General features: G+C 73.7%; 54 protein-coding genes and 1 riboswitch (1 of these 55 cut by a window edge). Of the genes, 21 read left to right on the top strand and 33 right to left on the bottom strand.

Annotated features, from left to right (window positions below; translation table 11 throughout):
* Positions 1–476, top strand: partial view of an ROK family protein gene (locus SM450_RS16000; RefSeq protein ID WP_474620746.1) — the final stretch only. 700 nt of this gene lie to the left of the window's left edge; only the last 476 of its 1,176 coding nucleotides appear in the window; its start codon lies beyond the left edge, outside the window; the stop codon is at positions 474–476.
* Between the two features lie 102 nt (positions 477–578).
* Positions 579–1,313, top strand: coding sequence for a DUF4142 domain-containing protein (locus SM450_RS15995; protein ID WP_474620520.1), 735 nt, complete (start codon positions 579–581; stop codon positions 1,311–1,313).
* A 64-nt stretch (positions 1,314–1,377) separates the two neighbouring features.
* On the opposite strand, the gene SM450_RS15990 is transcribed toward SM450_RS15995, so the two are convergent.
* The 7 genes from SM450_RS15990 to SM450_RS15960 all read right to left on the bottom strand — a co-directional run bounded on the left by SM450_RS15990 (position 1,378) and on the right by SM450_RS15960 (position 6,261).
* The gene (locus SM450_RS15990) at positions 1,378–1,632 is read right to left on the bottom strand and encodes a hypothetical protein (protein ID WP_474620519.1); all 255 of its coding nucleotides are present in this window, start codon (positions 1,630–1,632) and stop codon (positions 1,378–1,380) included.
* A 17-nt stretch (positions 1,633–1,649) separates the two neighbouring features.
* A complete protein-coding gene (gene tsaD, locus SM450_RS15985; protein WP_474620518.1) occupies positions 1,650–2,696 on the bottom strand; it encodes a tRNA (adenosine(37)-N6)-threonylcarbamoyltransferase complex transferase subunit TsaD in 1,047 nt (348 codons plus the stop codon).
* Positions 2,697–2,701: 5 nt separating this feature from the next.
* Positions 2,702–3,145, bottom strand: a complete 444-nt coding sequence (rimI, locus tag SM450_RS15980; RefSeq protein ID WP_474620517.1) for a ribosomal protein S18-alanine N-acetyltransferase — start codon at positions 3,143–3,145, stop codon at positions 2,702–2,704.
* Positions 3,142–3,819, bottom strand: a complete 678-nt coding sequence (tsaB, locus tag SM450_RS15975; protein ID WP_474620516.1) for a tRNA (adenosine(37)-N6)-threonylcarbamoyltransferase complex dimerization subunit type 1 TsaB — start codon at positions 3,817–3,819, stop codon at positions 3,142–3,144. Before tsaB ends, rimI begins: the two co-directional genes overlap by 4 nt.
* Before the next feature lie 87 nt (positions 3,820–3,906).
* Positions 3,907–4,416 carry a nitroreductase family deazaflavin-dependent oxidoreductase gene (locus SM450_RS15970; RefSeq protein WP_474620515.1) on the bottom strand — a complete coding sequence of 170 codons (510 nt, stop codon included), beginning with the start codon at positions 4,414–4,416 and terminating at the stop codon, positions 3,907–3,909.
* 31 nt (positions 4,417–4,447) lie between these two features.
* Entirely contained in the window at positions 4,448–5,230 is a 783-nt protein-coding gene (locus SM450_RS15965; protein ID WP_474620514.1) for an AAA family ATPase, read from the bottom strand.
* 14 nt (positions 5,231–5,244) lie between these two features.
* The gene (locus tag SM450_RS15960; protein ID WP_474620513.1) at positions 5,245–6,261 is read right to left on the bottom strand and encodes an AvrD family protein; all 1,017 of its coding nucleotides are present in this window, start codon (positions 6,259–6,261) and stop codon (positions 5,245–5,247) included.
* A 239-nt stretch (positions 6,262–6,500) separates the two neighbouring features.
* Here SM450_RS15960 and SM450_RS15955 point away from each other — a divergent pair, with 239 nt between their 5' ends.
* From SM450_RS15955 to SM450_RS15945, 3 genes are all read left to right on the top strand, one after another.
* Positions 6,501–7,343 carry an AfsR/SARP family transcriptional regulator gene (locus SM450_RS15955; protein ID WP_474620512.1) on the top strand — a complete coding sequence of 281 codons (843 nt, stop codon included), beginning with the start codon at positions 6,501–6,503 and terminating at the stop codon, positions 7,341–7,343.
* A 116-nt stretch (positions 7,344–7,459) separates the two neighbouring features.
* Positions 7,460–8,998 carry an MFS transporter gene (locus SM450_RS15950; protein ID WP_474620511.1) on the top strand — a complete coding sequence of 513 codons (1,539 nt, stop codon included), beginning with the start codon at positions 7,460–7,462 and terminating at the stop codon, positions 8,996–8,998.
* A 73-nt stretch (positions 8,999–9,071) separates the two neighbouring features.
* Positions 9,072–9,533: a MarR family winged helix-turn-helix transcriptional regulator gene (locus SM450_RS15945; RefSeq protein WP_474620510.1), complete on the top strand. Its 462-nt coding sequence runs from the start codon at positions 9,072–9,074 to the stop codon at positions 9,531–9,533.
* Positions 9,534–9,543: 10 nt separating this feature from the next.
* Here SM450_RS15945 and ung read toward each other — a convergent pair whose 3' ends face one another.
* The 5 genes from ung to SM450_RS15920 form a co-directional block, all read right to left on the bottom strand.
* Complete coding sequence (gene ung / locus SM450_RS15940; protein ID WP_474620509.1) at positions 9,544–10,245, bottom strand: uracil-DNA glycosylase; 702 nt, start codon at positions 10,243–10,245, stop codon at positions 9,544–9,546.
* 53 nt (positions 10,246–10,298) lie between these two features.
* A complete protein-coding gene (gene tsaE / locus SM450_RS15935; protein ID WP_474620508.1) occupies positions 10,299–10,784 on the bottom strand; it encodes a tRNA (adenosine(37)-N6)-threonylcarbamoyltransferase complex ATPase subunit type 1 TsaE in 486 nt (161 codons plus the stop codon).
* Entirely contained in the window at positions 10,781–11,875 is a 1,095-nt protein-coding gene (locus tag SM450_RS15930) for an alpha/beta fold hydrolase (protein WP_474620507.1), read from the bottom strand. The genes tsaE and SM450_RS15930 overlap by 4 nt, the downstream gene beginning before the upstream one ends.
* A complete protein-coding gene (gene alr / locus SM450_RS15925; RefSeq protein WP_474620506.1) occupies positions 11,872–12,990 on the bottom strand; it encodes an alanine racemase in 1,119 nt (372 codons plus the stop codon). The genes SM450_RS15930 and alr overlap by 4 nt, the downstream gene beginning before the upstream one ends.
* A 95-nt stretch (positions 12,991–13,085) precedes the next feature.
* Positions 13,086–14,555, bottom strand: coding sequence for an NAD(P)H-hydrate dehydratase (locus tag SM450_RS15920; protein WP_474620505.1), 1,470 nt, complete (start codon positions 14,553–14,555; stop codon positions 13,086–13,088).
* 202 nt (positions 14,556–14,757) lie between these two features.
* On the opposite strand from SM450_RS15920, the gene SM450_RS15915 reads away from it, so the two are divergent.
* Together SM450_RS15915 and SM450_RS15910 are read left to right on the top strand one after the other, a co-directional pair.
* Complete coding sequence (locus SM450_RS15915; protein ID WP_474620504.1) at positions 14,758–15,063, top strand: hypothetical protein; 306 nt, start codon at positions 14,758–14,760, stop codon at positions 15,061–15,063.
* On the top strand, positions 15,060–16,745 hold the full coding sequence (locus SM450_RS15910; RefSeq protein WP_474620503.1) for an alpha/beta hydrolase: 1,686 nt from the start codon (positions 15,060–15,062) through the stop codon (positions 16,743–16,745). The genes SM450_RS15915 and SM450_RS15910 overlap by 4 nt, the downstream gene beginning before the upstream one ends.
* 53 nt (positions 16,746–16,798) lie before the next feature.
* On the opposite strand, the gene glmS is transcribed toward SM450_RS15910, so the two are convergent.
* Entirely contained in the window at positions 16,799–18,712 is a 1,914-nt protein-coding gene (gene glmS / locus SM450_RS15905) for a glutamine--fructose-6-phosphate transaminase (isomerizing) (protein WP_474620502.1), read from the bottom strand.
* A 425-nt stretch (positions 18,713–19,137) separates the two neighbouring features.
* Between glmS and SM450_RS15900 the strand changes: the two genes are divergently transcribed.
* The 3 genes from SM450_RS15900 to SM450_RS15890 are packed head-to-tail and all read left to right on the top strand — an operon-like array spanning position 19,138 to position 22,445.
* Positions 19,138–20,118, top strand: coding sequence for an MmpS family transport accessory protein (locus SM450_RS15900; RefSeq protein WP_474620501.1), 981 nt, complete (start codon positions 19,138–19,140; stop codon positions 20,116–20,118).
* 39 nt (positions 20,119–20,157) lie between these two features.
* Positions 20,158–21,345: a pyridoxal phosphate-dependent aminotransferase gene (locus SM450_RS15895; RefSeq protein WP_474620500.1), complete on the top strand. Its 1,188-nt coding sequence runs from the start codon at positions 20,158–20,160 to the stop codon at positions 21,343–21,345.
* Positions 21,342–22,445, top strand: coding sequence for a threonine aldolase family protein (locus tag SM450_RS15890; protein WP_474620499.1), 1,104 nt, complete (start codon positions 21,342–21,344; stop codon positions 22,443–22,445). Before SM450_RS15895 ends, SM450_RS15890 begins: the two co-directional genes overlap by 4 nt.
* 21 nt (positions 22,446–22,466) lie before the next feature.
* On the opposite strand, the gene glmM is transcribed toward SM450_RS15890, so the two are convergent.
* The 7 genes from glmM to SM450_RS15855 all read right to left on the bottom strand — a co-directional run bounded on the left by glmM (position 22,467) and on the right by SM450_RS15855 (position 27,876).
* Positions 22,467–23,822, bottom strand: coding sequence for a phosphoglucosamine mutase (gene glmM / locus SM450_RS15885; protein WP_474620498.1), 1,356 nt, complete (start codon positions 23,820–23,822; stop codon positions 22,467–22,469).
* 116 nt (positions 23,823–23,938) lie between these two features.
* Positions 23,939–24,403 carry a 30S ribosomal protein S9 gene (rpsI, locus tag SM450_RS15880; protein ID WP_088998399.1) on the bottom strand — a complete coding sequence of 155 codons (465 nt, stop codon included), beginning with the start codon at positions 24,401–24,403 and terminating at the stop codon, positions 23,939–23,941.
* Positions 24,404–24,423: 20 nt separating this feature from the next.
* Complete coding sequence (rplM, locus tag SM450_RS15875; protein WP_281586654.1) at positions 24,424–24,867, bottom strand: 50S ribosomal protein L13; 444 nt, start codon at positions 24,865–24,867, stop codon at positions 24,424–24,426.
* Between the two features lie 197 nt (positions 24,868–25,064).
* Positions 25,065–26,438: an MFS transporter gene (locus tag SM450_RS15870; RefSeq protein ID WP_474620497.1), complete on the bottom strand. Its 1,374-nt coding sequence runs from the start codon at positions 26,436–26,438 to the stop codon at positions 25,065–25,067.
* 122 nt (positions 26,439–26,560) lie between these two features.
* Entirely contained in the window at positions 26,561–26,866 is a 306-nt protein-coding gene (locus tag SM450_RS15865; protein WP_474620496.1) for a type II toxin-antitoxin system PemK/MazF family toxin, read from the bottom strand.
* Positions 26,844–27,104: a DUF6364 family protein gene (locus tag SM450_RS15860; protein ID WP_474620495.1), complete on the bottom strand. Its 261-nt coding sequence runs from the start codon at positions 27,102–27,104 to the stop codon at positions 26,844–26,846. The genes SM450_RS15865 and SM450_RS15860 overlap by 23 nt, the downstream gene beginning before the upstream one ends.
* 76 nt (positions 27,105–27,180) lie before the next feature.
* Positions 27,181–27,876 (bottom strand): class I SAM-dependent methyltransferase, encoded by a 696-nt coding sequence (locus tag SM450_RS15855; protein ID WP_474620494.1) that lies wholly within the window; start codon positions 27,874–27,876, stop codon positions 27,181–27,183.
* Between the two features lie 146 nt (positions 27,877–28,022).
* Between SM450_RS15855 and SM450_RS15850 the strand changes: the two genes are divergently transcribed.
* Genes SM450_RS15850 through SM450_RS15830 form a run of 5 tightly spaced genes read left to right on the top strand, consistent with a single transcriptional unit; the run spans position 28,023 to position 35,591 of the window.
* A complete protein-coding gene (locus SM450_RS15850; RefSeq protein ID WP_474620493.1) occupies positions 28,023–30,131 on the top strand; it encodes a molybdopterin oxidoreductase family protein in 2,109 nt (702 codons plus the stop codon).
* Positions 30,128–31,627, top strand: a complete 1,500-nt coding sequence (locus SM450_RS15845) for an FAD-dependent oxidoreductase (RefSeq protein WP_474620492.1) — start codon at positions 30,128–30,130, stop codon at positions 31,625–31,627. Before SM450_RS15850 ends, SM450_RS15845 begins: the two co-directional genes overlap by 4 nt.
* Positions 31,627–34,158, top strand: coding sequence for a nitrite reductase large subunit NirB (gene nirB, locus SM450_RS15840; protein WP_474620491.1), 2,532 nt, complete (start codon positions 31,627–31,629; stop codon positions 34,156–34,158). Before SM450_RS15845 ends, nirB begins: the two co-directional genes overlap by 1 nt.
* Positions 34,155–34,502 (top strand): nitrite reductase small subunit NirD, encoded by a 348-nt coding sequence (nirD, locus tag SM450_RS15835; RefSeq protein ID WP_474620490.1) that lies wholly within the window; start codon positions 34,155–34,157, stop codon positions 34,500–34,502. The genes nirB and nirD overlap by 4 nt, the downstream gene beginning before the upstream one ends.
* Positions 34,503–35,591, top strand: coding sequence for a uroporphyrinogen-III synthase (locus SM450_RS15830; RefSeq protein WP_474620489.1), 1,089 nt, complete (start codon positions 34,503–34,505; stop codon positions 35,589–35,591). It abuts the gene before it with no gap.
* 9 nt (positions 35,592–35,600) lie between these two features.
* Here SM450_RS15830 and SM450_RS15825 read toward each other — a convergent pair whose 3' ends face one another.
* The 4 genes from SM450_RS15825 to SM450_RS15810 form a co-directional block, all read right to left on the bottom strand.
* Positions 35,601–36,218, bottom strand: coding sequence for a GTP-binding protein (locus tag SM450_RS15825; RefSeq protein ID WP_474620488.1), 618 nt, complete (start codon positions 36,216–36,218; stop codon positions 35,601–35,603).
* Entirely contained in the window at positions 36,199–36,561 is a 363-nt protein-coding gene (locus SM450_RS15820; protein ID WP_089155225.1) for a DUF742 domain-containing protein, read from the bottom strand. The genes SM450_RS15825 and SM450_RS15820 overlap by 20 nt, the downstream gene beginning before the upstream one ends.
* 62 nt (positions 36,562–36,623) lie before the next feature.
* Positions 36,624–37,031 carry a roadblock/LC7 domain-containing protein gene (locus tag SM450_RS15815; protein WP_089155226.1) on the bottom strand — a complete coding sequence of 136 codons (408 nt, stop codon included), beginning with the start codon at positions 37,029–37,031 and terminating at the stop codon, positions 36,624–36,626.
* Positions 37,028–40,090 carry a nitrate- and nitrite sensing domain-containing protein gene (locus SM450_RS15810; RefSeq protein ID WP_474620487.1) on the bottom strand — a complete coding sequence of 1,021 codons (3,063 nt, stop codon included), beginning with the start codon at positions 40,088–40,090 and terminating at the stop codon, positions 37,028–37,030. Before SM450_RS15810 ends, SM450_RS15815 begins: the two co-directional genes overlap by 4 nt.
* Before the next feature lie 449 nt (positions 40,091–40,539).
* Between SM450_RS15810 and SM450_RS15805 the strand changes: the two genes are divergently transcribed.
* The gene (locus SM450_RS15805; protein ID WP_474620486.1) at positions 40,540–41,721 is read left to right on the top strand and encodes an ABC transporter substrate-binding protein; all 1,182 of its coding nucleotides are present in this window, start codon (positions 40,540–40,542) and stop codon (positions 41,719–41,721) included.
* A gap of 51 nt (positions 41,722–41,772) precedes the next feature.
* Here the strand turns inward: SM450_RS15805 and SM450_RS15800 are convergent, their stop codons facing one another.
* Entirely contained in the window at positions 41,773–42,606 is an 834-nt protein-coding gene (locus SM450_RS15800; protein WP_474620745.1) for an ABC transporter permease, read from the bottom strand.
* A 109-nt stretch (positions 42,607–42,715) separates the two neighbouring features.
* On the bottom strand, positions 42,716–43,741 hold the full coding sequence (locus SM450_RS15795) for an ABC transporter substrate-binding protein (RefSeq protein ID WP_474620485.1): 1,026 nt from the start codon (positions 43,739–43,741) through the stop codon (positions 42,716–42,718).
* 287 nt (positions 43,742–44,028) lie between these two features.
* Here SM450_RS15795 and SM450_RS15790 point away from each other — a divergent pair, with 287 nt between their 5' ends.
* The 4 genes from SM450_RS15790 (at position 44,029) to SM450_RS15775 (ending at position 48,490) form a co-directional block, all read left to right on the top strand.
* Entirely contained in the window at positions 44,029–44,844 is an 816-nt protein-coding gene (locus SM450_RS15790; protein ID WP_474620484.1) for an ABC transporter ATP-binding protein, read from the top strand.
* A gap of 2 nt (positions 44,845–44,846) precedes the next feature.
* Complete coding sequence (locus tag SM450_RS15785) at positions 44,847–45,797, top strand: LLM class F420-dependent oxidoreductase (protein WP_474620483.1); 951 nt, start codon at positions 44,847–44,849, stop codon at positions 45,795–45,797.
* Positions 45,794–46,102, top strand: a complete 309-nt coding sequence (locus SM450_RS15780; RefSeq protein WP_474620482.1) for a cupin domain-containing protein — start codon at positions 45,794–45,796, stop codon at positions 46,100–46,102. Before SM450_RS15785 ends, SM450_RS15780 begins: the two co-directional genes overlap by 4 nt.
* Positions 46,103–46,177: 75 nt before the next feature.
* The gene (locus tag SM450_RS15775; protein WP_474620481.1) at positions 46,178–48,490 is read left to right on the top strand and encodes a hypothetical protein; all 2,313 of its coding nucleotides are present in this window, start codon (positions 46,178–46,180) and stop codon (positions 48,488–48,490) included.
* Positions 48,491–48,537: 47 nt separating this feature from the next.
* Here the strand turns inward: SM450_RS15775 and thiC are convergent, their stop codons facing one another.
* The 7 genes from thiC to SM450_RS15740 all read right to left on the bottom strand — a co-directional run bounded on the left by thiC (position 48,538) and on the right by SM450_RS15740 (position 54,438).
* A complete protein-coding gene (gene thiC / locus SM450_RS15770; RefSeq protein WP_474620480.1) occupies positions 48,538–50,121 on the bottom strand; it encodes a phosphomethylpyrimidine synthase ThiC in 1,584 nt (527 codons plus the stop codon).
* Positions 50,122–50,138: 17 nt separating this feature from the next.
* Positions 50,139–50,927: a bifunctional hydroxymethylpyrimidine kinase/phosphomethylpyrimidine kinase gene (gene thiD / locus SM450_RS15765; protein WP_474620479.1), complete on the bottom strand. Its 789-nt coding sequence runs from the start codon at positions 50,925–50,927 to the stop codon at positions 50,139–50,141.
* A complete protein-coding gene (locus SM450_RS15760) occupies positions 50,924–51,679 on the bottom strand; it encodes a thiamine phosphate synthase (RefSeq protein ID WP_474620744.1) in 756 nt (251 codons plus the stop codon). The genes thiD and SM450_RS15760 overlap by 4 nt, the downstream gene beginning before the upstream one ends.
* Positions 51,680–51,729: 50 nt before the next feature.
* Positions 51,730–52,500 carry a thiazole synthase gene (locus tag SM450_RS15755; RefSeq protein ID WP_474620478.1) on the bottom strand — a complete coding sequence of 257 codons (771 nt, stop codon included), beginning with the start codon at positions 52,498–52,500 and terminating at the stop codon, positions 51,730–51,732.
* Positions 52,497–52,697, bottom strand: a complete 201-nt coding sequence (gene thiS / locus SM450_RS15750) for a sulfur carrier protein ThiS (RefSeq protein ID WP_474620477.1) — start codon at positions 52,695–52,697, stop codon at positions 52,497–52,499. The genes SM450_RS15755 and thiS overlap by 4 nt, the downstream gene beginning before the upstream one ends.
* Positions 52,688–53,818, bottom strand: a complete 1,131-nt coding sequence (gene thiO / locus SM450_RS15745; protein ID WP_474620476.1) for a glycine oxidase ThiO — start codon at positions 53,816–53,818, stop codon at positions 52,688–52,690. The genes thiS and thiO overlap by 10 nt, the downstream gene beginning before the upstream one ends.
* On the bottom strand, positions 53,812–54,438 hold the full coding sequence (locus tag SM450_RS15740) for a thiamine phosphate synthase (RefSeq protein ID WP_474620475.1): 627 nt from the start codon (positions 54,436–54,438) through the stop codon (positions 53,812–53,814). The genes thiO and SM450_RS15740 overlap by 7 nt, the downstream gene beginning before the upstream one ends.
* Positions 54,433–54,544, bottom strand: a riboswitch (TPP riboswitch). Its footprint overlaps the gene before it by 6 nt.
* A gap of 119 nt (positions 54,545–54,663) precedes the next feature.
* Between SM450_RS15740 and SM450_RS15735 the strand changes: the two genes are divergently transcribed.
* Positions 54,664–55,575 carry a DUF559 domain-containing protein gene (locus SM450_RS15735; RefSeq protein ID WP_474620474.1) on the top strand — a complete coding sequence of 304 codons (912 nt, stop codon included), beginning with the start codon at positions 54,664–54,666 and terminating at the stop codon, positions 55,573–55,575.
* Positions 55,576–56,128 lie beyond the last annotated feature (553 nt).

Genomic DNA, 56,128 nt, shown 5'->3' with positions numbered 1-56,128 from the left:
CCGGGCACGGCGGCTACGGCGGCGAGGTCGGCCACATGGTGGTGGTCCGCGACGGCGCGCGCTGCGACTGCGGCCGGCGCGGCTGCTGGGAGACCGAGATCGGCGAGTACGGGCTGCTGCGCGCCGCCGACCGGGCCGACGCACGCGGCCGGGACGCCCTGCTGGGAGTCTTCGACGCCGCCGACCGCGGAGACGCCCGGGCGCAGACCGCGGTCCGGCAGGCCGGCGACTGGCTCGGCTTCGGCGTGGCCAACCTGGTGAACATCTTCAACCCGGAGATGGTCATCTTCGGTGGCACCATGCGCGACCTCTACCTGGCCGCCGCGGCCCAGGTACGCAGCCGGCTCAACCGCAACGGGCTGCCCGCCTGCCTGGAGCACGTACGGTTGCGTACCCCGGAACTCGGCGACGACGCGGCGCTCGTCGGCGCCGCCGAGTTGGCTTTCGAACGCCTCCTCGCCGACCCGCTGAACTGATCGGCCCCGTGATCCGTACCAGTGTGCGGACGGAGGGACGGCCGGTCGGGTGCGGCCGTCCGCGACCCGCGTAACGGTCCGGACCGAGGAGGCACCGCAACCATGGCATCGCTGGAATCCGCACGTCGCCGGCTGGCGCACCGGGTGACCCTGCTGCTCGTCGTGCTCGGCGCGGGGATCGGCGTTCTTCCCGGCGCGGCGCAGGCCGCGCCCAATCCCGGCGTGCAGATGAACGCCGCCGACATGACGCTGCTCAACGGCGTCCGGCTGGCCGGGCTCTGGGAGATGCCGGCCGGGACGATGGCCGCCGAGAAGGGCCAGTCCCCCCGGGTACGGGAGGTCGGCGCGGAGATCGCCCGCCAGCACGCCGAGCTGGACCAGTTGGTGGTCGAGGCGGCCAACAAACTGGGCGCGGTCCTGCCGACGGACCCGACGACCCAGCAGAAGGGGTGGCTGACCGAGATGCAGAACGCCACCGGCGCACAGTTCGACCAGATCTTCGTCACCCGGCTCCGGGTCGCCCACGGCAACATCTTCCCGGTGATCGGCGCGGTCCGGGCCAGCACCAAGGACCCGGTCGTGCGGAAGCTCGCCGAGGACGCGAACAGGTTCGTCAACGACCACATGACCATGCTGGAGAGCACCGGACTGGTCCGCTGGCAGCAGTTGCCGCCGCCCGCGCTGCCGCCGGCGCAGAGCGACTCGCTGATCGCCGCGGCCAAGGCCAACGTGGGCAGCCCCGGGCTCCAGGTGGGGACGGGGGTGGTGTGGGCGGTGTTCCTGATCGCGCTGGGCACCGGCGGGTACGCGACCTGGCGGTTGATGCGCCGCTCCTGAGCAGGTGTTAAGAGGGGGCCCCGCCTATACCAGAGGCGTTAAGCGGGGCCCCCTCCTTACACCCTCAGCGGTCGACGGAGGTGAAGTCCCAGTGGTGCGGCGGGCGGGCTACCAGGCGCATGGGGGGCTCGGGCAGCTCCCGCGGGTTGTTCCGCCACTTCGAGATCACCACCAGTCGATGGTCGGTGGAGGAGAACACCTCGCTTGCGACGTGCATCGGGTCGTGCTCGAACTCGGGCAGCGCGGTCTCGCAGACCCAGGTGATCAGGTCGGCGAAGCCGTACGGCTCGGCCTTCGCCTCCCACATCCGGACGATCATTCGGTCCCCTCCAACGGTCAGACGCTGACCACGGTCAGCGGCATCGCCGAGTCGGCCGGCAGGTCCAGCCGGCTCGGCGCGACGCCCGCGGCGACCAGGTGCGAACCGAGCGCCGCCACCATCGCGCCGTTGTCCGTGCAGAGCTTCGGCCGGGGCGTACGCACCCGGACGCCGTGCCTGGCGGCCCGCTGCTCGGCCATCGCCCGCAGCCGCGAGTTGGCCGCCACCCCGCCCCCGATCACAAGCGTGTCGATCCCGCTGCTGCGGCAGGCGTCGAGCGCCTTGCCGACGAGCACGTCGCAGACCGCCTCCTGGAAGGACGCCGCCACGTCGGCCACCGGCACCGGCTCACCGGCCCGCTGCCGCGCCTCCACCCAGCGGGCCACCGCCGTCTTCAGGCCGGAGAACGAGAAGTCGAAGCGGTGCCCGGCCAGGTCCTTCGCGGCGGTCAGCCCACGCGGGAACGCGATCGAGGCCGGGTCGCCGGCCCGCGCCTCCCGGTCGATGTGGGGCCCGCCCGGGAACGGCAGCCCGAGCAGCCGGGCCACCTTGTCGAACGCCTCCCCGGCCGCGTCGTCGATGGTGGCGCCGAGCGGGACGACACCCCGGGCCAGGTCGTCGACGCGCAGCAGCGAGGAGTGCCCGCCGGAGACCAGCAACGCGATCGCCGGCTCGGGCAGCGGGCCGTGCTCAAGCGTGTCCACAGCCACGTGCGCGGCGAGGTGGTTCACCCCGTACACGGGTTTCTCCGCGGCCACCGCGTAGCCCTTCGCGGCGGCGACGCCGACGAGCAGCGCGCCGGCCAGGCCCGGTCCGGAGGTCACCGCGATCGCGTCCACGTCGGCGATGGTGACGCCGGCGTCCCGCAGCGCCCGGTCCATGGTCGGCACGATCGCCTCCAGGTGGGCCCGGCTGGCCACCTCCGGCACCACCCCGCCGAACCGGGCGTGCTCCTCGACGCTTGAGGCGAGCGCGTCGGCAAGCAGCGTGTGCCCGCGCACGATGCCCACGCCGGTCTCGTCGCAGGAGGTCTCGATGCCGAGGATCAGTGGTTCGTCAGCCATCCGCGTCAGTCCTTATTGCGCTGCATGACAAGCGCGTCGGTGTTGCTCGGTTGGTAGTAGCCGCGCCGCACGCCGATCGGCTCGAAGCCGTACGTGGCGTACAGCCGTTGCGCCGGGGCGTTGTCGGCGGCGACCTCCAGCAACGTACTGCGGACGCCGCACCGGGCCGCCTCGGCGAGCAGCGCCTCCAGCAGCGTCCGGCCGACCCCGCGGCGCTGGGCGTCCCGGCGGACCGCGATGTTCTGCACCCACGCCTCGTCCGGCGGGGCCACGGCCAGCCCGGCGTAGCCGGCCACGCTGCCGTCGTCGTCGACGGCGACCAGATAGAAGTGCCCGTTGGCGAGTTCGTTCCAGAACATCCCCGGCGACCACTGCTCGGCGCCGAACAGGTCCGCCTCGATGGGCAGCACCTCGTCCACGTGCCACCAGCGGAACCGGCTCAGCCTCATCGCAGGACCGGCTTGTGGCCGGTGGCCGCCACCGCGTCCGGCCGGCGCAGGTAGAGCGGGGTGAGCGACTCGCCCGGCGCGCCCGCCCGGATCCGCTCCGCGGCGAGGCCGACAAGCGCCATCGGATCCGGGTAACGCGGCTCGGCCCGCACCGGCAGGCCCAGCACGTCCGCGTACCGGTGCGCGCCGTCGCCGACCGCGACGGCGACCGCCAGGTCGCGGGCGCGCTCGGCGGCCACCGCCGGTGCGGCCACGTCCGGCCCGGCGACGCGCCGGCCGGCGCCGTCGTAGACGGCCCAGTAGATTTCCCGCCGCCGCGCGTCGCTCGCCGCCAGCACCGGCTCGCCGGCGGCTGCCGGGTGGCCGAGGCCGTCGAGCGAGCAGACGCCGTACGTCGGCACGCCGAGCACCTGGCCCACGGTGGCGGCGGTGACCAGCCCCACCCGCAGGCCGGTGAACGGCCCCGGGCCGAGCCCGGCGACGATCGCGGCCAGGTCGGCGGGGCGCGCGCCCACCTCGGCGAGCACCGCGTCGACCTGCGGCGCGAGCAACTCGCCGTGGGCCCGGCCGTCGACCGTGCACCGGGACGCGCGGAGCGCGACGCCGTCCGCCGAGACCTCGGCCAGCGCCGCGGTCACCGCGGGCGTCGAGGAGTCCACCACGAGTACGAGCACGGTTTGCCAGCCTATCCGGCCCGGTCCGACCGGCGCGGGTCAGCCCGGCGCGGGCCGGATCGGGATGCCCGGCGCGGGCCGGATCGGTCAGTCCGGCGCCGGCCGGATCGGGATGCCCGGCGCAGGCCGGATCGGGGTGAGCCGGACGACGGGCAGCGGCCGGCCGCCGGCCCGCTCGGCCAACTCGCCGTAGAGCGGCCAGCCCCGGACCAGCTCGGCCCAGACCGCCGTCCGCTCCGCCTCGTCCAGCAGGTGGGCGACCACCGACCGGCGGGCGGCGTCGACCTCGATCGTCGCGGTCGGTTCCGCGAGCAGGTTCAGCAGCCAGGCGGGCCGGCCGCCGGCGCCCCAGTTGGAGCCCACCACCAGATAGCCGTCCCGCTGTCGGGTGTAGATCAGCGGGGTGGTGCGGGGCTCGCCGGAGCGCCGCCCGGTGGTGGTCAGCAGCAGCGTCCGGCCGGCCCCCGGGCTCGACGTGAGCCGGCCCCCGGTCCACCTGTGCAGTCGTACGTCCAGCCGGGGCAGCACCCGGCGGGCCAGCCGGACGAAACCCGGACTGTCCATCGCCCGCCGCCGCAGCCGCTCGGTCACGCTCATGGGATCACGTCCCTCCTCCTGCCGTCCCGGGTCAGTAGCGCACGGCGTACCGGAGGCGGCGGCGCAGCGACCGGTCCCGGTCGGCCGCCATCTCCCGCGAGTGCCGTTCCAGCACGTCGGTCGCCTCCCGGACGCGCCGCCCCGCCAGCTCGATCGCCTCGTCCACCGGCACGACGAGCGGCAACCGGTGCAGTTCCAGGATCTTCGCCACCCGCTCGGCGACGGTGCCCCCGACGATGTCGTAGCGGACGCCGATCTCCTCCAACGTCTCGATCAGCAGCCGGTCGGAGAGGAGACGGAACGGTTCCGAGACCGGCCGGTGGCCGTCCCGCTCCATCTCGAACTCCACCGGCAGGTGCACGTACGCGTCGTACAGCCGGGCCGCCCGGTTCTTGACGATGATCCCGTAGGCGTCCATGTAGCTCTGGTAGAAGCGGCGGTACGGCAGGCCGACCACCGCCTTCACGGTCCGCAGCGCCCAACTGGCGCCCGGGTTGATGCCGACCCGCATCCGCGCCTCGCCGTAGACCCACTCGTGGATCACCGAGCCGTCGGAGACGAAGGAGCCGGGGATTTCGGCCTCGTTGTGGATCCGCTCCTCCAACCGGCGCAGGCCGAGCAGCAGCAGTTCCGTCGCGGACAGTTCCTGAACAGTTTTCCCCGGCACCAGGTCACGCAGAATCTCGCGCGAGGTCAGGGCATGGGTACGGGGAATTCCGGCGGCAATTGCCACGGCCTCGGCGGTGGTGGTCTTACCCACGCCGAAAGTGCCGGAAATGGCGAGTCGTAGGGGTTTTTCCGTTGGTACCGACACGGGGTCGACCTCCGTCAGATCGAGGACAGGATTTCGGTCGGCTGTAGGTAGGCAAGCGATGCGGTGGTCTCGATTCCCTGGCAGACTCCGCTCAGGTCGTAGAGACTCCACCGGGCACCGGCCCGGTCGATGTGCCTGCCGTTCACCACCATTCCGTTGGCGACGAACGCATTAGTGATCGGCTGGTACGGCGTACGCGCGGACATGGCGACCCGGCGCATCCAGAGATTGCCGGTCTCGGCGCGCTCGACGCCGTCGCAGTCGTACATGAGCACCTGGGCGAGCTGGGCCATCGCGATGAGGCAGTCCACCATCGACAGGGCCGGCTCGTAGTGGGCGGAGAAGCCGGTCCAACCTCCGGGCGGCGGCGTCGCGTCGGTCATCAGCATGAGCCCGCGCACCGCCCCCGCCGGCACGTCCACCTCAAGATCCGTGATGAGCTGTTGCCGGCGGGTGAACCCCCGCCCGTAGACCCGGCCGGCCGAGTCACCGAGCAGCTCGCTGATCTCGGACCACTCCCCCGCCGACGCGCCGTCCCCGCCGTCGTGACCGATGTCACAGGCGACCCGGATGGTGCCCACCCTGATGTCGAAGCGGGACACCAGCGCGCCCGGGCCGTCAAGCGCCGGCAGAACGCTCTCCCGGCGGCCGGTCGCCGGGACGCCGACCAGGTGCAGTTGCGGCGTCGCGCCCGCCTTCATGGCGAACGACCGCAGCCACATCCGCCGCCGGCGTTCCTCGTCCAGACCGTGCACCCGCACCAGCAGCGCCTCGGCCAGCTGCACCGCCACGACCAGCGCGTCCACGGTGCTCAGGTGCGGTCGGGGAGCATCGACGACAGGCTTGCTCGACCAGTCGTCCGGGTACTCGACATCGACTACGGCGGAGACGAGGTCGGTCGACCCACCGGCGACGACACGCAGCTCGCGCACCCGGTGCCCGACCCGCCGGAATCCCTGGCCGAAATAGCGGGAGCCACTTCTTCCCAGGCAATGATCAATTGCCGCGTACCGGACCGTTCTCTGATCCACTTTCGTTCCCCCCGTTGCCCGAAACTCGACATGTTGTTTGCCGAGCGCATGCTGGAATGGCGCGAGCGTAAGATTTGGTCCGGCCGATTCGAGATCAACGACGACTGCCGGCCCACCCACCGCCACCGGCCCAGCGTGACAGGGCGCCGTGTACCGCTCATCTAACGAGGGTCTATCGAGAGAAACGGCAACAGGCAGCCGGCGACGACCCGGCCGCCGCACGGGGGAGGAATGTTCGCATGTCCATGCGATTCGGGCTGCTCGGACCCGTGGCGTTATGCCACGACCAGCGACAGCTTGTCATCACTTCGACCAAGCAACGCGCTCTCCTCGCCGCGCTGCTGTTGGAACCCAATCGGTTCATTTCCGCCGAACGCCTGGCCGAGGCCATCTGGGGCGAAGGACCACCGTCGAGCGCCGAGGGGTTGATCCGCACCTACGCCTGGCGCCTGCGTCGCCTGCTCGCCGACGAGCGGGACCGACTGGTCGGCCAGTCCGGCGGATACCGGCTCCGGGTCGAGCCGGGGGAACTCGACACGGACCGGTTCGCGCGGCTCGCCGTGCGGGGGCAACTGCTGTTGCGCGCCGGCGAACCGAGCGCGGCCTCGGAGGTGCTGTCCGAGGCGCTGGCGCAGTGGCGGGGTCCGCTGCTGGCCGACACGGAACTGCACGGAAGCGTGATCGCCGAGCTGGGGCGATTGGAGGAGCTGCGGCTGACCACCGTGGAATACCGGATCGACGCCGAGCTCGCGGTCGGGCGGCACCGGCTCGCCGTACCGGAGCTGCTCGATCTGGTGGCGCGGCACCCGCTGCGTGAGCGGCTCACCGCGCAGCTCATGGTGGCCCTGTACCGCAGTGGCCGGCGCGCCGAGGCCCTGGCGGCGTACGCGCAGGCGGCCCGCGTCCTCCGGGCCGAGCTGGGGCTCGATCCCGGCGCGACACTCGGCCGGCTGCAGGGGCAGGTGCTGCGGGACGATCCGGCGCTACGGCTCGACGAACCACCACCGGCGGCCGACGACCGCTCGCCGGCCGCTCACAGCCTCGCGATCACCTACGGGGTGGACAGCGGCGCCCGCGGCTGACGGGCTTCGGCGCTGACGGGCTTCGGACAGGAAAGGGGTCCCTACGCGGGACGGGAGAAAGTAGTCTGAGGGAATGATAGAGTTATCCGACCATCGGAGAACACTGTGGAGGAAGTATGTCCGCACCGAACCACGCGGTCAGCTCCGGGGGCCCCACGGCGACCGCACCGGACGGCCCGGTCACCGGCCCGTCCCCCACCCGGTGGTGGACCCTGGCCATCGTCACCGCCGGGACGTTCATGCTGACCCTCGACCTGACCGTGGTGAACGTCGCGCTGCCCGAGCTGCGTAACACGCTCCACGCCGACTTCTCCGGGTTGCAGTGGGTCATCGACGCGTACGCGTTGACCCTGGCGGTGTTCCTGCTGACCGGCGGCTCGCTGGCCGACCGGCTCGGCGGCAAGCGGGTCTTCCTGGCCGGCCTGACTATCTTCACCGCCGCGTCGGTGGCCTGCGGGGTGGCCACCGACATCCTGACGCTGAACCTCGCCCGGGGCGTGCAGGGCATGGGCGCAGCCGTCCTCTACGCGGTCGGTCCGGCGCTCATCGGGCGGGAGTTCCAGGGGCGCAGCCGAGGAGCCGCATTCGGCATCTTCGGCGCCGGCTCGGGCCTGGCCATCGCCCTCGGACCGTTGATCGGCGGCGCGCTGACCAGCGGCGTCAACTGGCGATGGATCTTCCTGGTGAACCTCCCCGTGGGCGTGGTCGCCTTCGTCCTGGGGATGCTGCGGATGCCGAACACGCCGGGGCACGGGGCCCGACGTGTCGACTGGCCGGGCCTGGCCACCTTCTCCGCGGCGCTCACCCTGCTGGTGCTCGGCCTGCTGCGCGGCGAGCAGGAGGGCTGGTCGAGCCCCTGGATCGTCGGGGCGTTCGTCGGATCCGCGGTGCTGTTCACGGGCTTCGTCCTGATCGAACAGCACCGCGGCGAGGCGGCGATGCTCGACCTCGGGTTCTTCCGGATCACCAGCTACCGCACCATCTCGCTCGCGGCGATCCTGGTGGCCTCCAGCGGCATGTCGGCGATCTTCCTGCTGATCTCCTACGTGCAGAACATCCTCGGCTACTCCCCCTGGGAGTCCGGGCTGCGCTTCCTGCCGCTGACCGTGGCGCTGTTCGTCGCCGCGATCTTCGCGGGGTCACTTACCGCCCGGCTGCCGCACCGGGTGCTCGTCGCGTTCGCCGCCGCCTGCATCTGGCTGGGGCTGCTGCTGTTCAAGCCACTTGTGGACGCCACGAGCGACTGGACCGCGCTGCTGCCCACGATGGTGCTGATCGGCGTCGGACTCGGCGCGTTCAACCCACCCCGCGCCGCGCTCTCCGTGGGCGTCGTCGAGCCGGCCAAGTCCGGTGCCGCCTCCGGCACGAACGTCACCTTCCAGCAGGTCGGCCTGGCCCTCGGCATCGCCGGCTTCGGTGCGCTCTTCCAGCACCGGGTGATCGACCACCTGGGCGCTGCCGAACTGGGCCGCGCGGTCGCGGCCGGAGCCGCCCCCCAGGCGGGCGAGGCCGGGCGGGCCGCCTTCGTCGCCGGCCTCGGGGACGTGCTGCTGGTGAGCTCGTTCCTCGCCCTGGCCGCGGCCGTGGTCGCGTTCGGATGGATCCGCAACCGCGACCTGCACGCGACGGCCGTGGCGGAGCGGGCCGACGGCTGAGCGCCAGCCGGCGCTGGCCTACGATGAGGCCGAACCGGCGTCCGCGCCGGACGGCGACTACCGGAGGTGGCGAGTGGCACGGCCGAGTTCCGCCGGTACGCCGCCGCCGAGCCTCCTGCGGGACCACACGGGCTACCTGCTCCACCGCGCCGGGCTGCTGATGATCCGGGCGGTGGAGCAGGCGCTCGTCGCGCACGGGCTGACCGGTCGCAAATTCTTCGCGCTGACCGCGGTGCACACGCTGGCCCCGCTTTCCCAGCAGGAACTGAGCAACCTGTTCGCGCTCGACCCGACCACTGTCGTCGCCATGGTCGACGAGTTCGAGGCGGCCGGCCTGGTGCGCCGCCAACGCAGCGAGACCGACCGGCGGCGTTACGACCTCATCCCGACCGAGGCCGGCCAGCGGTTGCTTGCCACCGCCACCGAGGCCGTCACCGAGGTCGAGGAGACCTTCCTCGCCCCGCTCACCGACCGGCAACGGACCGCGCTGCACCGCAGTCTGACCGCCGTGCTGCACGACGACCCGCACGCCTGAGGCCAGGCGGTCAGCCCGCGGAGCGCGCCCAGTCGACGGTGGGCAGGCCCGCGTCGGCGAGCGCCTTGTCGGTCGCGCTGAACGGGCGGCTGCCCAGGAAACCCTTCGGGTTCATCGGGCTGGGATGCCCGGCCTCCAGCACCACGTGCCGCGGGTTGGTGACAAGCGCCGCCTTCTTACGCGCGTAGCCACCCCAGAGCAGAAAGACCACCCGCTTGTCGAGCGCGTCGAGCGCCCGGATGGTGGCGTCGGTGAACTCCTCCCAGCCCCGGTTGGCGTGCGAACCGGGGGTGGCCTGCCGCACCGTCAGCACCGAGTTGAGCAGCAGCACACCCTGCGCCGCCCAGCCGTCCAGATTGCCGCCGCGCGGCCTCGGCACGCCCAGATCCGCCTCCAACTCCTTGAAGACGTTGCGCAGCGACGGCGGCACCGGCACGCCCGCCCGCACGCTGAAGCTCAGGCCGTGCGCCTGCCCCACCTTGTGGTAGGGGTCCTGACCGAGGATGAGCACCCGGGTCTCCGCCGGCCCGCACAACCGGTAGGCGGAGAACAGGTCGGCAAGCGGCGGGAAGACCGTGGCGGTGGCGTACTCCCCGGCGACGAACTCGGCAAGCGCCGCGGTGCGGACCGGGTCGAGGTGCGGGGTGAGGGCCGCACGCCACGGCTCGGGCAGGAGCGCCAACAGGTCGAGGGCGGGGGCGTCGTCGGGCATCGGCAACCTTTCGCAGTCGTCCCCGGGACTCTAGGCAGCGGGTACGACAGCGTTCAGCCGAGGGTGGCCAGCCGGGACGCCCAGTCGCCGCCGGCCGGTTCCAGCGTGACCATCCGGGTGTCGTCGTCCCGCCTGTCGATGCGGACCCGCAGGTGCGCGTCGACCAACTGCTCGACCATCCCCTCGCCCCACTCCACCACGGTGACCGCCTCGTCCACCGAGGCGTCCAGGTCGAGGTCGTCGATCTCGGCCCGCGGATCCGCGGCCTCACCCAGGCGGTACGCGTCGGCGTGCACGAGCGTCACCCGGCCGCCCCGCGCCGGGTCCGGCCGGTGCACCCGGGCGATGACGAAGGTGGGCGAGGTGATGTCGCCGCGTACCCCGAGGCCGGCGCCGAGGCCCTGGGTCAGCGCGGTCTTGCCCGCCCCCAGCGGACCGCTGAGCAGCAGCAGGTCCCCCGCGCGCAGCACACCGGCCAGCCGCCGGCCGAACTCGCGGGTGTCGTCGACGGTCTTCAGCTCCACCACGACCACACTCACCCCAGTGACTCCAGGAACCTCTCCAACGCCGCGTTCACCTCGTCGGCGTGCTCAAGCATCACCACGTGCCCACTGTCGTGGATCTTCACGAACTCGGCCTCCGGCAGCCGCCGGACGATCTCCTCCGAGTGCGTCACCGGCGTAATCATGTCCTTGTCCCCCACGATCACCAGCACCGGCGTCCCGGCGAGCGCGGCAAGCGCCGGGAAACGCGAGTGGGTGGCCAGGGTCCGCAGGTAGCGGGTGACCGTGTCGGCAGAGGTGCGGGAGTTCATCGTCTCCACGTACGACACCAGGGCCGGGCTCGGCTTCGGGGTGCCGAAGCCGTACTTGCGGGTCAGCAGCCAGGCCACGTTCGAGGTGGACCGGCGGGCCTTGTCGATCACCGTGCCGCCGTACCGGGTGGCGTTGCTCACCATGTGGAGCACCGGCGCGCCGACCCGACCGAGCAGCGCGGGAGCCACCAGCTTGGTCTCCGCCGCCAGGCCGCCGGAGGTGGCCATCAGCACGGTGCCGACCACCCGGTCGCCGAACAGCTCCGGATAGAGCTCGGCCAACGCCATGATGGTCATGCCGCCCATCGAGTGCCCGACAAGCACCAGCGGCCCGTCCGGGGCCACCTCGTCGAGCACCCGGCGCAACGTGCGGCCAAGCGCGGTCAGGTCGTACTCGCCGGTCTCCAGTCGCCCCGAGCGGCCGTGCCCCGGCTGGTCGTACGCGACCACCCGGTAGTCGCCCCGGTCGGCGAGCATCTGGCGCTGGAAGTGGAAGGTGCCCATGTCCAGACAGAAGCCGTGCACCAGCACGACGGTCGGGTGCCCGGCGACCGGCCGGGTCGGCTCGACCACCTCCACGTGGATGTCGGTGCCGTCCGGCATCTCCAGCAGGTATGCCTCGTCGTGACGCTGCCGGCCGAACACCTCGTGGGCGTACCGGTCGGCGGGGTCGTTCTTCAGCCGGCGGACCAGGACCCGCTCGCTTGCGACACCCGCCGCGAGCCCGGCGGCGGCCACCCCGACGGCGGCGCCGACCAGCCCGGCCACCTTGCCGGCGGCGCCGCGCGGCCGAGGCACCCGAAGTCGCGGACTCATGTTTTCTCACCGTCGTACACACGCGGGACCCGGACACCGCCGAACCGGGTGACGATCTCGTAGTTGATGGTGCCGACCGCCTCGGCCCAGTCGTCGGCGGTGGGCTCGCCGTCCGCGCCGCTGCCGAACAGCGTCGCCACGTCACCGGCGGCCACCTCGTCGTCGCCGCAGTCGACCACGAACTGATCCATGCAGACCCGCCCGGAAATGGTCCGCCGCTCGCCGCCGAGCAGCACTGGACCGGTGTTCGAGGCGTGCCGGGGCACCCCGTCGGCGTAGCCGAGCGGCACCACGGCCAGATTGCTCTCGTTCTCGGTGAGGTAGGTGTGACCGTAGGAGACGCCGGTGCCGGCCGGGACCCGCTTGGTGAGCATCACCCGGGCCCGCGCGGTCATCGCCGGGCGCAAGCCGAACCGTTCGCCCGCGACCGGCGACAGGCCGTAGATGGCGATGCCCGGACGGACCAGGTCGAAGTGGGTGTCCGGTCGGGTCAGTGTGGCCGCCGAGTTGGCCAGGTGGCGATAGCGGGGGCGCAGGCCGGCCCGCGTCACCATCTCCAGCCCCTCGTGGAAGACGGCGAGTTGACGGTCAGTGGTGGGGTGGCCGGGCGAGTCGGCGTAGACGAAGTGGCTCCACACGCCGACCACCTCGACCACGCCGTCGGCCTGGGCCTTCGCGGCGGCCTCCAGCAGCGTCGGCCAGTCGGCGACGGTCGCGCCGCCGCGGGACAAGCCGGTGTCGATCTTGAGGTGCAGCCGGGCCGGCCGATCCGCCCGCCGGCTCGCCTCGGTCATCTCGTCGAGCTGAGCCAGGCTGGCGCAGCCGAGATCGACGCCGACCGCGATCCCGTCGTGCAGCGGCAGGCCCGGGTCGAGCAGCCACGCCAGCACCGGCGCGGTGATCCCCTCCTGGCGCAGCCGGAGCGCCTCGTCGAGGGTGCAGACACCGAGCTGGTCCGCCCCGGCGTCGAGCGCCGCGCGGGCCGCCGGCAACATGCCGTGCCCGTACCCGTCGGCCTTGACCACGGCCATCAGCTCGGCGCTGGTTCCGGCCTTCAGCCGGGCCACGTTCTCCCGGATCGCGTCGAGATCGACCCGCACCTCCGACTGCCACATACCCTCAGCCTACTTCCGTCGGTGATCATTCTGGCCGTGAGCCGCGCGGCCGGCCCCGCCAACCGGGCGCCACCCGGCTGCCGTCGAGCCCTGGATCAGCCCAGACGGGCCAGCACCGGACGCAACGCCGCGGCCACGTCGGGCGCGGTCACCGGACCGCCACCCGCCGCCTCCCGGCCGGCCAACCCGTGCAGGTACGCCGCGGCGGTGGCCGCCCGCTCGGGAGCCAGCCCGGCGGCGAGCAGCGAACCGAGCAGCCCGGCAAGCACGTCGCCGGTGCCGCCGGTGGCAAGCGCCGGGGTGCCGGTCGGATTGACGTACGCCCGGCCGTCGGGGGTGCCGACGATCGTCCGGTCGCCCTTCAACAGCACCACCGCGTTCATCCAGGCGGCCAGTCGCAGCGCCGCGGCGACCCGGTCCTCCTCCGGCATCTCGCCGCAGAGCCGGGCGAACTCCCGGTCGTGCGGGGTCACCACGATCGGGGCGTCCCGCCCGCGCAGCCGGTCGGCGAGCTTGCCGTCGACAAGCAGAGTCAGCGCGTCGGCGTCCAGCACCACAGGCACCGGCGCGGCAAGCACCGCGCGCAGCTCGGCGGCGGAGTCCTCGCCGGTGCCGAGCCCCGAGCCGCAGACCCAGGCCTGCACCCGGCCGGCGTCGGCGACCCGGCCGGTGGCGATCACCGACGGGTGCTGGCGCACCACCTCGGCCCGGGCGCCGCCGGCATAGCGGACCAGGCCGGTGGGACCGGCAAGCGCGCCGCCGACCGAGAGCACCGCCGCACCCGGATAGGTGGCCGAGCCGGTCGCCACCCCGACCACCCCTCGGGAGTATTTCTCCGACGAGGCGCCGAGCGCCGGCCACCAGTCGGCCACGTCGGACCACTCGGTCACCCGCAGCGCCGGTGACCCGCGCAGCCACGGCGTGAGCCCGATGTCGACCACGTCGACCTGGCCGGCCAGCGGGGCGGCCGGGCCGACCACCAGGGCCGGCTTGAGCGCGCCGAACGCCACGGTCACGTCGGCGTGGACCGCGCGGGGCCGGCCGGCGCCGGTCAGCGGGACGTGGCCGGTGTCCACCGCGACGCCACTCGGGACATCCACCGCGACCACCGTGGCCCGGGTGCCGTCCCGGCCGACGCGCCCGGCCAGGCTCCCGGCGAGCTGGTCGGCCGTCTCCCGCAGGCCGCCGGTGCCGCCGATGCCCACGATGCCGTCGAGCACCAGGTCGACCACGGCGGACGGTCGGTCGACCACCCGCCCACCGGCGGCGCGTAACGCGGCCAGCCCGTCGGCGTGCGCCCGCCCGGGGGTGAGGAGCAGGGCGTCGACCGCGGCGCCCCGGCGGGCCAGGCGGGCCCCGGCGTAGAGGGTGTCGCCGCCGTTGTCGCCGGAGCCGACGAGCAGCAGGACCCGGGCGCCGTAGACCCCGCCCCGGTCCGCCAGCAGCAGCGCACACCTGCGGGCCAGCCCGGCCGCGGCCCGTTGCATCAACGCACCGGACGGGAGGGTCGCCATCAGCCCCGCCTCTGCCGCGCGAACATCCGCGACCCGCCACACCGGTCTCATGCCATCCCGTCCCGTTCGGTCCCGCCGGCCGGATCGGCCACGATCACCAACTCACCCTACCGGCGGCCCGGGTCCCGGGTAGGCCGGCGAACGCCCCCTGTGGAAACCCGGCGAGGTTGTCCACAGGGCCGGCGCGGGCGGTTCCGTCCCGCCTAGCGTCCCCGCTGTCCGGGTCCGGCCGGTGGGGCCGGCGGGAGGGGAGGTGGTCGTGGTCGAGGAGCCGTTCGCCGTCGATCCGGAGTTGCTGCGCGCGGTGGCCCGGGGCTTGACCGACGACGCCTACCGGCTGGCCCACGGGCCGGGCGGGATGCCGACGCCTGTGACGCCGCCGCCGGACGGGTGGCGGACCGGGGTGGCGCTCGACGATCTGGAGGCCGCGGTGCGGCGCTGGGCCGGCACGATCGCGGCACGGGTGGCCGCCAGCGCCGAGGCGCTACGCGGCGGCGCGGACGGCTACGAGGCGGTGGACCAGCGGGCGGCCCGCCGTGTCGCCGGGGCGTCGCGATGAGCGGCGACGGCGTCCGCGCCCGTCCGCGTCCGGCGGTCGCCACCGGCCCGGGGCCGGTCGGCCACCCGCAGCCCCGGCAAGCCGGCGCGGGCCCGGTCGGCTACGCGCAGCTCTGGCGGGCGGATCCGGGCGCCTGGCTCGCCGCCGGAGCGGCCTGGCGCGGGCTCGCCGACCCGGTGCGCCGTCGGGCCGACGGGCTGACCGCCCGGGCCGACGACCTCCGGCCGGGCTGGTCCGGCGCCGCCTCGACGGCCGCCCAGCGGCACCTCGCCGAGCTGCGCACCGCGCTCACCGACGGGCTGCCCGCCCTGTTCGAGATCGATCAGGCGCTCGCCGAGTTCGCCGCGCGGGTGGGCGCGGCGAAGGCCCGGCTCGACGCCGAGGTGGCCCGTGCCGAGACCGGCGGCCTGTCCGTGGACCGCACCGGCGCCGTTCGGCCCGACCCGACCCGACCCGCCGACCGGGCCGGGCCCGCGGTGGTCCAGGCGCAGGCCGGTATCCGCGGGGCGCTGGCCCTGGCGGGAGCGGCGGACCGGGAGGCGGCCGGCCGGCTGGCGGAGATCGCCACGGCGGCGGTGACCGGGTGGGTGAGCGTCCCACCCGGCTGGCGACCGGGGCCCGGAGCCGGACCGGCCGAGGTGAGCCGCTGGTGGGCCGGCCTGAGCCCGGCCGAGCGGCGGTGGCTGGTCGGGCACGAGCCGGGCCGGGTGGGCTGTCTGGACGGAGTGCCGGCCGCCGGCCGCGACCAGGCCAACCGGCTGTTGCTCGCCGACCGGCGCCAGGAACTGCTCGCGCGCCGGCTCGCCCTGCTGCGCCCGCTGCCGGCCGGGCCGTTCGAGGTGACCAGGCGTGTCCGGCTGGCCGGGGTGGAGGCGGCGCTGCGCGGACTGGACGGGCTGGGTGAGCGGTTGGCGACGCCGTTCGCGCCGCGGGCGTACCTGCTGGGGCTCGACCTCGCCGGGGACGGACGGGCGATGGTGGCGCTCGGCAACCCGGACCGGGCCGGCGCGGTGCTGACCTACGTCCCCGGCATGACCGCGGACCTGGCCGACGCGCCGGGCGAGCTGGGCCGGGCCGCCCGGGTGCTGGACCGGTGCGCGGCGATCGGGCCGGGCGAGGAGACGGCGGCGGTGCTCTGGCTGGACTACGACGCGCCGGACTTCCTCACCGAGGCGGCCGGCGCCCGGCAGGCCGAGGACGCCGGGCCGGCCCTGCACCGGTTCCAGGAGGGGCTGCGGGCCACGCACGAGGGGTCGCCGGCCCGGCAGACCGTGCTCGGGCACAGCTACGGCTCGCTCGTGGTCGGCGCCGCCGCCCGCGACCACGGGCTGGGCGCCGACGCGCTCGTCTTCGTCGGCTCACCCGGGGTCGGCGTCGACCACGCCACCGAGCTGCGGATGCCGGCTGGGCAGGTCTGGGCGTCGACCGCGCCCGACGACGTGATCCGGTTCGCCCGCCAGCCGGACGAGCTGGCCCGCCGTGCCGTGCTGGCCGGTACGCCGCTCGGGCCGGCGCTTGCCGTGCTCGACCCGCACTCCGACCGGCTCTGGTTCGGCGCCGACCCGAGCGCGCCGGGCTTCGGCGGCCGGCGCTTCCCGAGCGCGCGGCACGGCCACACCGGCTACTGGGATCCCGACAACCCGGCCCTGGACGGGATGGCGCGGATCGTGCTGGGCCGGTGAGACGCCGCGGCCCCCTCCGTCGTGGGGCGGAGAGGGCCGGGCGTCGATCCGAGCTACTCGACCGTGACCGACTTGGCGAGGTTCCGCGGCTGGTCGACGTCGTGTCCGCGGGCCGCGGCGATCTCGGCGGCGAGCACCTGGAGCGGCACGGTGGTCACAAGCGGCGCCAGCAGCGTCGGCGTACGCGGCACGTAGATCAGGTGGTCGGCGTAACGGACCACCGCCTGGTCGCCCTCCTCGGCGATCACGATGGTGCGGGCGCCCCGGGCGCGTACCTCCTGGATGTTGGAGACGACCTTGTCGTGCAGCATGCCCCGGCCGACCGGGGACGGCACGATGCAGATCACCGGCGTGCCCTCGTCGATCAGCGAGATCGGGCCGTGCTTAAGCTCGCCGGCGGCGAAGCCCTCGGCGTGCATGTATGCCAGTTCCTTGAGCTTCAGCGCGCCTTCGAGCGCGACCGGGTAGCCCACGTGCCGGCCGATGAACAGCACCGTCGGCTCGGACTTCAGCTCGCGGCCGAGCTGGCGGACCGGCTCGATCCGGTCCAGCAGCTCGCGCAGCTTGGCCGGCATCTCCTGGAGCTGGGACACCACCGCGCCCACCTCGTCGGCGAACTTGATCCCCCGCACCTGGGCCAGGTGCAGGCCGATCAGATAGCAGGCGACGACCTGGGTGAGGAACGCCTTGGTGGAGGCGACCGCGATCTCCGGGCCGCCGTGGGTGTAGAGCACCGCGTCGGACTCGCGCGGGATGGTGGAGCCGTTGGTGTTGCAGATGGCAAGCACGCGGGCCTTCTGCTCCTTGGCGTGGCGCAGCGCCATGAGCGTGTCCATCGTCTCGCCGGACTGCGAGATCACCACGATCAGGGTGGAGCGGTCGAGCACCGGGTCGCGGTAGCGGAACTCGCTTGCCAGCTCCACCTCGCAGGGGATGCGGGTCCAGTGCTCGATGGCGTACTTGGCGACCAGGCCGGCGTGGTAGGAGGTGCCACACGCGACGATGAAGATCTTGTCGACGTCGCGCAGGTCCTGCTCGCTGAGGCGGACCTCGTCGAGCGCGATCTCGCCGCTCTCGGTGAGCCGGCCGAGCAGCGTGTCGGCGATGGCCTGCGGCTGCTCCTCGATCTCCTTGAGCATGAACCAGTCGTAACCGCCCTTCTCGGCGGCCGACGAGTCCCAGTCAATGTGGAAGTCCTTGCCGGTCGCGGGCTGGCCGGCGAAGTCGGTGATCTCGATGCTGTCGCCGGTGATCAGGACGATCTGGTCCTGCCCCAGCTCGACCGCGTCCCGGGTGTGCTCGATGAACGCCGCCACGTCACTGGCGAGGTAGTTCTCGCCGTCGCCCCGGCCCACCACGAGCGGCGAGTTGCGCCGGGCGCCGACCACCGCGCCGGGGATGGCCGCGTCCACGGCGAGCAGGGTGAACGCCCCTTCGAGTCGCCCGCAGACCACCCGCATGGCGGAGGCGAGCAACTGCGGGCTGTCGGCCTCACCGGCCGACCGCAGATCGGCGAGCGCACGGGCGATCAGGTGCGCGGCGCACTCGGTGTCGGTGTCGCTTGCGAACTCGACGCCCTCGTCCTCCAGCTCGCCGCGGAGCTTCGCGAAGTTCTCGATGATGCCGTTGTGGATGACCGCGACCCGGCCGTCCGGCGAGAGGTGCGGGTGGGCGTTGCGGTCGGTCGGCCCACCGTGCGTGGCCCACCGGGTGTGGCCGATGCCTGTGGTGCCGTCGCCGATGCCGATCGGGCTGGCGGCGCAGTCCTCGGGGTTGTCGGCGGCCCGCTCGGAGAGCACCTTCTCCAGGTTGGCCAGCTTGCCGGCCTTCTTCTCGGTCAGCAGCTCGTCGTCGCAGACCACGGCGACGCCGGCCGAGTCGTAGCCTCGGTATTCCAGCCGCCGCAGTCCGTCAAGCACGATGCCGAGCGCCGGGCGCGCGCCGGCGTAACCCACGATTCCACACATGGTCCGCAGCCTAGCCGAGTTTCGCTCATCGCGCGTGCGCGGAAGGTGGGTCAACGATCACCGAGCATGAGCGAATCGATCAACATTGCTCTTCCGTCGGACAAATCACCCCCGCCGGACCGCTGGCCGCGCCGCAGCCCTGGGCACCAACCCGCGTCACCCCTCCACAGACGCCGCCGCACCCACCCTCGCCGATTCGCCCTTCATGTCCGCTTCACCGAACCGCCGTCAGTAGATCTTGGAAGTTTTGGGCCCCTCCAGGGGCCGTTTCCTTCCAAGATCTCCGTCGAAGCGGGGCGGTCGCCGGGCGGGCGGGGCGCGGGGGCGCGGGGATGGGTGGCACGTCCTACATTGGGGGGCCGGGTGGCATCCCCCGGTCCGTCCCCTCCGCGGTCGTCCGCGCCGTACCCCTGTGAGCTGAGCCGATGTCCGAGACGGCCCCCACCCCCGAGCCGACCCCCGGGCCGAGCGACCCGACGGCGTCGCCACCTGCCGGCGAGCCCGCCACCTGGACACCGCCGGACCCGCTGGCCGCGCCACAGCCCTGGACGCCGCCCGCGCCATGGTCGCCGAGGCCGTGGGATCCGACCCCCTGGACACCCGAGGCCGGCACCACCGGCCAGGCAGCCGGCACGAGCGGCCAGGCAGGCAGCACCACCGGCCAGGCAGGCGGCACGAGCGGCCAGGCAGGCGGCACCACCGGCCAGGCCGCCGAAGGACAGCCCGGCACCACCGGACAGCCGACTCCGGACACCCCGGGATGGCCACCGGCCGCGTACCAGCCCGGTTCCCACCAGCCCGGGCCCTACCCGCCCGGGCCCTACCCGCCCGGGCCCTATCCGCCGCCGTACGCGTATCCCGGCGGGCCGCCGCGCCGGTCGGGTACGGGCTGGGTGCTCGGGGTGGTCATCGCCATCGTCGTCGCGCTGGTGCTGGCCGTCTGCGGCTGCGTGGGCCTGGGCGTGTTCGGCAGCCTCGTCGAGGGGTCGACCACGTCCGGGGAGCCGTACGACCGGCCGTTCATCGACGGGTCCGGGGAGCCGGACCTGCCGGGCTGGCCGGACGGACCCGGCGGGTTCACCGACGAGCCGACCACGGCTCCGGTGGTCCCGGCCACCACCCCGTCCGCCGGGCGTGGCCGCTTCACGGTGGTGTACGAGATCACCGGCACGGGAGCGGCGAACGTCAACTTCTACGACGCCAACGGCGAATTCCGCACCGTGAACGGGATGCAGCCACCGTGGCGGCTGGCGTTCACCGCCAACGACCGGAAACAGGTGCAGATCGTCGCCATCGCCGATGACCAGCAGCGCGACGGGGTGAGCTGCCGGATCACCATCGACGGGAAGGTCGTCTCCCGGGATTCGAGCGCGACGGGCGGGATGGCGTCCTGCTTCGGGTGGTGACACCTTGCGACGTCGGCGGCGGGCCGTAGGCTGGCCGCCGTGACGACGACGGATCCGCTGGTGGCCCGGATGCGGCCGTTCGGCACCACCATCTTCGCCGAGATGTCGGCGCTTGCCGTGCGCACCGGCGCGGTCAACCTGGGGCAGGGCTTCCCGGACACGGACGGCCCGCCGGAGATGCTCGCCGCCGCCGCCGAGGCGCTGCGTACCGGCCACAACCAGTACCCGCCGGGGCCGGGAATCCCCGCGTTGCGCGCGGCCGTCGCGGCCCACCAGCGCCGGTTCTGGAACCTGGAGTACGACCCGGACGGCGAGATCGTGGTGACCGCCGGCGCGACGGAGGCGATCGCGGCGAGCATCCTCGCGCTCTGCGAGCCGGGTGACGAGGTGGTCTGCTTCGAGCCGTACTACGACTCGTACGCCGCCTCGATCGCGCTGGCCGGCGCGGTGCGCCGCCCGGTGACGCTGCGCCCGGGCCCGGACGGCCGCTACGCCTTCGACCCGGCCGAGCTGCGCGCCGCGTTCGGGCCGCGTACCCGGCTGGTGCTGCTGAACTCGCCGCACAACCCGACCGGCAAGGTGTTCACCGCCGACGAGCTGGCCCTGGTCGCCGAGCTGTGCCGGGAGCACGACACGTACGCGGTCACCGACGAGGTCTACGAGCACCTCGTGTTCGCCGACGCCGCCGCGCCGCACGTGCCGCTGGCCACGCTGCCGGGCATGTGGGAGCGGACCCTGCGGGTGTCCTCGGCGGGCAAGACGTTCTCCTGCACCGGCTGGAAGGTCGGCTGGGTGAGCGGCCCGGCGTCGCTCGTCGCGGCGGTGCTGCGGGTGAAGCAGTTCCTCACGTTCGTCAACGCCGGCCCGTTGCAGCCGGCCGTGGCGGTGGCGCTCGGCCTGCCGGACGCGTACTTCACCGGTTTCGCCGACGACCTGCGCCGCCGGCGGGACCAACTGGTCGCGGGGCTGGCCGACGCCGGCTTCGGGGTGCTCACGCCGGAGGGCACCTACTTCGTGACCGCCGATGTCACAGCGCTCGGCGGCCGGGACGGGGTGGAGTTCTGCCGGTCCCTGCCGGAGCGGTGCGGGGTGGTGGCGGTGCCAACGCAGGTCTTCTACGACGACGTGGCGGCGGGTCGCCGGCTGGTCCGGTTCGCGTTCTGCAAGCGGCCGGAGGTGCTCGCCGAGGCGGTGACCCGGCTGCGCCGGCTGGGGGCGGACGGATGAGCGACGGGTACGCGGAGCGGCTGCGCCGGCTGGCCGCCCAGCGGGGCTGCGACACGATGCTCTCCGGCGTACGTCCGGAATCGGTGCGGGAGCAGGTGGCCGCTCTCGGCGCGGTGGCCGGTGACGACCTGCCCGACGTGTACGGCGAGGGCGGCCCGGTCGCGGAACTGGAGGCGCGGGTGGCCGAGCTGCTCGGCGCGGAGGCGGCCGTGCTGTTCCCCTCCGGCACGATGGCCCAGCAGGTCGTCATGCGCCACGGCGCGGAGGTGACCGGCCGGGCCGGGGTGGGCCTGCACCCGCTCAGCCACCCGCTGCTGCGCGAACGCGAGGCGTACGCGCTGCTTGCCGGCGTGCGGGCGGTGCGCACCACTACCGCGCCGCGCAACCCCACGGCCGAGGAGGTGGCCACGCTCGACGAGCCGATCGGCACGCTCTTCCTGGAGTTGCCGCTGCGCGACGCCGGGTTCGTGTTGCCGACCTGGGACGACCTGGTCGCCGTCGTCGCGGCGGCCCGAGCCGGGGGCGCGCGGGTGCACTTCGCCGGCGCGCGGCTCTGGGAGTCGACAGTCCAACTGGGCTATTCGACGGCCGAGATCGCGGCGTTGGCCGACAGCACGTACGTCTCGCTCTACAAGTCCCTCGGCGGCCATTCGGGCGCCGCGCTTGCCGGCGACGCCGACCTGGTCCGCTATGCCCGCGCCTGGCGGCACCGCTACGGCGGCACGCTGTTCCAGCAGTGGCCGGCGGCGCTCGCCGCGCTCGCCGGGCTGGAGCGGGAGCTGCCCCGGCTCGGCGCTTACGTGGGGCACGCGAAGGTGGTGGCCGAGGCGCTGGCCGCCCTGCCCGGCGCCCGGGTCCACCCGGCGCCGCCGCACACCCACCAGTTCCGGTTCTGGCTGCCGTATCCGGCGGCGGTGCTCGACGCGGCGAACCTGGCGCTCGCCGAGCAGGAGCGGGCGTGGTTCGTCGGCGGCTGGCGGGACAGCGAGGTGCCGGGGCTGGCGCTGGCCGAGGTGACGGTCGCCGGGCCGGCGCTGGAGTTGGACGCCGACGCGGTCACCGACCTGGCCGCCCGCTTCCTGCGCCGCCTCCCGAACTGACCGGAACGGGCGCCGGACCGGTCAGGCGACCGGGCTGGCGGAGCGGACCTGCTCGGCGATGCGCTCGGCGACCTCGCGGGCGGTGGCCTCGGTGGCGGCCTCGACCATGACCCGCACCAGCGGCTCGGTGCCGGACGGGCGCAGCAGCACCCGACCGGTCTCGCCCAGCTCGGCCTCGGCCCGCTCGACCTCGGTGCGGACGGCCGGCGCGGCGGCGCCGACGGTACGGTCGCCGACCGGCACGTTGATCAGCACCTGGGGCAGCTTGGTGACCACGGCTGCCAGCTCGGCCAGGGGGGTGCCGGTGGCGGCCATCCGGGCCATCAGGTGCAGGCCGGTGAGGACGCCGTCGCCTGTGGTGGCGTACGCGGGCAGCACGATGTGGCCGCTCTGCTCGCCGCCCAGGGCCAGGCCGGAGGCGCGCAGCTCCTCCAGCACGTACCTGTCGCCGACCTTGGTCTCGACCAGCCGGATGCCGTGCGCGGACATGGCCAGCCGCAGGCCGAGGTTGCTCATCACGGTGGCGACCAGGGTGTCCTGGGTCAGCTCGCCGGCGTCGCGCATGGCCAGGGCGAGGATCGCCATCACCTGGTCGCCGTCGACCTCCTCGCCGTCGGCGGTGACCGCGACGCACCTGTCGGCGTCGCCGTCGTGGGCGAGGCCGAGGTGCGCGCCGTGCTCGACCACCGCGGCGCGCAGCGCCTCGATGTGGTTGGAGCCGCACTCGTCGTTGATGTTGAGCCCGTCCGGCTCGGCGTGGATGGCGATCACCTCGGCGCCGGCCTCCCGGTAGGCGACCGGGGCGACGTCGGCCGCCGCGCCGTTGGCGCAGTCGACCACGACCTTGATCCCGTCGAGGCCGTGCGGCACGGTGCCGACGAGGTGTTGGACGTAGTGGTCGGCGCCGTCGAGCAGGTCGTTGACCCGCCCCACACCGGCGCCGGTCGGGCGTTCCCAGGCGGTGGTGGCGTTCGCCTCGACGGCCGCCTCGATCCGCATCTCGATCTCGTCGGGCAGTTTGTGCCCGCCGGCGGCGAAGAGCTTGATGCCGTTGTCCGGCATCGGGTTGTGCGAGGCGGAGAGCATGACGCCGAGGTCGGCCTTGATCTCGGCGGTGAGGAACGCCACCGCCGGGGTGGGCAGCACGCCGACCCGGACCACGTTGGCGCCCGCGCTGGTCAGGCCGGCGACCACCGCCGCCTCAAGCATCTCGCCGCTGGCCCGGGTGTCCCGGCCCACCACCGCGAGCGGCGGATGGCTCCGGTCGGTCTCGGCCAGGGTGTGTGCCGCGGCGACCGCGACCGCGAGCGCCAACTCCGGGGTGAGATCCGCGTTCGCCCGCCCGCGTACGCCGTCCGTGCCGAACAACCGGCCCATAGCCGCCAACCTCCGTGGAACTGCCGTTGAGGAGAGAAACGCGGAACGGCCGGGCCGCCCCCGCAGAAGGGAGGCGGACCCGGCCGTCCGTCAGAAGTACAAGACGCTGTAGGAGATCAGCGCTTCGAGTACTGGGGAGCCTTACGGGCCTTCTTGAGGCCGTACTTCTTGCTCTCCTTGACCCGGGCGTCACGGGTCAGGAAGCCGGCCTTCTTCAGGGCCGGGCGGTCGTCGGGCTCGTTGACGATGAGCGCCCGGGCGATGGCGAGCCGCAGCGCGCCGGCCTGGCCGGTGGTGCCGCCGCCCCGCAGGTTGGCGATCACGTCGAATGCCTCGGGCTTCTCGGCGGTGACCAGCGGGTCCTTGATGAGCTGCTGGTGCACCTTGCTCGGGAAGTAGGCCTCGAGGTCGCGGCCGTTGCAGGTGATCTTGCCGCTGCCGGGGACGATCCGGACCCGGACGATGGCTTCCTTGCGACGGCCAACGGTCTGGATCGGGCGGTCACCGCGGGGCGCGCGCGCGACTGGCGCCGGCGCCTCGGTGGCCTCGGGGGCGACCTCGGTCTCGGTGATGTCGGTCATGCTGCTTCCTTCGCCCGCGCTCACTGCGCGATCTGCTTGATCTCGAACGGCGCCGGCTGCTGCGCGCTGTGCGGGTGCTCGGCACCGGCGTAGACCTTCAGCTTCTTGAGAATCTGACGGCCCAGCTTGTTGTGCGGGAGCATGCCCTTCACGGCCAGCTCGACGGCCCGCTCGGGCCGCTTGGTGAGCAGCTCGTCGTAGCCGACCCGCTTCAGGCCACCCGGGTAGCCGGAGTGGCGGTAAGCAACCTTGGTCTGACGCTTGTTGCCGGTCAGCGCGACCTTGCCCGCGTTCACGATGACGACGAAGTCGCCCGTGTCGACGTGCGGCGCGAAAGTCGGCTTGTGCTTGCCACGCAGCAGCGTGGCGGCGTGGGTCGCGAGGCGGCCCAGCACGACGTCAGAGGCGTCGATGACGTGCCACTGACGCTCGATCTCACCCGGCTTCGGGCTGTACGTACGCACAGGTCTACCTTGTCTCGTCGTCGGTCTGGGGTCGCGCGCCGAGGTAACCGGGGCTTCCCAGTCGAACCAGCGCGCACGAACGACCAAGCGTACCTGATGCGGCACGCCTAAGAATGTCGTACAACAGCAGGCAACGATACCCGGCCGCCGGGCGGCTGGTCAAAACGGGGTAGCCCGGTGCGCGCCCATGGCGCGGGTCACACGCCGACTAGCGTACGCGGCCCCGGCCGCAGGTAGACCGCCCAGGTCACCAGGAAGCAGAGCGCGTACCAGCCGATGAAGGCCAGGTAGGCGGCGTCGGCGGTGCCGGAGGTCAGGAACGACTGCCGGAACGCCACGTTCACCAGCACCCCGCCGGAGGCGCCGACCGCGCCGGCGATGCCGATCAGCGCGCCGGAGAGCCGCCGGGCGCGACGCTGCGCCGCCTCCCGGTCCCCGGTCAGCTCGGCCTCCGCGGTGGCGCGGGCCCGGAAGATCGCCGGGATCATCTTGTACGTCGAGCCGTTGCCGATCCCGGAGAACACGAACAGCGCCAGGAACCCGGCCAGGTAGAGCGGGAAGGAATGCTCCCGGGCGGCGTAGAGCACCAGCCCGGCGCCGCCGGCCATCGCGACGAAGTTCCAGAACGTGATCCGGGCCCCGCCGAGCCGGTCGGCGAGCTGACCCCCGAACGGCCGGACCAGCGAGCCGACGAGCGGCCCGAGGAAGGTCAGCCAGGCGGCGTCAACCGGGGTGGGGAACCGCTCGTGGAACTGGAGCTGGAGCACCTGGCCGAAGGCGAAGCCGAAGCCGATGAACGAGCCGAACGTGCCGACGTAGAGCAGCGACATCACCCAGGTGTGCGGGTCGCGGGCGGCCTCGCGCAGCGCGCCCGGCTCGTTGCGCGCCCCCGGCACGTTGTCCAGCCAGCGCGCCGCGGCAAGCGCGGCGAGCACGATCAGCGGCAGGTAGACGGCCGGCACGAGCCGGGGGTACGCGGCCCCCGCGGTGGCGAGCACCGCCAGCCCGACGAGCTGCACCGCAGGTACGCCGAGATTGCCGCCGCCGGCGTTGAGCCCCAGCGCCCGGCCCTTGAGCCGCTCCGGGAAGAACAGGTTGATGTTCGCCATCGAGGAGGCGAAGTTGCCGCCGCCCACGCCGGACAGGCAGGCCAGCACCATGAGCGTGGAGTACGACACCCCCGGCTCGATCAGCAGGGCCATCGGCACCGCCGGCACCAGCAGCAGCAACACGCTGACGATGGTCCAGTTCCGGCCGCCGAACCGGGCCACGGCAAGCGTGTAGGGCAGGCGAAGCACCGCGCCCAGCGCGGCCGGCACGGCGGTGAGCAGGAATTTCCCGGCCGGGTCGATGCCGTACGCCGGGCCGAGGAAGAGCACCGTCACCGACCAGAGGCTCCACACGGAGAAGCCGACGTGCTCGGCGAAGATCGACACGTACAGGTTGCGGCGGGCGATCCGGGCGCCGCCGGCGGCCCAGAACGCCGGGTCCTCCGGACGCCATTCGGTGATCCGTCCGGGCCGGTCGGTGGCGACCGGGGCCGGGGTGGCGGCTGAAGCGAGCGTGCTCACGGCGACTCCTCCTCGTCGGTGACGAGGGGGACGCTAGGAACTGGTGGTTTCCCCGGGGTGCCCCGCGTGCGTCGTCGAGGAAACGGAGATCGCACGTCGGCCGGGCGGCGGCGGTGAGGCGGTCACAGCTCCTGGAGGATCCGCAACGCGCGCCCGACCCGCTGCATGGTCTCGGTGTCCGCCACGTCCACGCACTCGGTGAACCACTTCTTCATCGGGGAGGAGAGCCGGTCGGGCATCACCACGAAGCCACCCATGCGTACGGCCAGCGGCGAGTCGCGCAGCAGCGACTCGTCGACCACCTCCGCCACGATCACGATAGGCACCGCCGTGGAGTTGTAGACGTCGGAGCTGACGACCAGGCCGAACCGTTCCCGGGCGCCGGAGATGCGCCAGATCTCTCCCCTACGCAGCACGCGGACGCCCACCGCGGAACAGGGCGTCGTCGACCATGGCGGCCTCCTGTGCGTCGGCCAGGGCGTCGGCTTCCAGATCCAGGCCGGCGCGGTCGACCGCGGCGGCGTGCGCGGTGAACACCTCGCGCAGCGCCTTCTCCCGGGCGGCCTGGTCCATCCAGGCGGAGAGGGAGAGCCCTTCCCGCTTGGCGAACCGGCGCGCTTCCTCGATGGTCTCGTCGGAGAACGACAGTGTCACCTTGGCGGTCATGCCGAGCAGACTACCCAGCGGTATGACCAGCAGTCATCCCCACTCGCGCCAGGCGGGGAACCGGACAGGCGAGCAGTCAGGGGCGGTGGCCGCCGAAGACGGCGAAGCGCCACTCCTTGAAGAAGCAGTCCACGTCGACCAGCCCGGCCTCACCCAGCCAGCGGCACTGGTCGGCGACCGTGGCCGGGCGGTCGTGCCGCATCCGTTCCCGGGAGGCGGCGATCTCCTCGGCGTCGGAGCCAAGCTCGGTGATCCGCGCCGTCCACACCTCGTCGTAGCGCCGGTCGAGCGCCGGCGTCGGGCCGGCCACCTGCTCGGCGTTGACGAACACGCCGCCGGGCGCCAGCGCCTCGGCCGCCCGGCGGTAGAGCGCCCGCTTGCCGTCGTCGTCGAGGTGGTGGATGGCGAGCGCGGAGACCACCGCGTCGTACCGGCCGGCGGGCAGCGGGTCGGCCAGGTCGGCGTGGACCATGCGGTGCGGCACCCCGCGCGCGGACAGGTGGCCGGTGGCCACGGCCAGCATGCCTGGCGCGCCGTCCACGAGCGTCAGCCGCACGCCGGGGATGGCGGCGGTCAGCAGCAGGGAGAGCAGGCCGGTGCCCGCGCCCAGGTCCAGCACCTCGGGGGTACGGCCGGCGGCGAGCGCCGCCCGCAGCGGTGGCGCGGCCACCTCGACCGCCGCGCCGTAGAAGGCGTCGAAGCAGGGCACCAGTCGACGTCGGGCCTGGTCGTAGCTGCCGGCCACGGCGTCGAACGCATCCGTCACGCTCATCCGGTCTCCCGTAATGTGAGACGATTTTCTCACATTCTAAACCTCACGGACCGTTCCGTCACGCCCGTGCGGTGTGAGGCGCTCTTGACAGGACCGAAACAGAAGGGACCCGGACCGGAAACCGCCCGGCGGCACGCTTTCCCGACATGACAGACGGTGCGCACGTGGCGACACAATCCGGGGCAGGCCCCCGGGAGGCGGCCACGCACTGCCCGTACTGCGCGTTGCAGTGCGGCATGCTGCTGCGCGCGACAGGCACCGGCGTCGAGGTCGCCCCCCGGGACTTCCCCACCAACCGGGGCGGGCTGTGCCAGAAGGGCTGGACCGCCGCCGAGCTGCTCGACCACCCGGAACGGCTCACCACGCCGCTGCTGCGCGACCGGGCCGGCGCCGAACTGCGCCCGGCGAGCTGGGACGAGGCGCTGGACCGGATCGCCGACGGGCTGCGCACGGTCGCGGACCGGCACGGGCCGGACGCGGTCGCGGTCTTCGGCGGCGGCGGACTGACGAACGAGAAGGCGTACGCGCTGGGCCGGTTCGCCCGGGTGACGCTGCGCACCCGGCACATCGACTACAACGGACGCTGGTGCATGTCGTCGGCCGCCGCGGCCGGCAACCGGGCCTTCGGCGTCGACCGGGGACTGCCGTTCCCGCTCGCCGACCTGGGCCGGGCCGACACGTTGATGCTCGTGGGCGCGAACCCGGCCGAAACCATGCCGCCGCTGATGCGACACGTCGCCGACCAGCGGGCACGCGGCGGCCGGCTGATCGTGATCGACCCCCGGGCCACCGCCACCGCCCGCCAGGCCGACCTGCACCTGCAACCGCTGCCCGGCACCGACCTGGCGGTGGCCAACGCGCTGCTGCACATCGCGCTCACCGAAGGCTGGCTGGACCGGGCGTACGTGGCGGCGCGGACCACCGGGTTCGACGAGGTCCGGCGCACCGTGGCCGGCTACTGGCCGGCGGAGGTGGAACGCCTCTCCGGGGTGCCGGTGGCCGATCTGGAGCACGCCGCCCGCGCGCTCGCCGGCGTGGACCGGGCGATCATCCTCACCGCCCGGGGCGCCGAGCAGCACGCCAAGGGCGTGGACACCGTCACCGCCTTCGTCAATCTGGCGCTCGCCCTGGGCCTGCCCGGCCGCCCCGGCTCCGGCTACGGCTGCCTGACCGGGCAGGGCAACGGGCAGGGCGGCCGGGAACACGGGCAGAAGGCCGACCAGCTCCCCGGCTACCGGCGGATCGACGACCCGGCGGCCCGGGAGCACGTGGCCCGGGTGTGGGGGGTCGACCCGGCGACGCTGCCCGGGCCGGGGGTGCCGGCCTACCAACTTCTCGACTCGCTCGGCACCCCGTCCGGGCCGAAGGCGCTGCTGGTGTTCGGCTCGAACCCGGTCGTCTCCGCGCCGCGCGCGGCCCGGATCGAGTCCCGGTTGCGCGACCTGGACCTGCTCGTGGTCGCCGACTTCCTCCGCTCGGAGACCGCCGAGCTGGCCGACGTGGTGCTGCCGGTGACCCAGTGGGCCGAGGAGGACGGCACGATGACCAACCTGGAGGGCCGGGTGCTGCGCCGGCGCGCGGTCCGCGTACCACCCGGTGGGGTCCGTACCGACCTGGAGATCCTCGCCGGGCTCGCCGCCCGGTTGACCGACGACGCGCCGTTGCCGACCGACCCCCGGGAGGTGTTCGAGGAGCTGCGGCGGGCCTCGGCCGGCGGGCCGGCCGACTACGCCGGGATCACCTGGGACCGGATCGACGCCGACACCGGCGTGTTCTGGCCCTGCCCGGACTCCGACGGCCCGGACCGTCCCCGCCTCTTCGCCGACCGGTTCCCCACCCCGGACGGCCGGGCCCGGTTCCACCCGGTGACCCACCGCCCGGCCGCCGAGCCGGTCTGCGCCGAGTACCCGCTGCACTTCACCACCGGCCGGGTGCTGGCGCACTACCAGTCCGGCGCGCAGACCCGACGGGTCGCCGCGCTGCGCCGGGCCGCCCCGGAAGGCTTCGTCGAGGTGCACCCCGACCTGGCCGCCCGGCTCGGCGTGAGCGAGGGGACGCCGGTGCGGGTGGTCTCCCGCCGGGGCGAGCTGCGCGCGCCGGCCCGGCTCAGCCCGGCGATCCGGCCGGACACCGTCTTCGCGCCGTTCCACTGGCCCGGCACGGCGCGGGCCAACTCGGTCACCAACGACGCCCTCGACCCGGTCTCCGGGATGCCCGAGTTCAAGATCTGCGCGGTCCGGGTGGAGCGGGCATGACCGGGCGGACCGTCGTCGTCGGATACGGCATGGCCGGCGCCCGGCTCGTCGCCGAGCTGCACGCGCGCGGCGGCGACCGGCGGATCACCGTGCTCGGGGCGGAGCCGCACCGGGCGTACAACCGGATCATGCTCTCCACCCTGCTGGCCGGGAAGATCGACGAGCCGGACGTGGAGCTGGTCGAGGCCGTCGGCCCGACCGTCGACGTGCGGACCGGCACGCCGGTCCGCGCGATCGACCGGGACGCCCGGGAGGTACGCACCGCCGACGGCGGCCGGCACGGCTACGACCACCTGGTGCTCGCCACCGGCAGCCGCGCGGTGGTGCCGCCGCTGCCCGGGCTCGACCCGCTGCCCGCCCGGGTGATCCCGTTCCGCACCCTGGCCGACTGCCGGCGGATCCTCGCCGCCGCCCGGGGCGCGCGCCGCGCCCTGGTGCTCGGCGGCGGTCTGCTCGGGCTGGAGGCGGCCCGCGGCCTCGCCGCTCGGGGCCTCGACGTGACAGTGGTCCACCCGGTCGGGCACCTGATGGACCGGCAGCTCGACCCGGTCGCCGGCACGGTCCTCGCCGGCACGCTCGCCGGGCTGGGCGTCCAGGTCCGGCTCGGCGTGACCGCGACCGGGGTGACCGCCGACGCCGACGGCGTCCGGCTGCACCTGGGCGCCGGTGCGCCGCTCGCGGCCGACCTGCTGGTCCTCTGCTGCGGCGTACGCCCCGACACCGCGCTGGCCCGGGCGGCCGGGCTCACCGTCGACCGGGGCGTCGTGGTGGACGACCGGATGCGGACAAGCGACAGGCGGATCTCGGCGGTCGGCGACTGCGCCCAGCACGGCGGGGCGCTGACCGGGCTGGTCGCGCCGGCCTGGGCCCAGGCGCGGGTGGTGGCGGACGTGCTCACCGGCGCCGACCCGCTGGTCCGCTACCGGCCCCGGCCGGTGGTGACCCGCCTCAAGGCGGCCGGCATCGACCTGGCCGCGATGGGCGACATGGCGGGCGCCCCGGCCGGGAGCGGCCCGGCCGGTGACGGCGCGGTGGAGGAGTTGACGTTCGCCGACCCGGCCCGGGGCACCTACGCCCGGCTGCGGATCCGCGACGAGCGGCTGACCGGCGCGATCCTGCTCGGCGACAACCCGGCCGTCGGCACCGTCGTGCAGTTGTTCGACCGGGGCGCGCCGGTGCCGGCCGACAGGCGTTCGCTGCTGCTCGGCCGGGCGTTCCGCGCGACGGCCGAGCCGGCGGCCTCCCCCGCGCTGATGCCCGACGCGGCCACCGTGTGCCGGTGCAACGACGTGACCAAGGGCGCGATTGTGGCGTGCTGGCGGGCCGGCGCCCGGTCCGCGGCGGCGCTGGCCGCGGCGACCCGGGCCACCACCGGCTGCGGCAGTTGCCGGGACGCGGTGGCCGGCATCGCCGGCTGGCTCGCCGAGGCGGACCCGCCCGCCGGCGGGAGCGGACGGAGCGCGAGGACGGAGCGCGAAGCGGTGGAGGTGGCGTGATGAACGAGTCGGTCAGCAGGGTGGTCGTCGTCGGCAACGGCATGGTCGGGCAACGTTTCGTCGAGGCGCTGCGCGCCCGCGACCGGCAGGGGCGGTGGCGGGTCACGGTGCTCGCCGAAGAACGGCGACCGGCGTACGACCGGGTGCGGCTCTCGGCCGTCTTCGACGGGGTGAGCGCGGACGAGTTGAGCCTGCACACCCCCGACGACGGGGTGGAGCTGCGGCTGGGCGAGCCGGCCACCGGCATCGACCGGGCGCGGCGGGTGGTGACCACGGCAACCGGGGAGCACCGGTACGACGCGTTGGTGCTGGCCACCGGGTCGTACCCGTTCGTCCCGCCGGTCGACGGCGCCGGCCTGCCCGGCGTCTTCGTCTACCGGACCCTTGACGACCTGGCCGCGATCCGGGCGCACGCCCGGGGCCGGCGGACCGGTGCGGTGATCGGCGGCGGGCTGCTCGGCCTGGAGGCGGCCAACGCGCTGCGCCTGCTCGGGCTCGCGACAAGTGTGGTCGAGTTCGCGCCCCGGCTGATGCCGGTGCAGGTGGACGACGCGGGCGGGGCGATGCTCCGCCGGTACGTGGAGGAGCTGGGCGTCACGTCGTACCTCGGGGTGGCCACCACGGCGCTGCGGGCCGGCCCGGACGGCACGGTGGCGGCGCTTGACCTCGCCGACGGTCGCTCGGTCGACGCGGACCTGGTCGTGGTGGCGGCCGGGATCCGGCCCCGGGACGAGCTGGCCCGGGCGGCCGGGCTGCCGCTGGGTCCGCGCGGCGGGGTGCTCGTGGACGCGGCCTGCCGCAGCGCGGACGAGCGGGTCTGGGCGGTCGGCGAGTGCGCGGCGGTGGACGGCACGTGTCACGGCCTGGTCGCGCCGGGGTACGCGACCGCCGAGGTGGTCGCCGACCGGTTGCTCGGTGGGACGGCCACGTTCCCCGGCGCGGACACCGCGACCAAGCTCAAGCTGCTCGGCGTGGACGTGGCCTCGTTCGGCGACGCGCACGGCGTCACCGCCGGCTGCCTCGACGTGACGTACACCGACCCGGCCACCAGGTCGTACGCGAAGCTGGTCCTCTCCGACGACGCGCGGACGCTGCTCGGTGGCGTGCTTGTCGGCGACGCGAGCGCGTACCCGACGTTGCGGGCGAGCGTCGGCGGGCCGTTGCCCGCTCCCCCGCTGGCGCTGCTCGCCCCGGCCGGCGGCCCGGGCGCCGGGGCCGGCGCGCTGCCCGCCGCCGCCCAGGTCTGTTCCTGCAACGCGGTGACCCGGGCGGACCTGGACGCGGCGATCGCGGGTGGGGCGACAGACGTGCCGGCGCTGAAGGCGTGCACCCGGGCCGGCACGAGTTGCGGCTCCTGCGTGCCGATGCTGAAGCAGTTGCTCGACGCCGCCGGGGTGCGGCAGTCCACCGCGCTCTGCGAGCACTTCGACCTCAGCCGGCAGGAGCTGTTCGACCTGATCCGGGTCCGGGGCATCCGCACCTTCTCCCGGCTGGTCGCCGAGCACGGGCGCGGGCGGGGTTGCGACATCTGCAAGCCGGTGGTGGCGTCGATCCTCGCCTCCCTCGGCAGCGGCCACGTGCTCGACGGCGAGCAGGCGTCGCTCCAGGACACCAACGACCACTTCCTGGCGAACCTGCAACGCGACGGCAGTTACTCGGTGGTGCCGCGGATACCGGGCGGGGAGATCACCCCGGAGAAGCTGATCGCGATCGGTGAGGTGGCCCGGGACTTCCGGCTCTACACCAAGATCACCGGCGGGCAGCGGATCGACCTGTTCGGCGCGCGGGTGGACCAGTTGCCGCAGATCTGGCGTCGGCTCGTCGACGCCGGTTTCGAGTCGGGTCACGCCTACGGCAAGGCGCTGCGCACGGTGAAGTCCTGCGTCGGCGACACCTGGTGCCGGTACGGGGTGCAGGACGCGGTCGGGCTGGCGGTCGCGCTTGAGTTGCGCTATCGCGGCCTGCGCGCGCCGCACAAGCTGAAGTCCGCGGTCTCCGGCTGCGCCCGGGAGTGCGCCGAGGCCCGCGGCAAGGACTTCGGCGTCATCGCCACCGAGTCCGGATGGAACCTGTACGTCGGCGGCAACGGCGGTTTCCGGCCCCGGCACGCCGACCTGTTCGCCACGGACCTCTCGACCGGGGAACTGATCACGCTTATCGACAGGTTCCTGATGTACTACGTCCGCACCGCCGACCGGTTGCAGCGCACGGCCGCCTGGATCGAGGCCATGGACGGCGGCCTCGACCACCTCCGGTCGGTGATCGTGGAAGACTCGCTCGGGCTCTGCGCCGACCTCGACGCGGCCATGGCCCGGCACGTCGCCACCTACTCCGACGAGTGGCGGGACGTGCTTGAGGACCCGGAACGGCTGCGCCGCTTCACCTCCTTCGTCAACGCCCCGGACGTGCCGGACCCGTCCATCACCTTCGCCGTGGAACGGGGCCAGCCGGTGCCGGCCCGCGGCGCGCCACCGGGCTCCGGGCACCGCCGGCAGCCGGTCGCGCTGGGCCTGCCGGAGGTACGGCGATGAGCCCGACCGCGACGATGCGCTGGACCCCGGTCTGCCCGCTGGACCGGCTGGACCTCGACCGTGGCGTCGCCGCTCTCGTCGACGGGATGCAGGTCGCGCTCTTCCGGACCACCGCCGGGCTGTTCGCGGTGGACAACCTGGACCCGGTCGGCGGCGCGTACGTGATGTCGCGGGGGCTGGTGGGCAGCCGGGGCGGCGTGCCGACGCTCGCCTCCCCGCTGCACAAGCAGGTCTACGACCTCACCACCGGCCGCTGCCTGGACCTTCCCGGCGTGACGCTGCGGCGGCACCTGGTGCGCTGCCGGGACGGCCTGGTCGAGGTGCGGCTGCGGCAGGAGGAGTGAATGCGGGACGAACTGGCGGGCTTCACCATCGGGGTCACCGCGGACCGGCGGCGCGACGAACTGGCCGCCCTGTTCCAGCGACGTGGTGCCCGGGTGGTGCTCGCCCCGGCGCTGCGGATCGTGCCGCTGGCCGACGACACCGACCTGCGGGAGGCGACCCGGGCCTGCCTGGAGCACCCACCGGACGTGCTGATGGCCAACACCGGCATCGGGATGCGGGGCTGGCTGGAGGCGGCCGAGGGCTGGGGGCTGGCCGAGCCGCTGCGCGCCACGATCGCCCGCGCGTACGTGGTGTCGCGGGGGCCGAAGGCGACCGGGGCGATCCGCGCCGCCGGTCTGCGTGAACACTGGTCCCCCACCTCGGAGAGCTGTGAGGAGGTGGTCGAGCACCTGGTCCGGCGCGGCGTGGCCGGTCAGGTGGTGGCGCTTCAACTGCACGGCGACCGGCAGCCGGAGTGCACCGAGGCGCTTGTCGCGGCCGGGGCCACGGTGATCGAGGTGCCGGTCTACCGGTGGGCGCCGCCGGCCGACCCGGCGCCGCTGCACCGGCTCATCGACCTGGTCGCCGGGCGGCTCGTCGACGCGGTCACGTTCACCTCCGCCCCGGCGGCCGAGGCGCTGCTGCGGGCGGCCGGGGACCGGACCGAGACGGTGCTGGAGGCGCTGCGCGGCGACGTGCTGGCCGGGTGCGTGGGCACGGTCACCGCCGAGCCGCTGGTGCGGCGGGGGGTGCCGGTGAGCGCGCCGAGCCGGGCCCGGCTCGGCGCGTTGGTCCGGACGATCGTCGAGGAGCTGCCCCGCCGGACGGTCTCGGTGAAGGCCGCCGGGCACGTGCTCACGCTGCGCGGTCACGCCGCGGTGGTGGACGGGGAGCTGCGCCAGTTGGCGCCGGCCCCGATGGCCGTGCTGCGGACGTTGGCGGCGTCCCCCGGGAAGGTGCTCTCCCGCACCGCGCTGCTGCGGACGCTGCCGCGCGGCGCGGACGAGCACGCGGTCGAGATGGCGGTCGCCCGGCTGCGGGTGGGGCTGAAGGCCCCCCGGGTGGTGCAGACCGTGGTGAAGCGCGGCTACCGCCTGCGGGTGGACTGAACGCCCGGCTCAGCCCACCGGGGTCGCGTAGCCGTGTTCCGCCTGGAGCCGGAGCATGGCGTGCTCCACCACGGTCACCAGCACCTGCTTGACCGAGTCCCGCCGCCGCGCGTCACACATCACCAGCGGCACGTCCGGCGGGATGGCGAGCGCCTCCCGGATCTCCTCCAGTTCGTAGTGCGGCGCGTCGTCGAACCGGTTCAGCGCCACCACGTACGGCAGCTTGCGGTTCTCGAAGTAGTCGAGCGGCGCGAACGCGTCGGTGATCCGGCGGGTGTCCACGAGCACCGCCGCGCCCACCGCGCCCCGGATGATCTCGTCCCACATGAACCAGAAGCGGGTCTGTCCGGGCGTGCCGAAGAGATAGAGGATCAGGTCCTCGGCCATGGTGATCCGGCCGAAGTCCATGGCGACCGTGGTGGTCTCCTTGCCCGGCACCTTCGACGGGTCGTCGATACCCACGCCCGCCGCGGTCATCAACGCCTCGGTGGTCAACGGCTGGATCTCGGAGATCGCCCCGACCAGGGTGGTCTTGCCCACCCCGAAGCCACCCGCGATCACGATCTTCGCGGAGATGATCTCCCGGCCGCGGTTCACCCCGTCGGGGTCATAGTTCGCGAAGTCCACTTAGCACCCTTCCAAGCAGGTTCATGCGCGCCGCGAAACCCGTCGCGGGAGCGGCAGTGTGTAGCGTCAGCAGGCCCTCGGCCACCATGTCGGCGACCAGCACCCGGGTGACGCCCAGCGGCATCCGGGTGTAAGCGGCGATTTCCGCCAGCGACTGTGCCCGGCCTTCACAGACCGAGGAGATGCGGTACTTGTCGTGCCCGGCGAAGCGCGCCTCGGCGGACTGGGTGGCCGTGCTCGACAGCACCGCCTCGAGCGCGATGTTCTGCAACGGCTCGGTGCGGCCGCGGGTGACCGCGTACGGTCGCACCAGCGCGCCGCGCGGATCACGTCGCGGTTCCATCTCGCGATCACCTCCCCTCGTACGGAGCCGGACCGGCCCCGGCTCACCAGGTCAACGGCCGGTCAGGACCGGACGGCGTCCCTCGGTAGCGGCACCAGCGCCTGGCCGACCCGTTCCACGAGCAGCGCCATCTCGTAGCCCACCTGGCCGACGTCGCAGCTACGCGCCGCGAGCACGGCCATCGACGAGCCGTCACTTATGGACATCAGGAAGAGATATCCGCTGTCCATCTCGATCACGGTCTGCAACACCCCGCCGGCGCTGAACATCCGCGCCGCGCCCTCGGTGAGGCTGACCACGCCGGAGGTGATCGCGGCGAGCTGGTCGGCCCGGTCCTGGGGCAGATCCCGGGAGGACGCGAGGAGCAACCCGTCCGCGGACACCGCCACCACGTGGGCGATACCCGCCACGCTGTCGGCGAAGTTGGTGAGCAACCAACCCATGTCCTGCATGGCCGCCGGCCTGTTCATCGGTTCGTCTCCTTGGTCGAGGTGCTGTTCAGGTCGGTGCCGGCGGTGCGGCCCCGCTGGACGCCACGGTGGTAGGCGGAGAGCAGGCCCCGCACTTCGTCCGGAGTGCGCCGGCTGCGGTCGCGGCCGCTCTTCGGTTCGATCCCGCCGGGCACGAGCTGCGCCTGCGGCACCCGCTTGGGCAGGCCCGAACGGGTGGTGCCGCCGGTGGTGGGCTCCGCGGCCCGGCTGGCCCGGTTCCAACCCTCGTCGGCCGCGGTCCGCCAGGCGTCGGCGTCGACAGGGGCCCCGGCCGGCCCCGGAGCCGGCCCCGGAGCCGGCTCCGGGGTGGGCGTCGGCGCGGGCGGCGCCGGGTTCGCCGGCGCGGGCGGCGGCGCCGCCGCGGCGGGCGGTGTGAACGGCACCGCGGGCGAGCTGTACGCGGCCGGCGTGGTCAGGCCGGACGCCTGGGCGCCCGGGGTGCGGGTGGGCAGCGGTGGCCGCGCCGAGGCGGCCGGTTGCGCCGGTGCGGGCGGCGGCTCGTCGAACCGGGGCCGGGTGAAGATGGTGGTCTCGTCCTCTCCGTGCGAACGGAACCAGACCGCCTCCATCTCCCGGAATATCGGTGCCTCGGCCGGTCGTTCCGGTCGGGCCATCACCGGCGCCGCCGGGGTGGTCTCGACGGCAGGCGTCGCGGCGAGCGGCTGGTAGGCCGGCGGGGCCGAGGTGGCCGAGGGCGTCGCCTCGCTGCCCGGCGTCCGCTTGGGCAGCGGATCGACGGCCGGGTAGGCGACCGTCGGACCGCCCGCCGACCAGCCCGGGCCCGAGACCGGCGCGGCGGCGCCCGGCGCGGCAGCGGTCACGGTGGGCAGCGCGCCGGCCGCACCGCCGAGCTGCACACCTGGCGTGCTGTCCCGGACCTCGGCGGGCGCCTGCCACCGTGCCGGCTGCGGGGTGTGCACGTCGCGCCACTGGTCGGCCAGGGTGGCGGTGCCGCCCCGGCCCGCGCCGGCCAGCGCGTCGGCGACACCGACCTGGCTGAGCGGCGACGGCTCGACGGCGAGCGGCTGACGCGGCCGGGTAAGCGGCGCCTGCCCCCGGTTGGCCGGCAGCACCACAGTCGAGTTGGGCAGCGTGACCTGGGCCACGGTGCCGCCCTCGACGTTGCGGCGCAGCTCGACCCGGATGCCGTAGCGGGAGGCGAGCCGGCTGACCACGGCCAGGCCCATCAGCCGGAACGCGGCCACGTCGACAGTCGGCGGCGCGGCCAGCCGCCGGTTGAGCGAGTCGAGCTGGTCGTCGGTGAGGCCGAGACCGCGGTCCTCGACCTGGATCAGCACGTAGTCGCGGATCCGCCGGCCGTCGGCCACCACCACGGTGTTCGGCGGCGAGAACCGGCTGGCGTTGTCGAGCAGCTCCGCCACCAGCCGGACCACGTCGTTGACGGCGTGCGCGGCGACCGAGATGTCGGTGTCCACGGTGCCGAACTCGATCCGGTTGTAGAGCTCCACCTCGGACTGGGCGGCGCGCAGCACGTCGACCAGGAGCGCGTCGTCGCGACGCGGCACGGCCGAGTCGGCGCCGGCCAGGACCAGCAGGTTCTCGTCGTTGCGGCGCATCCGGGTGGCCAGGTGGTCCAGCTCGAAGAGCTGGGCGAGCCGCTTCGGGTCCTCCTCGCCGCGCTCGATCGCGTCCAGCTCGCCGATCATCCGGTCGACCAGGCTCTGCGAGCGACGGGCCAGGTTGAGGAACATCGCCGAGACGCTTGTACGCAGCGCGGCCTGCTCGGCCGCCACCCGGACCGCCTCCCGGTGGACCACGTTGAAGGCCACCGCCACCTGGCCGACCTCGTCGCGGTTGGTCAGCTTGATCGGGTCCCGTACCTGCTGGACGATCTCGTCCACGCCGCCGTCGCCGATGGCGTTGACGTTCTGGAGCCGGCTCACCGCGTCCGGCAGGTCGTGGTTGGCCACGGCGAGCGCGCCCTCACGCAGCCGGCGCAGCGAGTCGTTGAGCGAACGGGCCAGCACCACCGCGAGCGTCACGGCGACCGCCAGGGTGAGCAGCACGAGCAGGCTCTCCACGACGGCCTGCCGGATCACGTCGGCGCGCACCTCGTCGGCGTCGGCGAGCAGCTCGTCCAGGAGCTGGATCTCGGCCCACCGCATCAGGTCGTCGACCGCGCCGACGGCGGCGGACGCGTCGTCCCGGGTGACCCGCGTGTCCCGCCCGACCGACCGGGACAGGTCGACCGCCACCCGGTCGGCGAGCTGGACCGCGTCGCCGGAAACCGTACGGTCGACAAGTGCCCGCTGGTCCGGGGTGGCGGCCCGGGAGAAGGAGAGCAGCGCCTCCTGCTGGCCGGTGAGCGTGGCCACGAACGAGGAGAACTGTTCCTCGTCGATCCGGTTGTCGGTGGCGAGCGCGGTGAAGGCCACCGCCTGTTCCTCCGCCACCTCGGCCTTGGCGTGGGCGAACGCGGCCACCGCGCGGCGGGCGTCGGCGAGGCTCTCCGCACCGGGCATCTGGGCCAGCGTGTCGCCGTACGCCACCAGGTCGTCGAGGACGATCCCGTAGCGCAGGCTCGCCTCGGCCACCGGCATCTGCGCCCGGTCGAGCACCTCCTGGCGGGTGCCGTTGAGCGTCTCCAGGTGGTCGTCGATCACCTTGAGCCGGTCCCGGACCGCGGCCGGCAGGTCGCCGAGCGTGCCGCGCTCAGCCCGGTACGCCGCGATCCGCTCGTCGGTCTGCCGCACCCGCAGGTTGTAGGCGTCCGGCTTCTGGTTCGCGTCGACGAGGAAAGCGGACGCCGCCATGCGTTCCTTGTGCAGATCCTGAGTGAGCGCCGAGACATCGACCGACACCGCGGTCAGTGCGCGGACCTGGTCCGCCTCGAACGCGCCCTGACCCACCGAAACGAGTCGGATTGTTGCCAGTGCGATGACAGCGGCTACCGGGACGACCAGGATGAGGGCGAGTTTGGAGCGGATCCGCGCGTCACGCAGCCTGGGCAGGCGCCGTCGCCGGTTCCGCTGTTCGGCGTTTGGGCTCCCGGGCAGGGTCGTAGGTCCGGTGCTCACGACATCGCCTCCGTCGTTTCTTCCACGCGCGACCCGCTGACCCGTGCCTGGTGCAGCGGCGACCGCCACGCGCGGCACGGCCGCGATTTCATCAGACGAGATCCATTTTGGGAAGCCGCGGTGAGGTAGGAATCGGTCGGGGGCGACTCAACCCGTGATCCGGTCACCTAATACCTTCTTTTCTTCAACCCTCTGAACTGGGCATGTCACTCCAGAGTGGTCGCGCGTATCTGGGCAGTAATTGTCAGTTAACGTTTCGTGTCCCCAACATGTGGGATGAGCGTCCCGAAACGGCATCCCGCATCCTCCGCTTGACCACAGGGCCCGGCATTGGCAAGGTTTTGCAGGCTTCGCGCACACCGTACGGCACACCAATCCCGTTCCTCCACTGAGGACGGACAAGCGGCGGTGATCGGGCGCCGACCCGCGCCGCACCCTGGAGGACTGAGTTGAGCCCCATCCGCTCCGCGAGCATCGCGGTGCTCGCATCGGCCGTGCTGGCCACCACGCTCACCGGCTGCGGGATCGGCGGGGAACCGCGGGACACCAGCCCGATCATCATCGCCGCCGACCTCGAACTCTCCGGTGCCTCCGCGCCGATCGGCAAGGTGTACCAACGGGCTCTGGAACTGAAGAAGGACCAGATGAACGCCTCCGGCGCGTTGGGCGGCCGGAAGATCGAACTGAGGATCAAGGACAACCGCTCGGACGCCGCCGAGTCCCTGCGGAACATCAACGATTTCAGCGGCGACTCACAGGTGAGCGCCGTCATCATGGGTGGCTGCAACGAATGCGCGGTCGGCGCGGCCCGCACGATCAACGACAAGCGCATTCCGACCATCGCGCTCGCCGCCGCCGGCGCCGTCACCGAACCGGTGGACCAGCGACGGTACGTCTTCAAGTTGGCCCCGAACGCGGTCGACAGCGCCGCCGCCCTCACCGCCGAGCTGACCCGGCGCGGCATCCGGAAGGTGGCGCTGCTGCACAGCGCCGACGGGTACGGCCAGGAAGGGCTCGCCGCGCTGCGTCGCGAGTTCGACAAGACCACGGTGCGGCTGGTGGCCGCCGAGTCGGTGCGGGCCACCGACACCGAGGTGAGCACGCAGATCGGCGAGCTGACCGACCGCAAGCCGCAGGCCCTGATCCTCTGGACGCCCCCGGAGCAGGCGGCCCTTGCCGCCACCACCGCCCGGCAGGACAAGTTCAACGGGTCGCTGTTCTTCGACGCCTCGGCCGCCGGTGACCTCTTCCTCGGCCCCTCGGCCCGCTCCACCGAGCAGGCCACGTTGATCTTCACGCAGACGATGGTGATCGACGACGTCATCGCCACCACCCCGGCCAAGGCGGCCCGGCGGCAGTGGTTCCAGGACTACACCGCCCGATGGGGCGGCTACAACGGCTTCTCCTCGTTCGCGGCGGACGCGATCCAGTTGATCGCCGACGCCGAGCAGCGCGCCGGCGGCAAGGCGAACGAGGTCAACCGGGACGCGCTGCGCGACGTGCTGGAGACCGCGCAGCTCGACGGCCTCTCCGGGCCGATCCGGATGACGCCTGACAACCACTCGGGGCTGATGCCGCAGGCGTTGACGACGCTCGTGGCCCGGGGTGGTCGCTGGCGGCTCGCCGGCTAGTCACTGTGGTGAGTGTGGCCCCGGGACGCGACGGGGCCACACCCGCGGTGCTCAGCGGGCCGACGTGGTGGCCCGCACCCAGGGCAGAGCGACCCGTTCGATCGCGCTCAGGGCCGCGTAGAGCAAGATGCTCATCAGCGCCACGAGCACGATGGCCGCCCAGGCGGTCGGGGTGTCGCCGACACCGTTGTACTGCAGGATCTGGTAGCCCAGGCCCGGCCGGTCGGAATAGAACTCTCCGATCACCCCGCCGATCGCGGCAAGCGGCATGGCCACCTTGAGACCGACGAAGATCTGCGGCAGCGCGGCCGGCAGGCGTACCTTGCGGAACGACTGCCACCACGAGGCGTTGAGCGAGCGGCCCAGCTCCGCCAGATCGGCCGGGGTGGTGGTCAGCCCGGTCGCGGTGGAGAGCACGATCGGGAAGAAGCAGAGCAGGAACACCATGGTCAGGATGGGCTTCTGCCCGAAGCCCACGGCCACCGCCAGCAGCGGACCGAAAGCGATCTTCGGGACCGCGTTCACGGCCACCAGCAGCGGCGCGAACATCCGCTCCACCCGGCTGGACGCGGCAAGCGCCATACCGATCAGCACCCCCACGATCGACGAGAGCAGGAAGCCGGACAGGGTCATCCAGGTGGTGATCCCCAGCGCGGGCAGCAGCACGTCTGTGGTGTCCACGAGCGAACGGGCCACCGCCTGCGGCGGCGGTAGCGCGGCCGGGTGCACCAGGTGCAGCACGGACGTGACAAGCCACCAGGCGGCCACCGCGATGACCAGCCCGAGCGCCGGCAACCCGACCACGGACGGGCGTACCAGCCGGCCACGCCGGGCGGTCGCCACCGGAGCCGGCTCCTCCGACGCCCCGGGCCGGGCCTCGGTCAACTGCGTCAACGTGTCCTCCTTCTCCGGCCGGTCGGACGACCGGCACGCGAAGGGGGTGCGACCCACCGGGTGTCCCGGCGGGTCGCACCCCCGTGCCCGAGCCGACCGGTCAGGCCTTCGGCGCGAGGTCGAAGTTGATGATCTGGTCGGGGGTGATGTTCTGCTTGAGCGCGCCCGCGCCCTGGAGCAGCGCGATGTTCTTGGCCACCCGACCGCTGTCAAGCGTGCCGACCGCGGTGCCGGAGTTGCTCGACCGGACGTACGCGGCCATCAGCTTCAGCTCGGCGGCGGCTGCGGCCGGGATGGTGGCCGGCACGTTCTTCTTCAGGATCTCGCCCGACTCGTCCGGGTTCGCGAGCGAGTACTCCAGACCCTTGAGCAGCGCGGCGGTGAACTTCTTCACCATCTCCGGCTTCTCCTTGGCGATCTTGGAGTTGGTGACAAGCACGTTGCCGTACAGGTCCTGCATCACGTTGCTGTAGGGCAGCAGGACGGCCTTCTTCTTGGTGACCGTCTCGATGGTGGGCTGGCCGACGACGAACTGGCCGATGCCGTCCACCGAGCCGGATCCGAGCATGCCGATGAGCGTCTGCGCCTCCCCGTTGACGAAGGTCACCTTGCTGGCGTCGATGCCGGCCAGCCGGGCGTACGTCGGAAAGAGGTTGCGTACGACGGAGGTCGGGGTGTCGGCGAGCTTCTTGCCCTCAAGGTCCTTCGGCGTGGCGATGTTCTTGCCCTCGACCGTGGCGATGGCGGCCATGGTGCGCTGCTGGATCGCGGCCACCGCGACGAAGCCCTGGGCCTGGCCGTTGGCGAACTGCAGGATGGCGCCGGTCAGGTCGACCGGGGCGAAGTCCGCCTGCCCACCGGCGACCTGCACCACGCCGGCTGTGCCCTGGCCGGGCTTGATGTCGACGTCGAAGCCGGCCTCCTTGAAGAAGCCCTTGTCCTTCGCCACCCAGGCGTAGGAGTCACGGCCGAAGTTGCCGAACGAGGTGAGGTAGGTCACCTTCTCCAGCGCCCCACCGTTGCCGCTGCCGCTGTCGGAGGAGTCCGAGTCGCTGCTACAGCCGCCCACGAGGGCGAGGGCGGTCGCCAGCGCCGCGGCGGCGGCCGTACGGGTCAACCTTCTCATCAGTACACCATGTCCTTTCCGACCAGGACATCTACGCCGGTCGGGTCGTGGGTCCGACGGGGTCGGCAGGGGGATCGGCCGACTGGACCGTCGTGAGGGGACTCTTCGCGCGCAACAGCGTACGAGAAGGCTGATGACGCTCTACATCCGTCCGGGTTGCGGAAAGGAAACGAAGTCGTGTGACGGGAAGCGGACTGACGTCCACCCCGGACGGTGCTATAAGCACAGACCCCGCTACGCTAGCCGGGCTCGCGTTCGCGACGACTGTCGAAGGGAGCCGGCGGGAGATGATCCGACTGTCCGGGGTGTCCCGCACCTTCGACGGCCGCTCGGGGCGGGTGGAGGCGCTGCGCGGCATCGACCTCGACGTCGCCGACGGTGAGTTCGTCGCCGTGCTCGGCCGCTCCGGCTGCGGGAAGTCCACGCTGCTGCGGATGATCGCCGGCCTGCTGCCGGCCACCGCCGGTCAGATCACCGTCGCCGGCACGCCGATCACGAAGCCGCGCCAGGACGTCGCCATGCTGTTCCAACGTCCGGCGCTGCTGCCCTGGCGCTCGGTGCTCGACAACGTCCTGCTGCCGGTGGAGATCTTCGGCTGGAGCCGGGCGAAGCACCGCGACCGCGCCTGCGAGTTGCTGGACATGGCCGGGCTCGGCGGCTTCGAGAAACGCCTCCCGCACGAACTCTCCGGCGGCATGCAGCAGCGGGTCTCGCTCTGCCGCTCCCTGATCGGCTCACCCCGGGTGATGCTGATGGACGAGCCGTTCTCCGCGCTCGACGCGCTCACCCGGGAGGAACTCTCCGGCGAGCTCCAGCGGGTGCACATGGACACGAAGGCGACGATCGTCTTCGTCACCCACTCGATCGACGAGGCGGTGCTGCTCGCCGACCGCGTCGTCGTGCTCAGCCCGCGTCCCGGCCGGATCCGCCAGGTGGTCGAGGTGGCCGTGCCCCGGCCCCGCACCCTGGGCCGGCACGCGCATCTGGCCGACGTCGCGCGGATCAGCGCCGAGCTGCACGAAATCCTGATGGAGCGGGACGCCCCCGGCGTACCCGCGTCGACCGAGACGCCGCCGCGGGCCGCGGCGGCGGGAGGACGGTGAGCATGCGGGTCTCGGTCTTCACCGAACCCCACCGCGGAGCGGACTACGACGACCAGCTCCGGTTCGCCCGGCTGGTCGAGGAGACCGGCTTCGAGGGTTTCTTCCGCGCCGACCACTACCGGGCGATGGGGGACGAGCCGGCGCTGCCCGGCCCCACCGACGCCTGGCTGACGCTCGCCGCGCTGGCCCGCGAGACCACCCGGATCCGGCTCGGCACGCTCGTCACCTCCGCCACCTTCCGGCTCCCCGGGCCACTCGCCGTCATGGTCGCCCAGGTCGACCGGATGAGCGGCGGCCGGGTCGAGCTGGGCATCGGCGCCGGCTGGTTCGAGCGGGAGCACACCGCGTACGGCATCCCGTTCCCGCCCGTCGGCGAGCGGTTCGACCGGCTGGCCGAGCAACTGGAGATCGTCACCGGGTTGTGGCGCACCCCGCCCGGCGAGACGTACAGCTTCAGCGGCGACCACTACCGGCTGACCGACGCGCCCGCACTGCCCAAGCCGGTGCAGCAGCCCGGCCCGCCGGTGATCGTCGGTGGCCGCGGCCCGAAGCGCACCCCCGAGCTGGCCGCCCGGTACGCCGACGAGTTCAACATGCCGTTCAAGAGCGTCGGTGAGACGGCCGCCGCGTACGAGCGGGTCCGCGAGGCGTGCGACCGCACCGGGCGTGACGAGTCCGGGCGTGCGCCGCTGACGCTCTCCGCCGGCATCGTGGTGGCCATCGGGCGCACCGACGCCGAGGCGCGACGGCGGGCCGCGCCGCTGCACGTCACAAGCGCCCTCCCGCCGGAGGACCCGGTGGTCGGCTCCCCCGCCCAGCTCGTCGAGCGGCTCGGCGAGTTCGCCGCGATCGGGGCCACCCGGGTGCACCTACGGCTGATCGACTTCGACGACCTCGACCACGTGGAGCTCATCGCCGCCGAGGTGCTCCCCCACCTGGACGGGACGCGATGACCGACCCGCACGCCGAGCGCGAACTCGGCCCGGTGGGCCAGGAGATCGTCTACGAGAACGACCGGGTCCGCGTATGGCACATCCGGCTGGAGCCGGGCGAGCACCAACCGCTGCACCGCCACGACCACCCCTACCTCGTGGTGGCGGTCGAGGGCGCGAAGAACGTGGTGCAGACGGTCGACGGCACCACGATCGACGCCGACGAGCCGACCGGCGGGGTGGTCTACCGCGACCCGGGGGCCGTGCACATGTTGACGAACGTCGGCGACACCACCTACCTCGCCCGTCTGGTCGAGTTGAAGTAGCCACGCCGACGAGGTTCAGCGCGCCGCGCGGTGGCAAGGTGGCGAACCACCGCACCGGGCCGTAACGTGCCCGACATGGCCTTTCGGACGTGGGGCAGGCTGCTGCTCACGGCGCTCGGGGTGAGTGTGCTGGCCGGCGCCGGCCAGCTCGGTGTGGCGTACGGCTTCGGCGTCGTCCGCCTCGACGGCGCGTTCGTCGACGGCTCGGTCAACCGGTGGCCCGCCCAGCTCGCCTGGGTCGCCTGGTTCGCCGCGGTCGCCACCGTCGCCGGGGCCGTCCTCACCGAACGCCTCCGCCGCCGGGACGACCGCCCCGGCGGCACCACCGAGCTGCTCGCCGTCGCCGGCGTCAGCGCGTTCGGCGCGATCGTGGTCGCCCCACTCTGCATGCAACCGGCACGCGCGGCCGAGCTCGGCGGCTCCCTCGACCCGGCATGGGCCGCCGGCATCTGCGCCGTCCTCGGCGCGGTGGTGGGCGCCGGCGCGGCGATCGCCGTGCGGCTCAAGCCGCCGTTCGGCTGGGGCGTCGCGTGCACCGCCGGGATCGTCTGGTTGCTGGCCCTGCTCTCCGTCGCTCCCACGATCGTCGGCGGCCGGCCGCTGGCCACCGTACGCCTCGGCGTCCTCGAGCCGTCCTGGCTGGACGCCGCCACGGCGCAACGCCTGTCGATGCTGCTGCTGCCCACGCTGGCGCTACTCGCGGGCGGCGCGATCGGGGTGCTGGCCCGCCGGGCCGGGCACCCGCCGCTTGTCGGCGGCGCGGCCGGGGCGGCCGGGCCGGTGCTCGTGGCGTTCGCCTACCTGACCGCGGGTCCGGGCACGGCGGCCGACCGTTACCAGCTCGCGCCCTACTACGGCGCGCTGATCGCGATCGTCGCCGGCGCCCTCGGCTCGACCGCCACCTCGGTGCTGCGCCGACCGGCGGCCGGCGCCACCGGCGCCGTCGAGCCCACCGACATCCTCGCGCCGCTGCCGGCCGGGGCGACCACCAGCCCGGCCACCCCGGCCGGCACCGTGGCGACCCCGACCTCGTCCGGTGCGCCCGGCCCCGCCCACTGGGACTGGCCGGAGGCCGGCGGGCCAGGCGGCGAGAGCCCGACCCGTGGCCTGCCGATGCCCGGCCTGTTGCCGGCGGGCCGGCGGACCTCGGCCATCGACGTCCTGGCCGCCGGCCGCACCGGTCCGCAGCCGCCGGCCGGGCCCGATCCGGCCCGGCCGGACCCGGCCGGCACCGACACGCCCGCTCCGGCGGGCACTCCGACCGAGGTCAAGCCACCGGCGACGGGCGAACCGGACCGGACCGGACCGGAGTCCCGGACTCCGCCGGCGACGACCGGCGGCGAGCCACGGACGGGGCCGGCGACGGGCGCAGCCGAGCCGGCCGGCGCCTCACCCACCGTCGCGGACGCGCCGGCCGCCCCGCCGCGAGCCACCCGGCCCCGGCGGAGTCGCGCCACCACCGCCCGGTCCACCACGCCGGCGGACGGACCGACGCCGACGGCCCGCTCCTCGCGGCCCGGGACGGACGGGACCACGCCGGCCGGCGACCCCGCCCGGACGCCCGTCCGGAACGACGCCGCGCCGGCCGTCGTCCGGCAGCCCACGGCCCCACCGCCCGTCGCCCCGCCACCCGTAACTCCGCCGCCCAAAGCCCCGCCGCCGGTGACCCCGCCCGCCGTCACCCGGCCGCCGGCCGTGGCCGCCACGGCCGGTGCCTCGGTGCCGACGCCTGACGACGCCATCGCGCCGACCGGGCCGTCGGACGCGAACCCGACCGGGCCGTCGGACGCGGAGCCGAAGCCGGGTCGTCGGGCGCGCAGCTTCTTCTTCGCTCCCGATCCGGCCGACAGCCCCACCCCGCCCACGTCGCCCCGGCCGCGGTTCCCCATCTTCGACGACGTGACCGAACGACCGGGCGACGTGCGGCCGGCATGGCCCATTCCGCCGGACGACGGGGCGGGCCGAGCCGAGCCGGCACCCCGCGCACTACCGCAGGGCCTGCCCGAGCCGGGCCGGAGCACGGGATGGGATGCCCTCGCCACAAACGACCGGTCTTCCGGCCGGACCGGCCCCGGGATGCGCGTGCCGGGTCAGGGCGCCGCCGCGGACGGCGACGCGGGGACGGCCTCGACCGCGCCCGCCGTCGCGGATGAGCCCCCGGGCCGCCATGCCGGAGCGGACGACGCCGAGGCCGCCGGCGGGAAACCGAAGGTCCGGCGCGGCCTGTTCCGGCGCAACCGGGACCGGAGTGAGCCGGACCCGGCCGACGACGCGACCGAGCCGAGCACCCCGGACGAGGAGTACGTCGACTGGGTCGCCGGTCTCGCCTCCGACGACAACGCCGACGACGCCCGCTCTCTGCGTACCGGACGGCACCACCGCGACTGAGCGCCCGGGCCGGCGCGATCGTGGCACGAAGACGCCGGCCCGGGTGCTCAGGCCAGCGGCAGGTAGACCCGGGAGCCGCCGGCGACGAACTCCTCGGACTTGTCGCGCATGCCCCGCGCCGCGTAGTCCTTCAGCTCCTGCGTGATCTTCATGGAGCAGAACTTCGGCCCGCACATCGAGCAGAAGTGCGCTGTCTTCGCCGGTTCGGCCGGCAGTGTGGCGTCGTGGTAGGCCCGTGCCGTCTCCGGGTCGAGCGCCAGGTTGAACTGGTCTTCCCAGCGGAACTCGAACCGGGCCTTGGAGAGCGCGTCGTCCCATGCCTGCGCGCCGGGGTGCCCCTTGGCCAGGTCGGCCGCGTGCGCCGCGATCTTGTAGGCGATCACGCCGGCCTTCACGTCGTCGCGGTCCGGCAGGCCGAGGTGCTCCTTCGGGGTGACGTAGCAGAGCATCGCGGTGCCGAACATGCCGATCATCGCCGCGCCGATCGCGGAGGTGATGTGGTCGTACGCGGGCGCGACGTCTGTGGTCAGCGGGCCGAGCGTGTAGAACGGCGCCTCGTGGCACCACTCCTGCTGAAGGTCCACATTCTCCTTGATCTTGTGCATCGGCACGTGCCCCGGGCCCTCGATCATCACCTGGACGTCGTGCTCCCAGGCCACCGTCGTCAGCTCGCCGAGTGTCCGCAGCTCGGCGAACTGCGCCTCGTCGTTGGCGTCCGCGATCGAGCCGGGACGCAGCCCGTCGCCGAGGGAGAACGTCACGTCGTAGCGCGCGAGCAGCGCGCACAGCTCGCGGAAGTTGGTGTAGAGGAAGTTCTCCTCGTGGTGCGCCAGGCACCAGGCCGCCATGATCGACCCGCCCCGGGAGACGATGCCCGTCACCCGGTCCACGGCCAGCGGCACGTACGGCAGCAGCACGCCGGCGTGCACGGTCATGTAGTCGACGCCCTGCTCGGCCTGCTCGATCACGGTCTCGCGGAACACCTCCCAGCTCAGCTTCACCGGATCGCCGCCGACCTTCTCCAGCGCCTGGTAGATCGGCACGGTGCCGATCGGCACCGGCGCGTTGCGCACGATCGCCTCGCGGGTCTCGTGGATCCGCCTGCCGGTGGACAGGTCCATCACGGTGTCCGCGCCCCACCGGGTGGCCCAGGTCAGCTTCTCCACCTCCTCGGCCACCGACGACGTCACCGCCGAGGTGCCGATGTTGGCGTTCACCTTCACCAGGAACGCCTTCCCGATGATCGCCGGCTCGCACTCCGGGTGGTTGACGTTGAGCGGCAGCACCGCCCGGCCGGCAGCGATCTCGTCCCGGACGAACTCCGGCGTCACCCCCTCCCGGATCGCCACGAACTCCATCTCCGGCGTGACGGTCCCGGCCCGCGCGTACGCGAGCTGGGTCGGCCGGGTTCCGGCGAGCGGGCTGCCGGCGCCCCGCACCGGCGCGACGTCCCCGCGCTCGGCGATCCACGGCCCGCGCAGCGCGGGCAGTCCCGCCTCCGGGTCGGAACCGGGGCCGGAGGTGTCGTAGAGCCGCACCGGCGGGTTGTCCCCGGTCAGCGTCACCTCGGCGAACGGTACCCGGACATCGGGCCGGGACCCCTCCACGTACACCTTGCGACGTGCCTGCATGACAGCCTCCCTGTCGCTCAAGCGGACCAGCCGAAGTGATCCATCGGGCCGCGTCCCGCGCCCAACTCCCAGTCCCGCGCGCCGGTCAGCGCGCGGGTCACGTACTCCTTGGCGGCGGCCACCGCGACCGGCACCGCGTCGCCGGCCGCCAGCCGGACCGCGACGGCAGCCGCGAACGAACAGCCGGTGCCGTGGTTGTGCCGCGTCGCCACCCGGGGCGCGCGCAGCAGCCGCGTCGTCCCACCGCCGGCAAGCACGTCGACCGACTCACCTGCCGCGTCGACGTCGCCGCCGGTGACCACCACGAACGCCGGGCCGCGCGCCGCAAGCGCCTCGGCCGCGCCGACCATCTCCTCGACCGTCTCCACCCGGCGTCCGGTGAGGGCCGCGGCCTCCGCGCAGTTCGGCGTCGCCACCTGGGCGTACGGGAGCAGCCGCTCGACCGCCTCCACCACGCCGAGCCGGTGCCCGCTTGTGGCGACGAGCACCGGGTCGACGACGAGCCGCGGCAGGCGGCCGTCCCGGGCCGCCTCGGCCACCGCCTCGGCGACCGCCGGGGTGCCGAGCATCCCGGTCTTCACCGCACGCACGTCGAAGTCGCCGAGCACGCTGTCGAGCTGGTCGCGCACGGTCTGCGGGGGCAGCGGCAGGACCGCGTCCACGCCCCGGGTGTTCTGCGCGGTGACCGCCGTGAGCACGCTTGTTCCGTACGCCCCGAGCGCGGCGAACGTCTTGAGGTCGGCCTGGATGCCGGCGCCACCCCCGGAGTCGGAGCCGGCGATGGTGAGGATGGTCGTCGGCGTCACTGCGTTCCTTCTTTGGTTACGGTGGGGGGCTGCGGCCGACCGTGCCCACTCCGGGCGGTCAGGCTTGATCCCTCCGTGGTCACGGTCGGCCGCAGCCCTTCCGTGGGGACCTCCGCCGTCGGGTGGAGGGTGCGCGACAACGGGGTGGACGCCTCCTGGAAGGCTCTGCCGAGCGTGGTGGCGGTGTCGCTCGGGTTCTCGGCCCGCATGAGCGCGCCGAGCACGGCGACGCCTGTCGCGCCCGCGTCCACGCACGCGCGCACCTGGTCCGGGGTTTCGATGCCGCCGAGGGCGAGCACCGGGATCGGACTCGCCTCGACCAACGCGCGCAGGCCGTCCGGGCCCAGCGGCGGGCCGTAGCCGGGTTTCGTCCGGGTGAGGTGGACCGGGGAGAGGGTCACGTAGTCCTCGGTGGTCAGTCGGGCCAGCTCGTCGGTGTCGTGGCAGGAGCGGCCGACCAACCCGAGGCGCGGCGGCGGGTACGGGCCGGCGGCGGGCAGGTGCACGGCGTCCCCGTCGAGCGGGTCGGGGCCGGCGACGACAAGCGTGCCGTCGACGTCGGCGAGCACCGCCCGCAGCTCGACGGCGAGGGCGTGGCGCTCGGCGCGCGGCAGATCCCTCTCCCGCAGCACCACCCACCGCACTCCCCCGGCGACGGCCCCGGCCACCACCTCGACGAGCGGCCCCCGAGCCACCCGCCGATCCGTCAGCAGCACCAATCCGCTCGGACGCCGCCGGACCTTGGTACGCATCCGCCCCTGGAGGGGCGTGCGCGTACCAAGGTCGCTGTCGTACACGCCTGTCACAGGTCCGGTCGGCCTTCGTCGGGGGTGGACGGTAGGGCGTGGTCGCGGCGGGGGATGCGGCCGGCGTGGTGGGCCAGGTGACCGGCCTCGACGGCGTGGCGCATCGCGGTGGCCATCGCCACCGGATCGGCGGCCCGGGTGACGGCGCTTGCGAGCAGCACCGCGTCGCATCCCAGCTCCATGGCGAGCGCGGCGTCGGAGGCCGTGCCGATGCCCGCGTCGAGGATCACCGGCACGTCCACGGCCTGCCGGATCAGCCGGATGTGGTGCGGGTTGCCGATGCCCAGGCCGGAGCCGATCGGGGAGCCGGCCGGCATCACCGCCGCGCAGCCCACGTCGGCCAGCCGCCGGGCCAGCACCGGATCGTCCGAGGTGTACGGCAGCACGGTGAACCCGTCGGCGACCAGCTCCTCGGCGGCGTGCAGCAGCTCCGCCCCGTCGGGCAGGAGCGTGCGCTCGTCGCCGATCACCTCCAGTTTCACCCAGTCGGTGTCGAACGCCTCCCGGGCCAGGTGCGCCACCTTCACCGCCTCCACCGCGGTCCGGCAGCCAGCCGTGTTCGGCAGCAGCCGCACCCCGCACCGCGCCAACAGGTCGAGCAGCCCACTCGGCGTGCTGCCCACCCGGCGCAACGCGAGCGTCACAAGCTCGGTGCCGGAGGCGTGGATCGCCGCCTCCAGCACGTGCAGGTTGGCCGCGCCGCCGGTGCCGAGCACCAGCCGGGAGCCGAACGCGACGCCACCGATCTCCAGGGGCATCCCGCTCACCCGCCCTGCGCGGCGCTGAGCACCTCGACGCGGTCGCCGTCGCGCAGCACGCTCGCCGGCCAGCCGCCGCGCGGCACCACCTCGCCGTTCACCGCGACCGCGAGGCCCCGCTGCTCCCCGGTGACCGCACGCACCACGTCCGCGACCGTGACGCCGTCGGGCAGCGTCCGTTCCGCGCCGTTGACGATCAGTTCCACATGCGCTCCTTCCCGAACCGGTCGGGGCTGAAGGGGGCGAGCGCCGGATCCGGCTCGCCCGTGACGATCAGGTCGGTGACCAGGTCGGCGGTGACCGGGGTGAGCACGATGCCGTGCCTGTGGTGCCCGGTGGCGACGAGCACGCCGGGCCGGCCGGGCAGCGCCCCGAGGATCGGCGCGTTGTCGGGCGTACCGGGGCGCCGCCCGGCGACGGTCTCCACCAGCTCGTACTCGGTCAGCTCCGGCACCAGCTCGACGGCGGCGCGGAGCAGCGTCAGCACCCCGCCGGCGGTGACCTCGGTGTCCGCGCGTTCCTCCACTGTCGCGCCGACCACCACCTCGCCGCTGTCCCGGGGCACCAGGTAGACCGGCTCGCCGTCGGCGTACCCCCGGATCACGTGCCGGAACCCCGGCGGACCGCCGCCGGGCGCGCGGAGCCGCAGCACCTGCCCCTTCACCGGCCGCACCGGCAGCCCGGTGAGCGTGGCCGCGCCGCAGCCGGCCGCGACCACTGTGACCCGGGCGTCCACCTCGGACAACGCGCCGACGTGCGCCGGCCGCAGCGCCACCCCGGCCCGCTCGGCCGCCGTGCGCAGCGCGGCGACCAGCCGCCGCGGGTCGACCTGGTGGTCGCCGGCCGCGACCGCGCCGCCGCGCACCCGGGTGGTCAACGCCGGTTCGAGGTCGCGCAGCGTCGACGGGCGCAGCCGGGTGATCGGCAGCCCCAACCCCTGTTGGTACGCCCACAGCCGCCCCGCCACGGCCACGTCGTCGGCGGTGAGCCCGACCACGAGCGTGCCGTCGGTGCGGTGGCCGAGGTCGACGCCGCTCGCCTCGGCCAGCTCGGCGGCGAAGCCGGGCCAGCGGCGCGCGGACTCCACGAGCAGCCCGGTCAGCTCGTGTTCGCCGAAGTACGCCTCGGCGACCGGGGAGAGCATCCCGGCGGCCACCCGGGACGCGCCCGACCCGGGCCGGTCGTCGTGCACCACCACCCGCAGCCCGCGCTGCGCGCACCGCCACGCGATCGCCCACCCCACCGGCCCACCCCCCACCACCCCCACATCGGTAAGGAGGGGCCCCCGCTTAACGCTTTCGGTAGAGGAAGGGGCCCCGCTTAACACGTCAGCGCCCGCAGCAGCTCCGCGGTGGCGTGCGCGGGGTCCGCCGCCCCGCTGAGCGCCCCGACCACCGCCACCCCGTACGCCCCGGCCGCCCGCAACGCCGGCACCGACGCGGCGGTCACCCCGCCGATGGCGATCACCGGCACGGTCACCGATCCGGCGACGGCGCGTACCCCGTCCGGGCCGATCGGCGCCGGCAGGCCCGCCTTGGTGGTGGTGGCGTGGCAGGGGCCCACGCCCAGGTAGCTCGCTCCGGCGTCGACCGCCGCCCGGGCGGCGCCCGGCTCCCTCGCGGTCGCGCCGAGCACCGCGTCGGCGCCGAGCACCCGACGGGCGGCGGCCACCGGCAGGTCGTCCGCCCCGACGTGACCGCCTGCCGCACCCACCGCGAGCGCCACGTGCAGCCGGTCGTTGACCAGGCAACGCGCCCCGTACGGCAGGCACGCCCCGACCACCCGACGGGCCAGCTCGTACGCCTCCCGGTCGGTGGCGTCGTCGGTCACACGCACCTGCACGACGAGTTCGGCGCGTGCCACCGGCAGGGCGGCACGCAACACGGCGAGCGGATCCCGCCCCGGCCTGGTGTCGGTGATGAGATGCAGTCGTCCCAGGGACGGCATGGCAACGCTCCTCCCTGCGCCGGCATTACCCGGATCAGGTTCGACGGTCGGGGGCTGGCAGCCCCCCTCTCAGCCCGGTCCACACCAGGCTCCCGTGGGTCACTTGCGGCCTACCGTACGACGCGCCCCCGGCCGTACGGAAGACCGGGTGACGTTTTTCCCAGGACCACACCACTTGGCGGATCGGGGCGGCGGTTGACCGTCGGAGCACGACACGCTGTCCGGATGGCCGTCTCCGCCCGCGTCCCGCGGCACCTCTCCCACCTGCCGTTCCGGGGCAGCCGCGCGGTCGCCGAAGGGCTACTCACCCGGACGATGCTGCGCGGACCGACGTGGGTGCGGCTGCTGCCGGACGTGTACGTGCACCGGGACGCACGCCGCGCCGACGACCACCGGACATGGTGCGAGGCGGTCGCGTTGCGGCTGCCGCCGGGCGCTGCCGTAGGTGGCCGCAGCGCCGCCTGGCTGTTCGGCGTGGACCTGCTCACCCAGGACGCGCCGGTGACCGTGTTCCTGCCGACGACCGCCCGGCTACGCCCGCACCCACGGCTGTCGGTCGTGCGGTCACCACTGCCCGATGAGGATCGCACCCGGTTCGCCGGGCTGCCGGTCACCACCGCGCTGCGTACCGCGTTCGACCTGGGTCGGCAGGGCCCTCGCGTCGAGGCCCTGGTCGCCGTGGACGCGCTGCTACGTCGCCGGGTGGTGGGGCTGCCCGCCCTGCGCGACTACGCCGCGCCACGTCCTCGCTGGCCGGGCTCGCCACTGCTACGCGAGGTGCTGGCGCTGGCCGAGCCGCTGAGCGAGTCCCCGATGGAGACGCGGCTCCGGCTGCTCCTCCTCGACGCCGGCCTCGGCCCGCTCACCGTCCAGCACGAGGTGCGCGACGGCGGTCGTTTCCTGGCCCGGGTCGACCTGGCCTGGCCGGCGCTGCGCGTCGCGGTCGAGTACGACGGCGACCACCATCGGGAACGAACACAGTTCCGGCGGGACGTGGCACGCCTGAACGCGCTCCGCTCGGCCGGTTGGATCGTCCTCCGGTTCACGGCCGACGACGTGCTGCGCCGCCCCGGGGCCACGGTCGCGTTGGTCCGCCAGGCCCTCGCGGAACGCCACGCCGCCGCCCCAGCAAGCTGACGCACGCCCCGCAGGCGCTGAAGCACGCCGCCGCGCTGAAGCGTGTCACTGGACGCCACGGGCCACCCGCAGCCAGCGCGCGCGACGAGTGGAACGCCACGGGTGTCAAAATCCTCCGCAGACACCCCTGCCGTTCCACTCATCAACGCCACCGACGTGGAGTGGAACGGTATGGGTGTCTCGGGGGCGGATGGGCCTGAGTGCGTTCAGGCCAGTGGCGAGGGCGGGCAGCCGAGGGCGGGCAGCCCTCGGCGAGCAGCACCGAGCGACGCACGGCGAGCAGCGCGAAGCAGTGCGGGGGTAGCGCACGACGAGCAGCGCGCTGCGGGCGACCGGGAGGGGGCGAAGGCGGGGCGCAGGCTAGAGGCAATGCCGGGTAGTTAAGGGTCTGGGCTGGTCGTCAAGACCGGTCCGGCGAGGATGTTGAGGCTGATGGTGGGCTGGTAGGTGCGTTGGTCGATGTTCGGGCCGCGGGCGTTGTATTTGGAGATCGCTCGTTTGACGGTGCGGGCGTTGACGCGGAGTCGCCGTTCGGGCAGTAGGTCGTCGAGGA

Source organism: Micromonospora marincola (assembly GCF_056150385.1).
Note: the sequence above shows the minus strand (reverse complement) of the source record. Positions and strands in the feature narration are given on the sequence as shown.

What these genes read in the sequence shown, in the direction of transcription:
- nirD (WP_474620490.1), top strand. Translation starts at nt 34,155, where the DNA reads ATGAGCCCGACCGCGACGATGCGCTGGACCCCGGTCTGCCCGCTGGAC.
- SM450_RS15860 (WP_474620495.1), bottom strand. Translation starts at nt 27,104, where the DNA reads ATGACCGCCAAGGTGACACTGTCGTTCTCCGACGAGACCATCGAGGAA.
- tsaD (WP_474620518.1), bottom strand. Translation starts at nt 2,696, where the DNA reads ATGGCTGACGAACCACTGATCCTCGGCATCGAGACCTCCTGCGACGAG.
- ung (WP_474620509.1), bottom strand. Translation starts at nt 10,245, where the DNA reads ATGCCCGACGACGCCCCCGCCCTCGACCTGTTGGCGCTCCTGCCCGAG.
- SM450_RS15970 (WP_474620515.1), bottom strand. Translation starts at nt 4,416, where the DNA reads ATGAGCGTGACCGAGCGGCTGCGGCGGCGGGCGATGGACAGTCCGGGT.
- nirB (WP_474620491.1), top strand. Translation starts at nt 31,627, where the DNA reads ATGAACGAGTCGGTCAGCAGGGTGGTCGTCGTCGGCAACGGCATGGTC.
- SM450_RS15820 (WP_089155225.1), bottom strand. Translation starts at nt 36,561, where the DNA reads ATGGAACCGCGACGTGATCCGCGCGGCGCGCTGGTGCGACCGTACGCG.
- thiC (WP_474620480.1), bottom strand. Translation starts at nt 50,121, where the DNA reads ATGCAGGCACGTCGCAAGGTGTACGTGGAGGGGTCCCGGCCCGATGTC.
- SM450_RS15795 (WP_474620485.1), bottom strand. Translation starts at nt 43,741, where the DNA reads ATGAGAAGGTTGACCCGTACGGCCGCCGCCGCGGCGCTGGCGACCGCC.
- rpsI (WP_088998399.1), bottom strand. Translation starts at nt 24,403, where the DNA reads ATGACCGACATCACCGAGACCGAGGTCGCCCCCGAGGCCACCGAGGCG.
- SM450_RS15740 (WP_474620475.1), bottom strand. Translation starts at nt 54,438, where the DNA reads ATGCCGTCCCTGGGACGACTGCATCTCATCACCGACACCAGGCCGGGG.
- SM450_RS15790 (WP_474620484.1), top strand. Translation starts at nt 44,029, where the DNA reads ATGATCCGACTGTCCGGGGTGTCCCGCACCTTCGACGGCCGCTCGGGG.
- rimI (WP_474620517.1), bottom strand. Translation starts at nt 3,145, where the DNA reads ATGAGGCTGAGCCGGTTCCGCTGGTGGCACGTGGACGAGGTGCTGCCC.
- SM450_RS15920 (WP_474620505.1), bottom strand. Translation starts at nt 14,555, where the DNA reads ATGAGACCGGTGTGGCGGGTCGCGGATGTTCGCGCGGCAGAGGCGGGG.
- SM450_RS15815 (WP_089155226.1), bottom strand. Translation starts at nt 37,031, where the DNA reads ATGAACAGGCCGGCGGCCATGCAGGACATGGGTTGGTTGCTCACCAAC.
- SM450_RS15845 (WP_474620492.1), top strand. Translation starts at nt 30,128, where the DNA reads ATGACCGGGCGGACCGTCGTCGTCGGATACGGCATGGCCGGCGCCCGG.
- SM450_RS15830 (WP_474620489.1), top strand. Translation starts at nt 34,503, where the DNA reads ATGCGGGACGAACTGGCGGGCTTCACCATCGGGGTCACCGCGGACCGG.
- glmM (WP_474620498.1), bottom strand. Translation starts at nt 23,822, where the DNA reads ATGGGCCGGTTGTTCGGCACGGACGGCGTACGCGGGCGGGCGAACGCG.
- SM450_RS15900 (WP_474620501.1), top strand. Translation starts at nt 19,138, where the DNA reads ATGTCCGAGACGGCCCCCACCCCCGAGCCGACCCCCGGGCCGAGCGAC.
- alr (WP_474620506.1), bottom strand. Translation starts at nt 12,990, where the DNA reads ATGTGGCAGTCGGAGGTGCGGGTCGATCTCGACGCGATCCGGGAGAAC.
- SM450_RS15855 (WP_474620494.1), bottom strand. Translation starts at nt 27,876, where the DNA reads ATGAGCGTGACGGATGCGTTCGACGCCGTGGCCGGCAGCTACGACCAG.
- SM450_RS15735 (WP_474620474.1), top strand. Translation starts at nt 54,664, where the DNA reads ATGGCCGTCTCCGCCCGCGTCCCGCGGCACCTCTCCCACCTGCCGTTC.
- SM450_RS15850 (WP_474620493.1), top strand. Translation starts at nt 28,023, where the DNA reads ATGACAGACGGTGCGCACGTGGCGACACAATCCGGGGCAGGCCCCCGG.
- SM450_RS15890 (WP_474620499.1), top strand. Translation starts at nt 21,342, where the DNA reads ATGAGCGACGGGTACGCGGAGCGGCTGCGCCGGCTGGCCGCCCAGCGG.
- SM450_RS15955 (WP_474620512.1), top strand. Translation starts at nt 6,501, where the DNA reads ATGTCCATGCGATTCGGGCTGCTCGGACCCGTGGCGTTATGCCACGAC.
- SM450_RS15990 (WP_474620519.1), bottom strand. Translation starts at nt 1,632, where the DNA reads ATGATCGTCCGGATGTGGGAGGCGAAGGCCGAGCCGTACGGCTTCGCC.
- SM450_RS15930 (WP_474620507.1), bottom strand. Translation starts at nt 11,875, where the DNA reads ATGAGTCCGCGACTTCGGGTGCCTCGGCCGCGCGGCGCCGCCGGCAAG.
- SM450_RS15775 (WP_474620481.1), top strand. Translation starts at nt 46,178, where the DNA reads ATGGCCTTTCGGACGTGGGGCAGGCTGCTGCTCACGGCGCTCGGGGTG.
- SM450_RS15760 (WP_474620744.1), bottom strand. Translation starts at nt 51,679, where the DNA reads ATGCGTACCAAGGTCCGGCGGCGTCCGAGCGGATTGGTGCTGCTGACG.
- SM450_RS15910 (WP_474620503.1), top strand. Translation starts at nt 15,060, where the DNA reads ATGAGCGGCGACGGCGTCCGCGCCCGTCCGCGTCCGGCGGTCGCCACC.
- SM450_RS15780 (WP_474620482.1), top strand. Translation starts at nt 45,794, where the DNA reads ATGACCGACCCGCACGCCGAGCGCGAACTCGGCCCGGTGGGCCAGGAG.
- glmS (WP_474620502.1), bottom strand. Translation starts at nt 18,712, where the DNA reads ATGTGTGGAATCGTGGGTTACGCCGGCGCGCGCCCGGCGCTCGGCATC.
- SM450_RS15950 (WP_474620511.1), top strand. Translation starts at nt 7,460, where the DNA reads ATGTCCGCACCGAACCACGCGGTCAGCTCCGGGGGCCCCACGGCGACC.
- SM450_RS15785 (WP_474620483.1), top strand. Translation starts at nt 44,847, where the DNA reads ATGCGGGTCTCGGTCTTCACCGAACCCCACCGCGGAGCGGACTACGAC.
- SM450_RS15995 (WP_474620520.1), top strand. Translation starts at nt 579, where the DNA reads ATGGCATCGCTGGAATCCGCACGTCGCCGGCTGGCGCACCGGGTGACC.